Annotated in this window: 58 protein-coding genes and 2 pseudogenes (1 of these 60 only partly in view); 36 read left to right on the top strand and 24 right to left on the bottom strand. The window is 67.0% G+C overall.

What is annotated here, in order from left to right:
- From BG28_RS02590 to BG28_RS02580, 3 genes are all read left to right on the top strand, one after another.
- Positions 1-622, top strand: partial view of an ABC transporter ATP-binding protein gene (locus tag BG28_RS02590; RefSeq protein ID WP_084479355.1) — the 3' portion only. Its footprint begins 1151 nt before the window's first position; 622 of the gene's 1773 nt are visible here — the last part of the coding sequence; the start codon falls outside the window, past its left edge; it ends in the stop codon at positions 620-622.
- Between the two features lie 102 nt (positions 623-724).
- On the top strand, positions 725-1045 hold the full coding sequence (locus BG28_RS02585) for a nucleotide pyrophosphohydrolase (RefSeq protein ID WP_036473918.1): 321 nt from the start codon (positions 725-727) through the stop codon (positions 1043-1045).
- Positions 1032-2879 carry a DUF2075 domain-containing protein gene (locus BG28_RS02580; RefSeq protein WP_084479354.1) on the top strand — a complete coding sequence of 616 codons (1848 nt, stop codon included), beginning with the start codon at positions 1032-1034 and terminating at the stop codon, positions 2877-2879. The genes BG28_RS02585 and BG28_RS02580 overlap by 14 nt, the downstream gene beginning before the upstream one ends.
- A 48-nt stretch (positions 2880-2927) precedes the next feature.
- On the opposite strand, the gene BG28_RS02575 is transcribed toward BG28_RS02580, so the two are convergent.
- The 9 genes and pseudogenes from BG28_RS02575 to BG28_RS02540 form a co-directional block, all read right to left on the bottom strand.
- On the bottom strand, positions 2928-3404 hold the full coding sequence (locus BG28_RS02575; RefSeq protein ID WP_051500869.1) for a pyridoxamine 5'-phosphate oxidase family protein: 477 nt from the start codon (positions 3402-3404) through the stop codon (positions 2928-2930).
- An 87-nt stretch (positions 3405-3491) separates the two neighbouring features.
- Positions 3492-5966 (bottom strand): ATP-dependent DNA ligase, encoded by a 2475-nt coding sequence (locus tag BG28_RS02570; protein ID WP_036473916.1) that lies wholly within the window; start codon positions 5964-5966, stop codon positions 3492-3494.
- A gap of 177 nt (positions 5967-6143) precedes the next feature.
- The gene (locus tag BG28_RS02565; RefSeq protein WP_036473915.1) at positions 6144-6686 is read right to left on the bottom strand and encodes a carboxymuconolactone decarboxylase family protein; all 543 of its coding nucleotides are present in this window, start codon (positions 6684-6686) and stop codon (positions 6144-6146) included.
- 59 nt (positions 6687-6745) lie between these two features.
- The gene (locus tag BG28_RS02560) at positions 6746-7456 is read right to left on the bottom strand and encodes a Crp/Fnr family transcriptional regulator (protein WP_036473914.1); all 711 of its coding nucleotides are present in this window, start codon (positions 7454-7456) and stop codon (positions 6746-6748) included.
- Positions 7457-7682: 226 nt separating this feature from the next.
- A complete protein-coding gene (locus BG28_RS16650; RefSeq protein WP_369797176.1) occupies positions 7683-8303 on the bottom strand; it encodes a hypothetical protein in 621 nt (206 codons plus the stop codon).
- Positions 8304-8728, bottom strand: a pseudogene (locus tag BG28_RS16645) (ABC transporter ATP-binding protein); the annotation flags it as partial.
- Positions 8725-9591, bottom strand: coding sequence for an ABC transporter permease (locus BG28_RS02550; protein ID WP_084479352.1), 867 nt, complete (start codon positions 9589-9591; stop codon positions 8725-8727). The gene BG28_RS02550 and the pseudogene BG28_RS16645, both read right to left, overlap by 4 nt.
- Positions 9588-10466, bottom strand: coding sequence for an ABC transporter (locus BG28_RS02545; RefSeq protein ID WP_200869282.1), 879 nt, complete (start codon positions 10464-10466; stop codon positions 9588-9590). The genes BG28_RS02550 and BG28_RS02545 overlap by 4 nt, the downstream gene beginning before the upstream one ends.
- Complete coding sequence (locus tag BG28_RS02540; RefSeq protein ID WP_200869281.1) at positions 10466-11719, bottom strand: ABC transporter substrate-binding protein; 1254 nt, start codon at positions 11717-11719, stop codon at positions 10466-10468. Before BG28_RS02540 ends, BG28_RS02545 begins: the two co-directional genes overlap by 1 nt.
- 98 nt (positions 11720-11817) lie before the next feature.
- On the opposite strand from BG28_RS02540, the gene BG28_RS02535 reads away from it, so the two are divergent.
- On the top strand, positions 11818-12549 hold the full coding sequence (locus BG28_RS02535; RefSeq protein ID WP_084479351.1) for a TVP38/TMEM64 family protein: 732 nt from the start codon (positions 11818-11820) through the stop codon (positions 12547-12549).
- Positions 12542-13165 carry a CDP-alcohol phosphatidyltransferase family protein gene (locus tag BG28_RS02530; protein WP_036473913.1) on the top strand — a complete coding sequence of 208 codons (624 nt, stop codon included), beginning with the start codon at positions 12542-12544 and terminating at the stop codon, positions 13163-13165. The genes BG28_RS02535 and BG28_RS02530 overlap by 8 nt, the downstream gene beginning before the upstream one ends.
- Here the strand turns inward: BG28_RS02530 and BG28_RS02525 are convergent.
- On the bottom strand, positions 13150-14577 hold the full coding sequence (locus tag BG28_RS02525; RefSeq protein ID WP_051500865.1) for an NAD(P)/FAD-dependent oxidoreductase: 1428 nt from the start codon (positions 14575-14577) through the stop codon (positions 13150-13152). The two genes, BG28_RS02530 and BG28_RS02525, sit on opposite strands and share 16 nt — an antisense overlap.
- A gap of 115 nt (positions 14578-14692) precedes the next feature.
- Between BG28_RS02525 and BG28_RS02520 the strand changes: the two genes are divergently transcribed.
- Entirely contained in the window at positions 14693-15382 is a 690-nt protein-coding gene (locus tag BG28_RS02520; RefSeq protein ID WP_200869288.1) for a methyltransferase domain-containing protein, read from the top strand.
- A 40-nt stretch (positions 15383-15422) separates the two neighbouring features.
- Positions 15423-16163 (top strand): flavodoxin family protein, encoded by a 741-nt coding sequence (locus BG28_RS02515; protein WP_036474145.1) that lies wholly within the window; start codon positions 15423-15425, stop codon positions 16161-16163.
- Between the two features lie 9 nt (positions 16164-16172).
- Here the strand turns inward: BG28_RS02515 and BG28_RS02510 are convergent, their stop codons facing one another.
- The 3 genes from BG28_RS02510 to BG28_RS02500 form a co-directional block, all read right to left on the bottom strand.
- Positions 16173-16634 (bottom strand): hypothetical protein, encoded by a 462-nt coding sequence (locus BG28_RS02510; protein WP_235180938.1) that lies wholly within the window; start codon positions 16632-16634, stop codon positions 16173-16175.
- Between the two features lie 132 nt (positions 16635-16766).
- Entirely contained in the window at positions 16767-17465 is a 699-nt protein-coding gene (locus tag BG28_RS02505) for a hypothetical protein (protein WP_036473908.1), read from the bottom strand.
- Positions 17466-17551: 86 nt separating this feature from the next.
- Positions 17552-17884 carry a cupin domain-containing protein gene (locus BG28_RS02500; RefSeq protein ID WP_036473906.1) on the bottom strand — a complete coding sequence of 111 codons (333 nt, stop codon included), beginning with the start codon at positions 17882-17884 and terminating at the stop codon, positions 17552-17554.
- Between the two features lie 86 nt (positions 17885-17970).
- On the opposite strand from BG28_RS02500, the gene BG28_RS02495 reads away from it, so the two are divergent.
- The 9 genes from BG28_RS02495 (at position 17971) to BG28_RS02455 (ending at position 25855) form a co-directional block, all read left to right on the top strand.
- Positions 17971-18288 (top strand): hypothetical protein, encoded by a 318-nt coding sequence (locus BG28_RS02495; RefSeq protein ID WP_036473904.1) that lies wholly within the window; start codon positions 17971-17973, stop codon positions 18286-18288.
- Between the two features lie 250 nt (positions 18289-18538).
- Positions 18539-19417, top strand: a complete 879-nt coding sequence (locus BG28_RS02490) for a serine hydrolase (protein ID WP_036473903.1) — start codon at positions 18539-18541, stop codon at positions 19415-19417.
- Positions 19407-20285: a serine hydrolase gene (locus BG28_RS02485; protein WP_036473901.1), complete on the top strand. Its 879-nt coding sequence runs from the start codon at positions 19407-19409 to the stop codon at positions 20283-20285. Before BG28_RS02490 ends, BG28_RS02485 begins: the two co-directional genes overlap by 11 nt.
- Positions 20286-20623: 338 nt before the next feature.
- Positions 20624-22237: an ABC-F family ATP-binding cassette domain-containing protein gene (locus tag BG28_RS02480; RefSeq protein ID WP_036473900.1), complete on the top strand. Its 1614-nt coding sequence runs from the start codon at positions 20624-20626 to the stop codon at positions 22235-22237.
- 193 nt (positions 22238-22430) lie between these two features.
- A complete protein-coding gene (locus BG28_RS02475; RefSeq protein ID WP_036473899.1) occupies positions 22431-22658 on the top strand; it encodes a hypothetical protein in 228 nt (75 codons plus the stop codon).
- A gap of 272 nt (positions 22659-22930) precedes the next feature.
- Positions 22931-23464, top strand: a complete 534-nt coding sequence (locus tag BG28_RS02470) for a helix-turn-helix transcriptional regulator (RefSeq protein ID WP_036474142.1) — start codon at positions 22931-22933, stop codon at positions 23462-23464.
- Positions 23464-24333 carry a M23 family metallopeptidase gene (locus BG28_RS02465; RefSeq protein WP_051500863.1) on the top strand — a complete coding sequence of 290 codons (870 nt, stop codon included), beginning with the start codon at positions 23464-23466 and terminating at the stop codon, positions 24331-24333. Before BG28_RS02470 ends, BG28_RS02465 begins: the two co-directional genes overlap by 1 nt.
- A gap of 105 nt (positions 24334-24438) precedes the next feature.
- On the top strand, positions 24439-25389 hold the full coding sequence (locus tag BG28_RS02460) for a Ku protein (protein ID WP_036473898.1): 951 nt from the start codon (positions 24439-24441) through the stop codon (positions 25387-25389).
- A 91-nt stretch (positions 25390-25480) separates the two neighbouring features.
- Entirely contained in the window at positions 25481-25855 is a 375-nt protein-coding gene (locus BG28_RS02455) for a hypothetical protein (protein WP_036473897.1), read from the top strand.
- Between the two features lie 77 nt (positions 25856-25932).
- Here BG28_RS02455 and BG28_RS02450 read toward each other — a convergent pair whose 3' ends face one another.
- The 3 genes from BG28_RS02450 to BG28_RS02440 all read right to left on the bottom strand — a co-directional run bounded on the left by BG28_RS02450 (position 25933) and on the right by BG28_RS02440 (position 28859).
- Positions 25933-26865: a cation diffusion facilitator family transporter gene (locus tag BG28_RS02450; protein ID WP_036473895.1), complete on the bottom strand. Its 933-nt coding sequence runs from the start codon at positions 26863-26865 to the stop codon at positions 25933-25935.
- Positions 26866-26952: 87 nt separating this feature from the next.
- A complete protein-coding gene (locus BG28_RS02445) occupies positions 26953-27579 on the bottom strand; it encodes a response regulator transcription factor (protein ID WP_036474137.1) in 627 nt (208 codons plus the stop codon).
- Between the two features lie 41 nt (positions 27580-27620).
- Complete coding sequence (locus BG28_RS02440) at positions 27621-28859, bottom strand: sensor histidine kinase (protein WP_161634783.1); 1239 nt, start codon at positions 28857-28859, stop codon at positions 27621-27623.
- A 231-nt stretch (positions 28860-29090) separates the two neighbouring features.
- Here BG28_RS02440 and BG28_RS02435 point away from each other — a divergent pair, with 231 nt between their 5' ends.
- Entirely contained in the window at positions 29091-30272 is a 1182-nt protein-coding gene (locus BG28_RS02435) for an ABC transporter permease (RefSeq protein ID WP_036473890.1), read from the top strand.
- Between the two features lie 2 nt (positions 30273-30274).
- Entirely contained in the window at positions 30275-31045 is a 771-nt protein-coding gene (locus tag BG28_RS02430) for an ABC transporter ATP-binding protein (protein WP_084479347.1), read from the top strand.
- A gap of 57 nt (positions 31046-31102) precedes the next feature.
- Here BG28_RS02430 and BG28_RS02425 read toward each other — a convergent pair whose 3' ends face one another.
- Positions 31103-31735: an NUDIX hydrolase gene (locus BG28_RS02425; protein ID WP_036473888.1), complete on the bottom strand. Its 633-nt coding sequence runs from the start codon at positions 31733-31735 to the stop codon at positions 31103-31105.
- A 171-nt stretch (positions 31736-31906) separates the two neighbouring features.
- Between BG28_RS02425 and poxB the strand changes: the two genes are divergently transcribed.
- From poxB to BG28_RS02410, 3 genes are all read left to right on the top strand, one after another.
- A complete protein-coding gene (poxB, locus tag BG28_RS02420) occupies positions 31907-33622 on the top strand; it encodes a ubiquinone-dependent pyruvate dehydrogenase (protein WP_036473886.1) in 1716 nt (571 codons plus the stop codon).
- Positions 33623-33722: 100 nt separating this feature from the next.
- Entirely contained in the window at positions 33723-34415 is a 693-nt protein-coding gene (locus tag BG28_RS02415; protein ID WP_152539186.1) for a DUF6318 family protein, read from the top strand.
- Positions 34416-34972: 557 nt separating this feature from the next.
- The gene (locus BG28_RS02410) at positions 34973-35578 is read left to right on the top strand and encodes a hypothetical protein (RefSeq protein WP_235180937.1); all 606 of its coding nucleotides are present in this window, start codon (positions 34973-34975) and stop codon (positions 35576-35578) included.
- 104 nt (positions 35579-35682) lie between these two features.
- Here the strand turns inward: BG28_RS02410 and ctlX are convergent, their stop codons facing one another.
- Together ctlX and BG28_RS02400 are read right to left on the bottom strand one after the other, a co-directional pair.
- Positions 35683-36705, bottom strand: a complete 1023-nt coding sequence (gene ctlX / locus BG28_RS02405) for a citrulline utilization hydrolase CtlX (protein WP_200869280.1) — start codon at positions 36703-36705, stop codon at positions 35683-35685.
- Positions 36706-36711: 6 nt separating this feature from the next.
- Positions 36712-37740 (bottom strand): ornithine cyclodeaminase, encoded by a 1029-nt coding sequence (locus BG28_RS02400; RefSeq protein WP_036473880.1) that lies wholly within the window; start codon positions 37738-37740, stop codon positions 36712-36714.
- A gap of 147 nt (positions 37741-37887) precedes the next feature.
- Between BG28_RS02400 and BG28_RS02395 the strand changes: the two genes are divergently transcribed.
- The 3 genes from BG28_RS02395 (at position 37888) to BG28_RS14115 (ending at position 40333) form a co-directional block, all read left to right on the top strand.
- Complete coding sequence (locus tag BG28_RS02395) at positions 37888-38319, top strand: Lrp/AsnC family transcriptional regulator (RefSeq protein WP_036473879.1); 432 nt, start codon at positions 37888-37890, stop codon at positions 38317-38319.
- 157 nt (positions 38320-38476) lie between these two features.
- Positions 38477-39778: a pitrilysin family protein gene (locus BG28_RS02390; RefSeq protein ID WP_036473877.1), complete on the top strand. Its 1302-nt coding sequence runs from the start codon at positions 38477-38479 to the stop codon at positions 39776-39778.
- 39 nt (positions 39779-39817) lie between these two features.
- The gene (locus BG28_RS14115) at positions 39818-40333 is read left to right on the top strand and encodes a hypothetical protein (protein ID WP_051500860.1); all 516 of its coding nucleotides are present in this window, start codon (positions 39818-39820) and stop codon (positions 40331-40333) included.
- 62 nt (positions 40334-40395) lie between these two features.
- On the opposite strand, the gene BG28_RS02380 is transcribed toward BG28_RS14115, so the two are convergent.
- The 3 genes from BG28_RS02380 to moaA all read right to left on the bottom strand — a co-directional run bounded on the left by BG28_RS02380 (position 40396) and on the right by moaA (position 42403).
- Positions 40396-40776 carry a nuclear transport factor 2 family protein gene (locus tag BG28_RS02380; RefSeq protein WP_133726159.1) on the bottom strand — a complete coding sequence of 127 codons (381 nt, stop codon included), beginning with the start codon at positions 40774-40776 and terminating at the stop codon, positions 40396-40398.
- Between the two features lie 62 nt (positions 40777-40838).
- Positions 40839-41240, bottom strand: coding sequence for a MoaD/ThiS family protein (locus BG28_RS02375; RefSeq protein ID WP_036473875.1), 402 nt, complete (start codon positions 41238-41240; stop codon positions 40839-40841).
- Between the two features lie 5 nt (positions 41241-41245).
- Positions 41246-42403, bottom strand: coding sequence for a GTP 3',8-cyclase MoaA (gene moaA / locus BG28_RS02370; protein ID WP_084479383.1), 1158 nt, complete (start codon positions 42401-42403; stop codon positions 41246-41248).
- Positions 42404-42689: 286 nt separating this feature from the next.
- Here moaA and glp point away from each other — a divergent pair, with 286 nt between their 5' ends.
- The 8 genes and pseudogenes from glp (at position 42690) to BG28_RS02330 (ending at position 49503) form a co-directional block, all read left to right on the top strand.
- Positions 42690-43904, top strand: coding sequence for a gephyrin-like molybdotransferase Glp (glp, locus tag BG28_RS02365; protein WP_235180945.1), 1215 nt, complete (start codon positions 42690-42692; stop codon positions 43902-43904).
- Positions 43901-44443, top strand: a complete 543-nt coding sequence (moaC, locus tag BG28_RS02360) for a cyclic pyranopterin monophosphate synthase MoaC (RefSeq protein WP_036473872.1) — start codon at positions 43901-43903, stop codon at positions 44441-44443. The genes glp and moaC overlap by 4 nt, the downstream gene beginning before the upstream one ends.
- Positions 44440-45045, top strand: coding sequence for a MogA/MoaB family molybdenum cofactor biosynthesis protein (locus BG28_RS02355; protein WP_084479346.1), 606 nt, complete (start codon positions 44440-44442; stop codon positions 45043-45045). Before moaC ends, BG28_RS02355 begins: the two co-directional genes overlap by 4 nt.
- On the top strand, positions 45042-45530 hold the full coding sequence (locus BG28_RS02350; protein ID WP_084479345.1) for a molybdenum cofactor biosynthesis protein MoaE: 489 nt from the start codon (positions 45042-45044) through the stop codon (positions 45528-45530). Before BG28_RS02355 ends, BG28_RS02350 begins: the two co-directional genes overlap by 4 nt.
- A gap of 97 nt (positions 45531-45627) precedes the next feature.
- Complete coding sequence (locus tag BG28_RS02345) at positions 45628-46368, top strand: GntR family transcriptional regulator (protein WP_084479344.1); 741 nt, start codon at positions 45628-45630, stop codon at positions 46366-46368.
- Positions 46369-46474: 106 nt separating this feature from the next.
- A complete protein-coding gene (locus BG28_RS02340) occupies positions 46475-47629 on the top strand; it encodes a tripartite tricarboxylate transporter substrate binding protein (RefSeq protein WP_051500856.1) in 1155 nt (384 codons plus the stop codon).
- A complete protein-coding gene (locus tag BG28_RS16045) occupies positions 47536-47958 on the top strand; it encodes a tripartite tricarboxylate transporter TctB family protein (RefSeq protein ID WP_235180944.1) in 423 nt (140 codons plus the stop codon). The genes BG28_RS02340 and BG28_RS16045 overlap by 94 nt, the downstream gene beginning before the upstream one ends.
- Positions 47959-47977: 19 nt before the next feature.
- Positions 47978-49503: pseudogene (locus tag BG28_RS02330) on the top strand (tripartite tricarboxylate transporter permease).
- A 71-nt stretch (positions 49504-49574) separates the two neighbouring features.
- On the opposite strand, the gene BG28_RS02325 reads toward BG28_RS02330, so the two are convergent.
- Both BG28_RS02325 and dapB read right to left on the bottom strand, forming a co-directional pair.
- On the bottom strand, positions 49575-50027 hold the full coding sequence (locus BG28_RS02325; RefSeq protein ID WP_036473867.1) for a hypothetical protein: 453 nt from the start codon (positions 50025-50027) through the stop codon (positions 49575-49577).
- 5 nt (positions 50028-50032) lie between these two features.
- Positions 50033-50794: a 4-hydroxy-tetrahydrodipicolinate reductase gene (gene dapB / locus BG28_RS02320; protein WP_036473865.1), complete on the bottom strand. Its 762-nt coding sequence runs from the start codon at positions 50792-50794 to the stop codon at positions 50033-50035.
- Positions 50795-50918: 124 nt separating this feature from the next.
- On the opposite strand from dapB, the gene BG28_RS02315 reads away from it, so the two are divergent.
- The 4 genes from BG28_RS02315 to galK all read left to right on the top strand — a co-directional run.
- Complete coding sequence (locus BG28_RS02315) at positions 50919-51758, top strand: DeoR/GlpR family DNA-binding transcription regulator (protein ID WP_036473863.1); 840 nt, start codon at positions 50919-50921, stop codon at positions 51756-51758.
- Positions 51755-52975, top strand: coding sequence for a galactose-1-phosphate uridylyltransferase (galT, locus tag BG28_RS02310; protein WP_235180936.1), 1221 nt, complete (start codon positions 51755-51757; stop codon positions 52973-52975). The genes BG28_RS02315 and galT overlap by 4 nt, the downstream gene beginning before the upstream one ends.
- Entirely contained in the window at positions 52972-53970 is a 999-nt protein-coding gene (gene galE, locus BG28_RS02305; RefSeq protein WP_051500855.1) for a UDP-glucose 4-epimerase GalE, read from the top strand. Before galT ends, galE begins: the two co-directional genes overlap by 4 nt.
- Positions 53967-55059, top strand: a 1093-nt coding sequence (gene galK / locus BG28_RS02300) for a galactokinase (protein WP_036473861.1), incomplete at its 3' end; no start/stop codon positions are given. The genes galE and galK, both read left to right, overlap by 4 nt.

Raw genomic sequence — 55059 nt, 5'->3', positions numbered from 1 at the left:
CGTGTTGCTGAACGGGAAGCCATGGAGCGAGTTGGGAGTGTCCGGGCGGCGCAGCCGCCGGCGCGACGTGACCGTGGTCTATCAGGACCCGCTGAGCTCCTTCGATCCGCGGTGGAGCGCCGAACAGATCCTCACCGATGCGCTGGAACCTGCCACGGACGGCATCGCCTTCGGCGCTCGCCGCCGGCAGCGTGCCCAGCTGCGGGATCGGGCCGAGGAACTGGTGGGTCTGGTCGGGCTGGACCCGCAACATCTCGCCAAACACCCGCTGCAGCTCTCCGGCGGGCAGCGCCAGCGGTTGTCCATCGCCCGTGCACTGGCGCCGGAGCCCGATGTGGTGGTGCTGGATGAGGCCGTGTCAGCGTTGGACGTCTCGGTCCAGGCCCAGGTGCTGGATCTGCTCACCGAGTTGCAGGAACGGCTGGGGACCACCTACGTGTTTATCTCCCATGACCTGGGCGTGATCCACCACATGAGTGACCACATCCTGGTGATGAAGGACGGGGAAGCAGTGGAGTACGGGAACGCTGAGCAGATCTTCCACGCACCGGCGCACCCGTACACCCAGGAGCTGCTGAACTCACTGCAGACGATGACCGCTCACACGCCGCGCGGCCGCTGATTAGGCCAAGGGTTGCCCTCATTCTGAGCATGGAATGTACCCAGGGCGTATCTTCGGTTGGACAATCATCGCTTCATCCACACGAAGAGGTAGCGTGGCGATATGTCGTTGTCAGATGTCAAGGGTGAACTCAGGATTCTTGTTGCCGAACGCGAATGGGCCCAGTTCCATAGTCCAGAAAATTTGATCAAAAGCATCGCCATCGAATCTGGCGAACTTCTGGAATGCGTGCAGTGGAACAACAAGGTGGACCCTGATCTGGTTCGGACTGAGCTCGCTGACGTGCTCACTTATGCGTACCTGTTGGCGGATCGAATGGGTTGGGATCCTGATGAGGTGGTCCTCGATAAGCTTCGATTGACCCGAGACAAGTACCCGGTGGAGAAGTCGCGAGGGAAGAGCACCAAGTATGACCAGCTTTGAGATTCGGTCCTACCCTTTCGCGAAAGGCGCGGTCTCGATCCTCTCTGACGCTGACGAGAGGTATGGGAACTGGCCTGCCGTCTACACGCTTCGGAATGAGCGATCGATCTACGTCGGTGAGTCACGGAACGTCGCCTCCCGGATCCGCCAACACCTCGCGTCAGGCGCGAAGGACGCAATGCAGCACGTCCAGATCATCCTCGATGACACCTTCAACAAGTCCGCCGCGCTGGACCTCGAAGCTTTCCTGATCGAATACCTCGGCGGTGACGATCGCTATGTCTTGCTCAATCGAAACAAGGGCATAGTTAACGGAGACTACTTCGATCGAGCCAAATATCGCGAGACCTTCCAGGAGATCTTCGAGGACCTCCGGAGCAAAGGTATCTTCGAGCGGTCACTGCCAGAGATCCAGAACGACGACCTCTTCAAGCTGTCTCCATTCAAGGCCCTCACTCCGGAGCAAGCCGTGGCCGTCGAGGACATCCTGCGAGACCTTCTGGGACGGGTACCTGGTCAAGGGCACGATGTCCCTATCGTCGTGCAGGGGGATCCAGGTACAGGCAAGACCGTCGTGGCCATCTACTTGATGAAGCTCCTGGCTGATATCGGAACTGCAGAAGATGCCGAGCTGGACACGACTATCGATGACTCGGACTCGCGATTCGCAGAGTTTTTCACAGAAGGCAATCGAGAACGCTTGAGTGCGCTCTCGATCGGTTTCGTCGTTCCACAGCAGTCCCTTCGAGCCTCGGTGGCTGAGGTTTTCAAGCACACGCCTTACTTGGAGCGTTCGATGGTGCTTGACCCATTTGCGGTAGGGGAGTCCGAGAAGCACTTCGATGTCCTGGTCGTTGACGAAGCGCACCGGTTGAACCAGCGGGCCAACCAGCCATCCGCAAGCCAGAACACGCGCTTCACCGAGATCAATCAGAAGCTCTTCGGACACGACGAGAGTCACTACACGCAGCTGGATTGGATCAAGCAGAAGAGTGATCATCAGATCTTGTTCCTGGATGGTGCACAGAGTGTGAGGCCTGCAGATATCCCTCGCTCTTCGTGGGAGTCGCTGCTGGAAGTTGCCAAGTCAGCGGACAGGCACCATGAGCTTCACTCGCAGATGCGAGTCCAAGCTGGACGCGGCTACATCGACTACGTTCGCGCCATACTGCGATCCGAAGCGCCGGGATCGGATGAGTTCGCCGACTACGAGATCGAGATGTTCTATGAGCTTCAAGTGATGCACGATCGGATTCGGGAACGGGATGCTGAGCACGGACTCGCTCGTCTGGTCGCCGGCTACGCGTGGGAATGGAGAAGCAAGAAGGACAAGAGCCTTCCTGACATCGTGCTCGATGGCTACGGACTTCAGTGGAATCGGACCACCAAGGATTGGATCAATTCGAGTACATCGCTCGATGAAGTGGGATCGATCCACACGGTTCAGGGATACGACCTGAACTATGCGGGAGTCATCATCGGCTCCGACCTGAGGTTCGATACCGAGCAACAACGGATCGTCTTCGATCGGTCCAACTACTTCGACAAGAAGGGGAAAGAGAATAACCCCCGCCTTGGCCTTGAGTTCAACGATGAAGACTTACTTGAGTACGTCATAAACATCTACGGGGTACTGCTCACCCGAGGAATCAAGGGAACGTACGTGTACGTCTGTGATCCCGACCTTCGTGAGTATCTCGCCCCCTACTTCACCCAAGTCAGGCCGGGGAACTCTAGACCCGATCTTGGGAAAGCCCCTAGCAAGGCAATTGGTCCATCCGCGTCGGATGCTCCAGGCGTGGGGGATCGGCAGCGGCAAGAGGTTCGGGAATGAGAAGGGGCGAGAAACCCAAGTTCCCCGCCCCGAGTCATTAGTGGCTGCTTACAGCTCCACGCGCCCCTGGTCGCCCATGTTCGGGGTCTCCGAGGATAGCGAAGCCTTCGCCATCTTCACGAGGGCGGCAGCCTTCCCCGGGCCTTCCCAGTACTGGGCGGTCTCGGGAGTTACCTCGATGAGCACGGCGTTGGGATCCTCGGGGCCACCCTCAAAGTAGGCCTTGGGACCGAGGTCCCACAGCTCCTTCTTGCGCTCGAGATCGTCGATGATCTGGGCGCTGCCCGCTATGGAGACCCAGGTGTGACTGTCCACGAAGCCGAGGTTGACCTCGCCCTCACCGATGATGTCCTCAACCTTGTCCGAGTTCAGCGGGGTGAAGAACCAGAACTTGTGCTGGTCGTCGATCTCGGTGACGCCCATGGGGCGGGAGACGATGCGGTGGTTTTGGTCCACCGTGGTGAACATGCAGGTGCCGATGCTGTTGAGCTTCTTGACGAGCTCGTTGGCAGTCATATCAGTCATATCGTTCTCCTGTGTTGGGTATGAGCTTCTCGTTAGGCAGTCTACGGATCGTGGTTCCTCTGTACAGCGCTTCAGCGCTGAGCTAAGTCAGGGCCCGCTGTTCATCCGCACTCCTCGCCACGTGGGGTGGCGCAGCCGGTTGTCCCTGGTCAAACCGGAATGCCGGACCTCCGCAGACAGCTTCGGAGTGACCCAGGTGGCGTCGGAGGCATCTTCACGGGGGACATCATCCACCGGGGGAGACTTGCGCGTGATCTTCTCCAGTTGGGCGCGGATGTCGGTGAGGTCGACGTCGCTGAAGCCAGTGCCGACCCGCCCGGCGTAGTGCAGCTCGCCCTCCTCGTCCTCCATACCCAGCAGCAGCGAGCCGAAGGTCTTCGCGCGGCCGCCCTTGCCCTGGCGCCAACCGATGATCACCACATCGGCGTGGTTCTCATGCTTGAGCTTCACCCAGTCATCCGAGCGACGTCCGGGACGGTAGACGCTGTCTTTCCGCTTGGCCACCACGCCCTCGAGCTTGAGCTCCGAACTGACCTCGATCGCTTCCTCCAGCGAGTCACCGAGGTCGCCAGGGACCTGGACGTGCGTGCCGTTCTTCGCCAGATGCTCCAAGAGCTCCCGCCGTTCCCGGTAGGGCTTCTTGGCGAGGTCGCCCTGTTCCGCGGTGTGCAGCACATCGAAGACCATGAAGTGCACGGGGATCTGCTTTGCGGTCTGCTCGATCTCCTTGGCCTTGGTCAGTTTTCCGCGGCGCTGGAGCAGTCCGAAGTCCGGCCTGCTGCCCGAGTTCAGGGCGACCACCTCGCCGTCGACCACGGTGCCCGGTGGGACCAGGTCGGTGAGTTCTTCGAGTTCTGGGAAGGTCTTGCTGAAGTCCTTGCCGTTGCGGCTGCGGATCTCCACGCGTCCGTCGTCGTGGACTGCGGCGATGGCGCGGTACCCGTCCCACTTGCCTTCGAACACCCACCCGGAGCCGCGGATGTTCGCAGGCTGCCCGGGACTGGCCAACATGGCAGAGGGGAGCGGATCAGGGATCGGGCTGGGCCTCCGCCCGGACTTCCGCTCGGCCTTGGGTGTGGAAGGCTTCGACGGGGATTCGGACGGCTTCTTCTCGGCCTCGGGCCGCGCAGACCTGGTTGAACTTGGCTGGTTCTTGGTGAGCCGAATCAGCCAGTTCTTGCCGTTGTCCTTGCCCTTGCTGGTGTTGACCAGGGCGTAGCGCCGCGGCACCCCGCCCAGGCCGCCGTCGGGCTGACCATGCAGGATGAACCGGATCTTGCGCTCCTCCCACTTCTCGATCTCCACGGTGCCGGTGTCCCAGATGGTGACCTCGCCGCCGCCGTACTCGCCCTTCGGGATGGTGCCCTCGAACACGGCGTATTCGATCGGATGGTCCTCGGTCATCACCGCCAGGTGCTGCTCACTGGGGTCAAGTGGCGGGCCCTTGGGCACCGCCCAGGAGACCAGGATGCCGTCGCGCTCCAGGCGGGTGTCATAGTGCAGCGCGGTGGCGTGATGCTCCTGGACCACAAAGATCGGGGCATCTCCCCGCGTCGCGGGGGAGTCTGCGGGGACAGGTTCCGGGGTCTTGGCCGCATCGCGCATGGACCGGTAGGTGGTCAGCGCGTCGTGCGTGGAGGGCAGGCCGTCCGGGGCGTCGTAGTCGGAGCTGAAGTTCGCCAGCGGATCGGTGCCGGATGCCAGGCGCTGCGTCACCTGGTGCATGTCCAGCTGGGTGAGCTTGGGGTCGTCGAGCTCCTCCCAGGTCCGCGGTGCGGCCACATATGGACCCTCCGGTGAGCCGGGTCGCCCGCGCAGCGAGTAGGGGGCGATGGTGGTCTTGTTCCGGTTGTTCTGCGACCAGTCGATGAGCACCTTGCCCTGGCGCAGGGACTTCTTCATATCGCTGACCACCGCATCCGGGTGATCGGTCTCCAGCGCCTTGGCCAGCTCATGGGCCACCTGGGAGACCTGTTCCGAGGTGTAGGTCCCGTTCAGCGCGGCGTAGAGGTGGATGCCCTTGGAGCCGGAGGTGACCGGGAGCGAGGGCAGGTTCATCTCATCAAGGATCTCGCGGCACCAGCGGGCCACCTGCGCGCAGGCGCTGAGGTCCGCGCCTGGTCCGGGGTCCAGGTCCAGCACCAAACGGTCCGGGTTCTGCGGTTCGCCGTTCTTGCCGAAGCGCCACTGCGGCACGTGGATCTCCAGCGCGCCCACCTGTCCGAACCAGGCCAGCACGGCGGGTTCATTCGCCAGCGGGTAGATGTTGCTGTGATCGGAGTGCTCCAGCTCCTGGCGCGGCACCCAGGCCGGGGCGGAGTCCTCCAAGTTCTTGCGGAAGAACGGCTCGCTGGGCTTGTCCGCGGTGCCCACGCCGTCGGGCCAGCGCTTCCGGGTGGCCGGACGGTTCCTGGTGTGCGGGAGCATCGCGTCCGCGACGGTCTGGAAGTAGTGGATGACCTCGCCCTTGGTGGTGCCCGAGGCGGGGAAGAGGACCTTGTCCAGGTTGGAGAGCCGCAGCTGGTGGCCACCCACGGTGACAGTCTGCTGCTTGCTCGCCATGGGTCAACCCTGGTGGGGGAGGCTGAGTGTTGGCTGGGCGCTTCGTGGTGACGGATGGCGCAGACCCTGCCCACAGCACGCCAGTGGCGGGCGCCGAAGTTCGCGGCGCCCGCCACCAGTCAGCCTCAGGCTACGAGCGGTCCAGCGCTGCGTTCCCGCAAGCTGCGCCGCCGCAGGCTACAGCGAGGGTGCGGCCGGGACGTCGAGCTCGGTCTTCACCATGTGGTTGAAGTAGTTGGTGTACAGGTTCACCGTCACATGGCTGGAGAGCTCGGTCAGCTCCTCGGTGCTCCATCCGGCATCCAGCGCGGCCTGCCAGGTGGCGTCCTGGACATTGCCCTTCTCCGCGGTCGCCTCGCGGGCCACCTCCAGCAGAGCATGCAGCTTCGGGTCGAAGTCGACCTCGCCGCGACGGATGGCCACGGTCTGCTCCTCGCTGAGTCCGGCACCCTTGGCGCCCTGGGTGTGGGCGGACTGGCAGTAGGTGCAGTCATTGACATTGCCCACGGCCAGCGCGATGGCTTCCCGGGTCTGTGCGTCGAACGTTCCGTAGTCCGCGATGACCTGCTGGATGGCGATGTAGGTCTGCAGCGCCACCGGTGAGGACGCCATCGCCCCATGGATGTTCAGGACCTTGCCGAACTTCTGCTCCAGGTCCTTCAACTCAGGCTGGACGCTCTCGGGTGCGGTCTCGACGGTCTGTACAGCGGCTCGTGTCAAAGTGATGCCTTTCTCTTGTGCGGATCCCGCCACCCGATAGGTGTGGGCGGCGGAAGAATCTAGGAGGTCGTTCTGGCGGTGGACCGCAGCCCCTGCGGATCCTTGACGGTGATGCGTCCGCGGGCCTGCCGGATGTACCCCTGCGCGGCGAACTCCGAGAGGACCTTGCTGGTCCCCTCACGGGTGGCTCCGAGCAGCCCGGCGAGCTGCTCATGCGTGATGCGGATGGTGCCGCCGTGCCCCAGTCGGGCGCTGAGCGCGGTGGTGGGGGCGGACTCGGCCAGGGTGAGCAGCGTCTTGGCGGCACGGGCCGCCAGGGGACGCAGCGCCAGGTCGGTGAGCCGCTCTTCCAGGCGGGCCACCTGGTCACCGAGGAGCTTCGCGATCCGCAGCGCGATGCGGGGGTCCGCTATCAGGTGCCGCTCCACGTCTTCCACCGTGAGCTGGCAGATGACCGAGACTTCGATGGCCTCGGCGTAGTTCTCATACATCCGCTGACCCACCAGCAGCATCTCGCCGAAGACCGCTCCCGGCTCCAGGATCGCCAGCGTCAGCGTCTTCCCGTCCTCGGCGACCCGGAAGACCCGGACACGCCCGGATTTCAGCACGAACAGGGCACTGACTGGTTCCGACTGCGAGAAGACCAGCTCCCCGGGGCCGAAACGGCGTTCCGGGACCATCTGTTCCAGTCCCTCCATCTCGGCAGGGCTGAGGTCAGCGAACAGGTCCACCTCCTCCAGGCAGGTGAAGTCATCGGTGGCGAAGCTCAAGGGGTCTCTCTCCCGTCGCTGCGGAGACCATGGTTGGTCACCGCATGTTGAGGCATGGGTGAGGTGATGCACGCATGCGCTGGGTGTCTCCATGATGGACATCTCCTGCTCCCTCCTTCAACTTCGGCGGCACCGTGTCTCGGCTGCACTGACCACCGTAGGGGCGTCGTCGAGCGCAGGTCTGCAATCCAGCCCACACTCGCGCACAGGCACGATGGCCACCGGCTCAGAGCGGAACCACCCATCCCGCGGTCCCGCGCAGGCCCACCCCGGTGGTGTCCCCGCGGCTCAGCCTCGGGGTCCCGGTGACCTCGACGGCCACGTCGACCGGCTCCTGATCTGCAGCTGCGTCCAGCGTGACGCGCACCAGGGTGTGCGCACCGGAGGGTCTGATCTGGGTGACAGTTCCTCGGGCGGGGGCCTCACCGGCGCCGGTCAGCTGCAGCGATTCCTGTCGGGGCATCAGCAGGGCTGGGCCGTCGGGAGTGTCTGGGGCGACAGTGATCCGGCCCAGTGCAGAATGGTGCACCCCCGCGCGGACGACGCCGAGAACCTCATTGAGCCCGCCCAGGATGCGATTGACCGCCGGAGAGGCTGGTTGGTGATGGATCTGGGCGACGGGGGCGTGCTGGAGGATCTCGCCGTGCTCGAGCACCGCGATGGTGTCGGCCAGGACCGACGCCTCACGCCGGTCGTGGGTGACCAGCACGATGGTGGGGCGAAGCTGCTCGCGGATGGTCTCGAGGAGCTCGTACATGTCTTCGCGCAGCCCAAGGTCCAGTGAGCTGAATGGCTCGTCCAGCAGCAGGATGCGCGGTCGGCGCGCCAGAGCGCGGGCCAGCGCCACGCGCTGCTCCTGCCCGCCGGAGAGCTGGCCCGGCATGCGCTGGGCATAGTCGGCCAGCTGGACCAGCTCCAGATACTCCCGCGCCTGACGCCGCGACTCCGCCTTGGAGCCTCCGGCCATGCGGGAGGCGAAGGCCACGTTGTCCACCACGCTCAGATGTGGGAACAGCAGCGGCCGCTGAAACACCAGCCGGTCTCGCGCTTCTCAGCCTCCACCGCGGTGACGTCCTCCCCGTCGATGCGCACCTGCCCCGCCGAGGGCGCCAGTAGCCCTGCGGCGATGCGCAGCAGCGTGGATTTTCCACTCCCGGAGGCTCCCAGCAGAGCGACACAGCTGCTCTCCGGCACGCAGAGCGTGATGTCTCGCAGCACCTCCTCGGCACCGAAACGGTGCGAGACCGCATCAAAGGTCAGGCTCGAACTCATGGCGAGATCCTTCCACGGGCGCCCCAGCGGGCCAAGAAGGCCAGCAGCATGACGGGCGGGAGGATCATCGCCAGGGACAGCGCGGCGGTGAGCTGTTCACCACCGGTGCTCGACGCGGAGGAGCCCAGCAGCATCGGAAGCGTGCGGAACTGACCACCTCCGATGAGCACCGTGGTGATGTAGTCGCTCCAGCCCACCAGAAATGCCAGGAAGCCGGCACGGGCGATCGCCGGTGCCAGAAGTGCCATCCGCACCGTGCGGATCACCCGCATCCGAGACGCCCCCAGAGTGCGTGCCACCTCCTCGAACCGCCAGTCATAGGAGGCCAGCCCGACGCTGAACATGTAGGTCGTGTAGGGCAGGGCCGTCACCGTGAGCACGATCAGCACGGCGGCAAACGTGGGGACCCGGGCGGAGAGCAGCAGCACATTGGCGCCCATGACCAGAGCGAAGGGTGGAATCGCCAGCGGGGTCAGCAGAAGGAACCCCACGATCCGGGAGAGGGTGCGCGGGAGCCTGTGCAGGCTGAACGCGGCCAGTGCCCCCAGCGCCGTGGCAGCGACGGCGACGCTCATGCCCAGCGCGAGGGACCGCAGACCTGCCTGGAGGATCTCGGGACTCAGCAGTGATTCCAGCGCCTGGGACGACCATGAGCCGGGCAGCGGTGCGGGCGCCCGCCACTGACCGGCCACAGACCACAGCAGCACCGGGGCCAGGGGCAGCAGGATCCAGAGCAGCAGCGCCGCACCCAGGACGACGGGCAGGATTCTTCGCCGCCCGGAAGCCGATGCTCGCCGTGCGCTGGGCTGAGGCCTGCGTTCGGGGACGCGGCTGCTCGGGACCGGCTTCGTCACCGTGGTCATGAGCTGACTCCTGACTGGGCTCTCGAGCGTCGTCTCGAGCGGCGAGTCAGCAGCAGTCCCAGCCCGATCACGGCGAGCGCGACCGCCACGGAGGTCAGCGCGGTGGCCATCGCCTCCGGGCGGGAGCTCAGGTCCACGGATCCGAAGAGCCGCACGGCGCGCACCGAGAGCGGCTCCGGGGCCACCTGCCCCAGCAGCCAGGGCGCCTCATAGGAGCCGAGGGTGTAGACGAACACCACCAGCCCGGCCACGCCCAAGGGGACCCGGGCCAGCGGAAGGATCACGTGCAGCATCCGCTGCCGTGCTGAGGCGCCCAGCGTCGCCGCGGTCTCGGTCAGCTCACCCACCGATCGGCCGATCCCGCCGAGGACCACCAGCGCGACGAAGGCAGACTCCTTCCATGCGAACTCCAGAATCACCGCGGCCCACCAGGAATCACCCACCAGCTGCGGAAACCCCTCGGGCATGCTCAGCACGCGTGCCAGGAAGCCGGCATCGGCGAGCAGCAGCCCGATGGCCCCGGAGGCCACCAGATGCGGGATCGGGATGGTGGCCGCACTCAGCGCCGCCACCAGTCGGCCGCCGCGACCCGCGGTGAGCGCATACGCGGCGATCAGAAAACCGACCACGAGCGCGAGGGCCGTGGACGCCGTCGCGAGGTAGAGGGACACGCCTGCCGACTCGAGCAGAGACGCCCCGTCGGCCCACGCCTCGGTGCTGAACCTGGCCTCTCCGAAGACGGGCAGGAACCCCAGGCTCTGCAGCAGCGCCGTCAGCAGGGCGGCGCCGATCACCAGGACCACGAGCAGCACGGCAGGGGCCGCGGTCAGCAGCGCCCGCCGAGAGGCTGATCGCTGCCCTGAGGGAACGCTCATCAGCGCCTGGCCACGGACTCTCGCCACGCCTCATCCAGGGCAGGCACCCAGTCGAAGCCCAGCTCCGCGTGAGCGTTGCGTGACAGCTCCTGGTAGGAGGGCACCACCGGGGAGCTGGGCAGCTCCTCGAATCGTGACCGGTCCGCCGGGTCCAGCCCCTCGACGTCGAGCACGGTGAACTGGCCCCACACCTCAGGGTCGGCCTTGAGCGCCTGCTGGGCAGGGGAGAGCGCGAGGTTCGCCACGGCCATCGCCCCGGCGGTGTCCTGCGCGTTGACCGGGATCGCGAGGAAGCTCGCGTTGCCCACCGTGCCCTCCTCCATGGGCATCACCCGCGTGGAGGCAGGCAGCGCCCCGGAGTCGACGAGTTCGGTCAGCCGGGCCGGGCCGTAGGTCATCCCGATGTCGATCTGGCGGTCGTTGAAGAGCTCGTTCAGCGCCTGCTCGTCCCGTGGGTAGGTGGCGCCCTCGCGCCAGATCGAAGGTGCCAGCTCCTCCAGGGTCTCGATCGCGGCGGGGGAGTGCTCCGCGAAGCTGTCCGCGCTGAACTCCAGCGGGATCTCCCCGGCGCCGCCGGCCTGGGAGATCATCACCTCGCGCAGAAAAACGCTGCCGGTGAAGTCAGGGGGCCCGGGGTAGGTGAATCGCCCAGGGTTCGCCTCGGCCCAGTCGATCAGCTCCGGCAGCGACTCCGGTGGTTCGGCCACGGCCTCCGAGTCATAGAAATAGGTGAACTGCGCCTTGTGCCAGGGAGCCTCACACCCGTTGACGGGGGTCCCGAAATCATCGCTCAGCAGCGGGTCCGCAGGGTCGGTGTGCTCCATATTGGGCAGCATCTCGGTCCAGCCGCAGCGCCACGCCTCGGCCTGGCGCCCGGTGCTGAACGTGGGGCCGTTGACCCAGACCAGGTCCACGGAGCCGTCCTCGCGTCCGGCCTGCCGCTCATTGAGCACCCGATTCAGCGCGTCCGCAGTGTCGGTCACCGGGACTCGGCGCAGCGTGATGCCCAGCTCCTCCGCCGCCGGGGCCAGTTCCTCATCGACATAGGTGTTGCCCTGCTCATCACCGCCGTACATCCACAGGTCCACCGTCTGGCCCTGGGCCGCGTCCAGCACGGCGTCGAAGTCGGTGAACTCCTCGGGCGCGGCCACGGAACCTCCTGCGCAGGCCGAGAGCAGCAGGGCGCCAGCTGCCAGGGACGGGAGGATCATCAGGTGCTTCTGTGTCCGGGTGCGGGGTCTGTGCCGGGTCATCGGGTCCTTCTGGTCTGGGGTAGGCGGGTGTGGGGTAGGCGGGTCTGGGATAGGCGGGTCTGGGGTACGGGTTCACGTAGGGTCATGGGGTGAATGAGATGGGGGCGCAGGGGATGCAGGGTGAGGGCCCCGAGCCTGGTGTCCCTGAACCACGCGAGGAGCCTCCTGCGGCCGGAAGGCGAGACAGGAAAGCCGTGCTGAAGGCGCTGGTCCTGCTGATCGCTTTGGTGCTCTTCACCGTGGCCGCGCTGGCACTGCCGATCCCGAGTGTGGAGCAGATGCGGGCAGGCGTGGCGGAGGCAGGCTGGTGGGGGCCCCTCGGTTTCGGCGCCGCCTACGCAGCCCTGACGTTGGCGCCGGTGCCGAAGAACGTGCTCTCCATCGGGGCAGGCGTGCTCTTCGGGTTCGGACCAGGGCTGCTGATCGTCTACAGCGCCGCCATGGTGGGCGCCGCCGCGGCGTTCTGGCTCGGCCGAGCCCTGGGCCGGGAAGCCGTGGAACGCTTCACCGGGACCCGCGTCGCCAAGGTCGAGGAGGTCCTGCTGCGCCACGGCTTCCTTGCCGTGGTTGGGGTCAGGCTCGTGCCCGTGCTGCCCTTCACCGCGATCAACTACTCGGCCGGGCTGACCGCCCTGGGCTGGTGGCCGTACCTGCTGGGCACGCTGGTGGGCATGATCCCCGGCACTGCCAGCTACCTCGCGCTGGGCGCCTATGGCTTCCAGCCGGGCCTGCAGGCCGAAGTCGCCTTCGCGGTGCTGGGTCTGCTGACCCTGGCAGCGATCGCCTACATGGTCCGGGCCCGCGGAAGACGAGGCCGAGCAGATGTTTGATGCACGGCTGCGCTCCAGCCTTGGCCCCGCACTGGACGCGGCCGCGCGATGGCTCGACGTGCCCGCGGTGACCCCGAACCGACTCACCGCATTGAACCTGGTGGCGGGCCTGGCCAGCGCGGCGCTGGCTGCGACCCAGCTGTGGATCCCGGCGCTGCTCATGTGGCTGCTCTGCCGACTGGCTGACGGCCTGGATGGGCCGCTGGCGCGGCGTCGTGCGCTGGGGTCATCGCCGGCCTCCGGGCAGGGCGGCTTCTTCGATATCTGCGCGGACTTCATCGTCTATGGGGCGACGGTGATCGGCGTGGCGATCGGCGCGAACGCGGCCTTCGACGCACCCTGGCTGCCGTTTCTGATGGTGCTCTTCGCCTACTACATCAACGGCGGCGCTTTCCTGTCGTTCTCCTCCATCGCGGAGAAGCAGGGCAGAACGCTCGACGACGGGCGCTCGCTCTCCTTCCTGGGCGGCCTGGCGGAGGGCGGTGAGACGGTTCTGGTGCACAGCCTGTGGCTGATCTTCCCCGCCGCGGCCGCCTATATCGCCGCGGTGTGGGCGCTGCTGGTGTGCCTGAGCGCGGCCCAGCGCATCGTCGCGGGATTTCACGCGCTGCGCTGAGCCCGGGAGCGCCGGCTCCGGTTCTGGTCCCGGTATCGGGTGACGGCGGCCAGCGTGCCGGTGAGCGTCTTGACCACGGGGGAGTCCAGCCCCTGACGCGCATGGGCGACCGCCGCGTTCCACAGCGCATCGTTGTAGGTGGGATAGGCGTGGGTGACGCCGGCGAGCTGACGGGTGGTCAGCTTACTGGCGACGGCGAGGCTCAGCTCGCCGAGGGACTCGCCTGCCCGCGGGCCCACGATGGTCCCGCCGAGGATCCGGCCGCGCCGGCCGATCACCAGACGCACGAAACCCTCACGTTCTCCTTCGGTCACCGCGCGGTCGGTGTTTTCAAGGAAGACGGTCGAGGTGTTAATCCCGGGGCCGTCGGCGTCTGTGAGACCGACCGCGGCGACCTCCGGGGAGGTGTAGGTGATGCGCGGGACGGTGGTGCTGACCCGTCGCCGAAGTCCGAGGACGGCGTTGGAGGCGGCGGTGCTGGCGTAGGCCCCGGCCAGGTGGGTGAACTTCGGGTGCGTGGTGACATCTCCGGCGGCCCAGATCGAGCTGTTCGAGGTGCGCATGGTGTCATCCACGAGCACCTGCCCGGAGGAGTCCAGCTCCACGTCGAGGTGCTCCAGGCCCAGGGAGGCGGTGCGCGGGGTCCTGCCGGTGGCCACCAGGATCACCTCTGCCTCGAGCTCGCGTCCTGCCGTGGTGGTGACCAGCGAACCAGCCGCACCCCGGCTGATCAGGCGCGCCTCGTCGTCGTCGAACACGGTCACCCCGTCACGTTGAAGACTCGCCTGGACCAGGCTTGCCGCGTCCCGGTCTTCTTTGGGCAGCAGCCCTGAACGGGCCAGCAGCGTCACCTCAGACCCGAGCCGGGCGAAGGCCTGCCCCAGCTCACAGGCGATCGGCCCGCCACCGAGGACCAGGAGCCGGGCGGGCAGGTCGGTCAGCTCCCAGATGGTGTCCGAGGTGACGGTCTGCGCCTGCCCCAGGCCAGGGATCTGCGGGACGGCGGGAGAGCTGCCGGTGGCGATGAGAGCTCGGCGGAAGCGGAGGAGCCGGCCGTCGATCTCGGCCTCGCCCGGTCCCGTGAACCGCGCGCTTCCGTGCAGAACGGTCACGCCGGAGCGCTCGAGAGCTTCCGGTGAGTCCTCCGGCTCGATGGTCTCGATGGCCGTGCTGATCCGTTCCCGCACCCGTGGAAAATCAGGTTCCGAGCCGCCGCTGGTGCGCACCCGGGATGCCTGCGCAGCGGCCGAGAGGAGGGTCTTCGAGGGGACGCACCCGGTCCAGAGGCAGTCGCCTCCGGTGCGGTGCGCCTCGACGAGCACGGTCCGTGCGCCCAGCCGGGCGGCGGTCTTGGCGCCCACGATTCCTGCGGTCCCGCCACCGAGGACCAACAGGTCGATGGGCTGATCCATGGAGGGGTCCTTCGTGCAGATCGGATGAGACCAGCTCAGCCTACGGGCGTCGAACTGGGCGATCTGTAAACCAAGACACTTTCCTCCAGCTTCGAGATGAGTAAGGTCAGAAGAGATCGACGGGGAGCTGCCCGGAGATCGCCCGTGTGGAAGGAGCGCGACCATCGAGAAATATACGGCCTTCGCGCCCCTGTACGATCTGCTCTCCGCCGAGTACCCCGTCTACGGTGCGGGCCGCGAACGGCTGGTCGAGCTGCTCGGGTTCCGGACGGGAGACCAGGTGCTCGACATCGGGTGTGGCACGGGGATGAACTTTCCGCTCGTGCAGGATCGGGTGGGTCCCGGCGGGATCATCGTCGGCGTGGACCGCAGCGCCCAGATGCTCGCCCAGGCCCGAAGAAGGGCGGTGCGCCACGGTTGGGAGAACGTGATCCTGATCCAGGCCGATGCCACCGCGTTCAGTGCCGAGCAGATCTCCGTCGAGGTGACACGGGACGGAGGGCGCCCGTTCTCCGAGGTCACGCTGGCGACCTACGCGCTCTCGCTCATGCAGCAGTGGGAGAACGCCTGGGAGACCATGCAGCAGCTGACGGTGACGCGAGGCCGGTTGGGGGTGCTGGACATGCAGCGACCGACGGGACCCAGCGCACTGCTGACGCCTCTGGCGCGGACCGCCTGTTGGCTGGGTGGAGCAGACATCGATGCGCATCCGTGGAAGGCGCTGGAACGCGATTCCGCGGATGTCCGTTCCGCCTCGGCTCGGGGCGGGCACCTACAGGTCCGCGTGGGCAGCAAGCCGCGCTGATCCACGAGGCCTTGAACCGGAGGAAAGAGGAGTGGTCACCATGAGCGGATACCAGGAGGCCCCGGACGGGGACAGCGGATTCTCGGGATTGAAGGCGGTCTTCTTCAACTGCACCCTCAAACGCAGCCCCGAACTGAGTCACACCTCAGGACTTGTCGAGCTCAGCGCCGGCCTGATGCGCCGGCAGGGAGTGCAGGTGGAGATCATCCGCCCCATCGACCATCCGATCGCCACCGGGGTCTACCCAGATATGACAGAGCACGGGTGGGAACGCGACGCATGGCCAGAGCTGTTCGAACGGGTGAAGGCGGCCGACATCATCGTGGTGGCCGGACCCATCTGGCTCGGGGACAACAGCTCGGTCACCAAACAGGTGATCGAACGCCTCTACGCGATGTCAGGACTGACCAACGACGCCGGTCAGTACATCTACTACGGCAAGGTCAGCGGAGCACTGGTGACCGGCAACGAGGATGGGGTGAAGCACTGTGCCATGAACATCCTCTACAGCCTCCAACACATCGGGGTGACGATCCCGCCCGCTGCGGACGCGGGGTGGATCGGTCCGATCGGCCCAGGCCCCAGCTATCTGGACGAGGGGTCCGGTGGACCGGAGAGCGACTTCACCAATCGCAACACCACATTCATGGCCTGGAACCTGATGCATATGGCTATGATGCTCCGCCGGGCGGGTGGAATTCCTGCCTGGGGCAATGTCCCGGAGCAGTGGCGCGCCGCGGGGCGGGACCCCGATCTGGATCCCAACCCCGAGTACCGATGAGCCGGGCCTCTACCTGCGCCGATTCAGGACCGCGACGACGACCACGCCGAGGATGAGGCCGTAGATGAGGTGGCCCATCAGGCTCCACAGCGCTGTCGCGTCGAGGACGAATACCGGCATCCCCATCATCAGGGGCATGATCAGCAGCGGGCCCAAGACCCACCAGAGAGCGCCGTAGATCAGGCCGATGAGTGCTCCGCGGCCGTAGCTCGAGAACGCGTGACCGAGAAGCACCACCAGGCCCAATGCGATGACGACCGAGATGACGAGGTGTACGCCGAAGCCCACTCCAGCCGAGCTGCTTCCGACCAGGGACGCGATCATCGGCAACATGCCCATCATGGCCATGAGGGCTCCGAAGAGGAGCCCGCCCGCAAGGCCGCCTAGGATCCCGGCAGAGACCATCTGTCCCATCGAGCTGGTGGGCCTTGCGGTGCTTGGTGTTCCGTGTGCTGCAGTGGGAGCAGACATCGGATCGTCCTTTCTTGAGGTGAGAACCTATGACCTCAATCTAGAACGGCTTGTCGGGTAATTCTGTGATCCAGGACACACACGGCGGGCGCCTGGATGGCGCCCGCCGTGTGGCGTTTCCTGCGGAGTGTCTTATGCCCGGCGGGTGATCGCCAGTTCGATCTCATCGGCGCGGACCGTTCGGTCCACGGAGGAGTCCTGGGAGGCCTCATCGGCCCATTCGGTCAGCAGGGTGCAGTACTGCTCGTAGACCTCGGGGACCCAGACGTCGGTGGTGGCATCGGGCCAGGCGTCGCGGGCGAGGTTCGCGGCGATGTCGCGATCCAGGCTGAGGAGCTTCGGCTGCGCGGCCGCGCCCTGGGCGAAGTAGAGGAACTTCGTGGAGAACGCGGGGCCGAACCACGGGATCCGGCCTGCGCCGTCCTCGGTGGTCAGGATGCTGAAGGCATCCTTGGCGAACTCTTCGCTGCGGGCTGCGTTCCATGCGGAGACAAGCAGCTCGGAGGCTTCCTCGCGGTGGGAGGCGAAGTTGTCCAGGCGGTGGTGCAGACGCGGAACCTTGGGTCCGAGACCCCAGGACAGCGAATAGTAGAAGAGCTGGAAGGCGTTCTCGGCCGTGCGCTCGCGGTCACCGATCTCGAACACGTCGCGGCGGGTCAGCGAGACCTTATCCAGGCTGCGGAGCATCCCGGTCAGTTCGGGAAGGCCGCGCTTGGAGAGTTCGGCGCGCCAGCGGGCGGCGTCGACAGCGACACCGTGCTTCATCACCGCGTTGGAGCCGGGCAGTTCGTGCAGGATGTCCTGGGGCAGTCGTGCGTCTTCGTTGATCATGCTCCAACCCTAATGCGCCCAGCGGTCCGCATGCCCCACCGGCCGGACGCCTAGGCGGTTCAGGGGGATCTTTGGGGCGGCTTCGCTCAGCGCAGCTTGACCACCGTGAGCATGATGACGGAGTCCTCGACCGCGTCCAGCGAATGCAGTCCGTCGGGGATGGTGAGGAGATCTCCCGGCGATCCGTTCCAGGACGCCTCCCCGGACTTCAGCAAGACCCGGCCTTCTAACACCTGCAGAGTGGCTTCCCCCGGGTTCTCGTGCTCGGAGAGCTCCTCACCTGCACGCAGTGCGATGACGGTCTGCCGCAGCTGATGCTCGTGTCCGCCGAAGACCGTCTTCGCGCTCCTGCCGCTAGAGGCTTCGCGGGCCTGCTCGAGTTCATGCCGTGACAATGCGATCAGCGAGGTCTTCTGCATGGTGTTCGTTCCGATCTCTGAGGGGTGACTGAGATGCCGTTCTGGCGACCATTCCCGAAAAGTGTGGGGTTTGACACACTGGGAAGATGAAACGATACCTGGCCCCGCTGACCCCCGACCTGGCCCGGGCAGCACGTGCGCTCACCCAGGTCTCCGTCGATGAGGTGAGTGAAGCGGCCACCCTCGAACCCGCACGGGTCCGCGACTTCGAGCACCGCGGATGCGGACTGGACCTCGAAGCCAAGAAGAAGCTGCGTGTTGCCCTGGAAGGGTTCGGTGCTGTCTTCTTCGACGAGGATGATCAGGGCGGCTATGGGGTGCGGCGCAAGTACAACTCCTCCAAGGCCCGCCAGCTGGGCCGCTGGGAGAGCGAGGGCGGACCTGCCTACGAGGACGACATCTGAGTAGTTGCTGGCAGTTGTTTTTGCAGGGCCTCCTGCAGGAGGCGCATCGCCTGGGATCGACCATGAAGGGGCGTCCTCACCTGCGGCCAGGTGGGGGAGCGTCTCACTCCTGGACACACCGGCGTGGAGTCGCATCCGATTCTGTTCCTCGACCAGTGCGAGGCCTCGCCCGTTTCGGACGGGCACGCCTCGCAATCGGGAGCCGCGATTATGCTGGATCTGTCCGACCGGCCTGGTGACGAGGAGTCTTGTGAAGCAATCCTTGCAGCACCTCGAGACTGAGGTCACCCGTCTGGCCGCAGATCAGCCCTTCGCGCTCTCCTGGGAGATCCGTCCAGTAGGCACCGGTGAGGTGATCGGTCAGGACGCCACCCGTGCCGTCGCGTCCTTCAGCACCCGCAAGGTCAGCGTGCTCCTGGCCTGCCTGGCATTGGTCGAGACCGGCGAGCTCAGCCTGGAGGACCGTTCGGTGATCACCGAGGAGATGAAGGACGGCGTCCAGGCCGGGATCATGCGCAACCTCTCCGCCGGGATCTCGCTGAGCCTGCGCGACTCCCTGCTCCAGATGATGAGCACCTCGGACAACATCTGCACCCAGCTGGTCTTCGCCGCCATCGGCTCGGTTCGCCCGGACCCGCTGCAATGGGTCAATGACTACTGCGCCTGGATGGGCCTGCACGCCACCTTGCACCGCGAGATCTTCCCCCGCACCGGCGACCTGACCTGGAGTCACTCTTTGGACACCCTCACCACGACGACGGCGCGGGATCAGTCCCGACTGCTGGAGAAGCTGGGACGCGGTTGCGTGGATGACACCGCCGCCGCCCAGCTGATGCTCTCGGTGGAGCTGTGCGCGTTCGCCCGGGACGCCATGCTCGGACTCTTCACGCCTGCACTGGGAGTGGCCTGCACGCAGATCCGGTTCGCGGAGAAGAACGGGCGAGGACTGCGCAGCCTCTCCCAGGTGGGACTGGCGCTCGCCGACACCGGGGCTCCGCTGGCGGCGGTCGCGGCCTACGCCGAGAACATCCCGACGCAGCTGCCCTCCGGTGTCCCCGGACGGGTGGGGGTCTTCGATCTGTTCGCCGAGCTGGGACTGGCCGTTCAGGAGTGGGCCCGTGGTCGCTGAGGTGCGGATGTTGACTCTCGAGGAATGCGCGGCGGCGTATCCGCAGCTGCAGTTCGCGGTCGGTGACGCCGGGCCTTCCGGGGTGACTGCAGGGTCCCGGGCGGATGAGGCGCATGACCTCGGCGGCATCGGAAAACTCCTCCTCGGGCTCACCCTGGCCCATCTGGGCCAGAGCGACGAAGGGTTCCTGGAACGTTCCCTCACGGTCTCCAAGGACCACCGCGCCGGAGCCCGCACGGGCACCCTGCGACTGATGTCCGGAGAGCTGCAGCTCAGCGTGGAGGACGCGGTGAACCTGGTCCTCTCCACCGGCGACGGCGCCTGCGTGCGCGCACTGCTGGACTTCGCGGCCGCCGAAGGCGTCGACCTGCTCTCCGAGGCCGGGAGTCTCACGAGCTCGCTCCGGCTCGATGCGGTGCAGCTGTCCGGGCTCGAATCCGGTGAGTCCTGGGGTGAGGGCCTGCTGGGGTCCGCCACCGCCGCCTCAACGTGTCAGCTGCTGCGCTCCCTCGGGACCCCAGAGGACCCAGAGGATGATCCAGCGGTGGCTGGGGGAGCTTCCTCTGAGGCCCGGCAGCTGCTCCACGGCTGGATGGGCAAGGTCTTCGAACCTGCCGGTCTCGCCTCGGCCCTGCCCGGCTACGGACCCCGCCGGGTCCGGCATCAGACCCTCTCGGGCTTCGAGCTCACCGCGGCCGGCGCGCAGCGCGGATACAGCTCCGTGCTCTCCCTGCCCAATCAGGCAGGGGAGTGGGTGCATGTGGCGGCCCACCTGCCGCCGTCGTCGGCTGGTGCCCACTCTCCACGGGATGTCTCGGCCGTGCTGGGCACTTTAGGCCTGGCGGCGTACCTTTCCACCCGGAACTGACCCTCACGGAATTCCGCGTCAGCAGGAGGCGCTCACCGGCAGCTGGCTGGTAGCTTGAACTCATGGATACCGAAGTCGACAACGCCTAGCCACCTGACGTTCGGTGGCCGCCGGCCAGAGCGCGTTCCCGCGCCGCCGGTGGCAGCTTCCCACTTCATTCTTCTGCGATCGCCGTTCTCCGGCACCGCTTCGTGAGTGGTCCGCACGTCCGGGACTATGCCCTCCGCCGCAGCGAGTTCCAGCGCCCGGAGGAACCATTTTCAGCGCATCCGCCCGCATCCGCCCGCATCCGCCCGCATCCGCCCGCATCCCGGGCGAGGATCGAAGGACTTCATCCCATGCCAGCACCCTCAGCCATCACCCTGCACGACCTCTCCTTCGAATGGCCCGACGGCACGTCCGTCCTGGAGCAGCTCAACGGGACCATGACCACCGGTCGGACCGGACTGATCGGGCGCAACGGCACCGGCAAGTCCACGTTGTTTCGGCTCATCGCCGGAGAGCTGACTCCAACAGCGGGTCACATCAGCACCATCGGCGACGTGGGCTACCTTGCCCAGACGCTCACGCTCGGTCACGGCAGGACCGTGGCCGGGCTGCTCGGGATCGAGCCCACCCTGAGGGCGCTGCACGCGATAGAGGCGGGCGACGCGGCCGTCCGGCACTTCGAGGACGTGGGCGATGACTGGGACATCGAGTCCCGAGCCGAGGAGGCGCTCCAGCGGATCGGATTCTCCGTGGCTGATCTGCAGCGTCCGGTCACTGAGGTCTCCGGTGGTGAAGCGATGCTCATCGCCGTCACCGGGCTGCGGCTGCGCAGGACCCCGGTCACGCTGCTCGACGAACCGACCAACAACCTGGATCGCCGCACGCGAGCCCAGCTCGCTGAGTTCGTGGACGACTGGCCGGGCACGTTGGTGGTGATCAGTCACGACCTCGAGCTGCTCGAGCACATGGACTCCACCGCGGAGCTCCACGCCGGCCGGCTCGAGGTTTTCGGGGGCCCCTACAGCCAGTTCAGCGAGCACCTCGCGCAGCAGCAGGCCGCGGCGGTTCAAGCAGCGCGGACCGCCCAGCAGGCGCTCAAGACCGAGAAGAAGCAGCGCATCGAGGCGGAGACCAAGAATGCCCGCCGGGAGCGGGCCGGTAAGCGGACCCAGGCCAGCGGGGGGATCCCGAAGATCCTGGCGGGGAACCGCGCGAGCAAGGCACAGGTCTCGGCGGGTGCCATGCGCGCCACCCACGAGGGCAAGGTTCAGGCCGCCCAGGCTGCAGTAGACGCCTCGGATGCCAAGGTCAGGGACGAGGAGCACATCCACCTCACGCTGCCGGACCCTGCGGTGCCGCGCAGCCGCCGGATCGCCGAGCTTCGGGACGGGTCCCGCAGCATCATCCTGCAGGGCCCGGAGCGTGTCGCGCTGACCGGACCCAACGGTTCGGGGAAGACGACCCTGCTCGAGCACCTGGTGCGCGGCGGATCTGATTCAGGAGTTTCTGGGGGTGGGATCACCGGTGAGCTGTTGACCGACCGGGTGGGATACCTGCCGCAGCGTTCGGATGACCTTGATGAATCAGGCTCGGCGCTGGAGAACGTGCAACTGGCGGCCCCGTCCTTGCCGGCCGGCGAGATCCGCAATCAACTGGCTCGACTGCTGCTGCGCGGCTCCGTGGTGGACCGCCCCGTCTCCAGCCTGTCCGGGGGAGAGCGCTTCCGAGTCAGCCTCGCGGGGCTGTTGCTGGCAGAACCGCCGGCGCAGCTGCTGATCCTCGATGAGCCCACGAACAACCTCGATATCGCCAGCGTGGAACAACTGGCCGAGGCGTTGGGCGCCTATCGCGGGGCGCTGCTCGTCGTGAGCCACGACGTTGGGTTCCTGGCGCAGCTGGATCTCGACGCCGTGATCGAGATCGACGACGTCGGTGGCCTGAGTCTGCGGACCGAGCCCGAGTAGAGAGATTCCACCGCTGACACCGACAATCCTGGTCCTGCGCAGAGTGGCTCGTGTGCCCTGAGCTCGCTGAACGGCGGGGAGCACGGAGCCCCTGCGCAGGCAATCACCATGGAATCACCAGGCGCCACCCATAGGTTCTAGTCAGGTGCCACATTCTTTCGGGTACTGACAATGATTCGATGTGAGGAGTCACATGCTGGCCACACTGCATAATCTCGGTTTTCGTTCAGAGTACGCCTACAACGCCGCATTGGCCTCTGTAGCCCTGTCCTTCGGAAGCTGGACCGCGTCCCGCTTCAAGAAGGATGATTCCAAGCCACAGGCCGACCGCTGGGGCATCTTCGTGGGCCACTGGGCCCCCACCTTCTTCGGGCTGGGCCTTGCGCTCTCGCAGTATGAGAACAAGGGCAAGAAGCGCTGAATCTGAGGTTTCCTGAGCGGGGTGCTGCCGATCATCGGCGGCACCCCGCTCTGTGTGGATGACCTTTGACTCGCCTCGAAACGCCTCGGCAGAACAGGCGCTGACCGCGCCTCAATCCATGGATTGAGCGACTTGGTTCGGAGTGACCTCTGAATGACGTGGCCAGAACTCTGCAGACTGCCCATCCAGCGAGTGTCGAATAGAGACCGCATCACGGATTTACATGCTCTGTGGGTGTTTACGTAATAACGTGATTCCGTTAGCCTGTGATCATGACCGATGACCACGCCTTCCGGGAACTGAACGACCGCCTCGCGGAGGTCGAGCTGCGGCTTGCCGCCCTCGAGTCACCCACGCCTCCGCAGTCACCCACGCCTCCGCCGTCGGCCGCTGACCAGGACGAGGTCTTCTGGGCGCTGGACGGACTCAAGCAGCGCATGCAGGATGCAGCCGGCGCCGTGCTGATGACCGGCGCGGTCACGGTGCCGAAGGGGCATCACGCGCAGTGGCAGATTCAGGGCTCGGTGCAGGAGATGTTTGCCACCGACTTCGCCTCGCGAGCAGAGCGGCTCTCAGCAGTGGCGCACCCGGTTCGGCTGCAGCTGATCCAGCGGCTGCTCACGGACGCTTCCACCGTCGAAGAGATCCGTGATGCCGGGGACTTCGGCACCACCGGGCAGGTTTACCACCACCTGCGCCAGCTGGTCGCCGCCGGATGGGTCACCGCCCTGGGTTCCGGGCGCTACGAGGTGCCGCCGGCGCGGATCGTCCCGCTGCTGGTCATCCTGCTGGGAGTGGATCGCTGATGCGGAGGACCATCTCACGCCTGAAGCCGCTCTGGCTGGTGCCGGTCTTCTTCGGTGCGACGCTGGGTGTCCTCTCACTCTTCGGCGCCGTGCCGAGCTTCATCGAAGCCGTCCCGTCTCTGGTGGTGATCGCGGCGATCGCCCTGGGCGTGGTGCTCATGGCTGTTCACCCGAAGGCGGCGGAGCATGAACCCCATGTGATGGCCGCGCCGGTCCGTGGTCGTTGGGCCGCCCTGAATTCGCCAGGTCAGCAGCTGCCGAGCCATGGATCCAGGTTCCTCGGGCAGTACGCCGCTATCGATCTCCTGCAGCCGAGCACCCCCGAGACACCGGCCAAGGTCCGGAAGGCCTGGCGGAACTCGCGCCCAGAGGAGTATCCGTGCTTCGGGGCGCAGGTGTATTCGATGGCGCCCGGCGTCGTCGCCGGGACACTGTCTCGTGTGCGCGATCACCGGGCCAGGAACACCTGGCAGGGCCTGATCTACATGATGGCCCTCGAGGGCATGCTCCGGTCGGTCGCCGGGCGGGGTGCGATCCTCGGCAATCACGTGATCGTTGCGCACGACGACGGCACCGCAGCGGTCTATGCCCACTTGCGGCAGGGGAGTGTGCTCCTGGAGGTCGGGCAGCGGGTGAGCGCGGGGGAGCAGCTCGGGGAGGTCGGCAACACCGGGAACTCCTCAGAGCCGCACCTCCACGTGCATCTGATGGACCGCATGAACCCCAATGTGGCGGCCGGGCTGACCCTGACCTGGGAGAACATCCAGCGGGCCGGCGAGATCGAACCGTCCCTCGAAGACATCGCGAAGGAGCCCGAGCCGAACGCGATCCGGTCCATGCCCCGCAATGGGGAGATCTTCGAGGCCTGATCCGGAGCACGCGGCCAACGTCATGGAGGTTGACTCAGGTGGCTGTGATGTCATGAGACAACGGCAATGAGGAATGACCCTCAGGAACAACGACAGGAGTGACCCATGCGGGCGATCTGGTCTGGCGACGTGTCTTTCGGGCTGGTGACGGTGCCGATCAAGCTGTATTCGGCCACCCGGAGCCATGATCTGTCTCTGCATCAGGTCCATGAGGACGACGGCGGTCGGATCCGCTACGAGCGGCACTGCGAGGTCTGCGGCGAGAAGGTCGACTATAAGGACATCGACAAGGCCTATGACTCCGGGGAGTCCTCGGTGATCCTGACCAAGGAGGAGCTTGGCGAGCTGCCTGCGGATGACTCTAAGGAGATCGCGGTGGAGCAGTTCGTGCCCGAGGAGCAGATCGACTCCATGGTGCTGGACAAGTCCTACTACCTGGAGCCTTCGGGGAAGTCCGCGAAAGCCTATGTGCTGCTGCGCCGGACCCTGGAGGAGTCCTCGCGGGTGGCCATCGTGACGTTCACGCTGCGCTCGAAGACCCGGCTCGGGGTGCTGCGGGTGCGCGATGACGTGATCGTGCTGCAGGGGCTGCGCTGGGCCGATGAGCTGCGCGAACCTGAGTTCGAGATCCCCAAGTCGCGGCTGACCAAGAAGGAACAAGAGATGGCCAGCTCGCTGGTGGACTCCTACGCCGAGGACTTCGATCCGGAGCGGTTCAAGGACGAGTACCAGGACCAGCTGCACACCCTGGTGGAGGAGAAGCTCGCCCACGGTGAGAACATCGACACCGAGGCGACCTTCGGCAACCTCGAGGATGAGGACGACGGCGACGGCAACGTCATCGTCCTCATGGAAGCGCTGAAGCAGTCCGTGGATTCCCGGCGCAAGAGCTCCGGAAAGGGGTCGGGGGAGTCCGGCGGCACGAAGGAGAAGGCAGCCAAGGGCTCGGGATCGAAGAATTCCGCGAAGGGCGGGGCTTCGAAGGGGTCCTCCAAGGGTGGATCCGCGAAGAGTTCATCCTCCAGCGGTGGGTCCAGCGAGAAGAAGGCGAGCTGAGCGGGATCCGGAGAGTCACCGCCGTGAAAATCAACCATACGGTTGACACTTGGCGGGTCTGAGCTTCCGGAGCACTACCTAGGCTAGAGGCATGGATATCATCTACGACCTCAGCGTCCTGGCCCACCTGTTCGCGATGGCGACAGTCATCGGAGGATACTTCGTGGTCCTCCGCAAGCCACGACCCTGGCCGGTCATGGTCTGGGGTGCCCGCATCCTGCTGCTCAGCGGCCTGCTGATCGTCGCCTTGGGCGAGGCTGCCGATATCTGGGGCGGCGGCGATGTGAACCACCTCAAGATCGGAATCAAGCTGCTCGTCTCACTCGCAGTGGTCGCGACCTTGGAGATCGCCGCAGGCAAGTCGCGTCGAGACAATCAGGTTGCCAGCCAGAAGCTGACCCACGCCGCGGGCATCCTCGCCACCGGCAACGTCCTGGTGGCGGTCCTCGTGCCAGGCTTCCTCTAGGGATCTCCCCGGGCCGTTCCGCTCGTGTCTTGCGCTTCACCGCGTCTGGCTCGATCAGGCAGCGCGGGAGGGCGTTTTCAGGGCTGCGGCTGCGGAGGTGGTGTCTTCGTCGTGAAGGAGACCGTGATCCAACTATGCGGATCCTCCCCGTCCAGCTGCGCGCGAGTCGAGTCACGGATCCGATCCCAGTCCTCCAGGGAGCGCATCCCCATCTCTGTGGGTACGTAGAAGACGACGTCGATCGTGCGAGCGCGTCCCTGCTGCGAGGCGTAGACCCGATAGTCGGTGAAGCCTTCTGTCTCGGTGACATCCTGGGCCGCTCCCTCGGCCTGTTTCTTGAGCTCGGGTGGAGTCACCAGGGAGATCTCGGCCAGGGCCCTGCGCAATGTGGAGAACGGCAGTGGAAGCAGGATCAGAGCCACGATTGCCAGTACCGCTGGATCGACATAAGGCATCGCCCATTCCGCGTCGGTGTCCTCGATCAGCATGCCGATCAAGAAGGCCACAAGCAGAGCGCCGGTCACCCCTCCGGCCATGAGCCAACCCTTCACATCCATCGCCACCAGAGCTGAGCCGATCTTCTTGTTCGCGCGATGCTCGATGGACCCGATGGCGATGGTCAACACAACGACGACGACGGCGTAGACCACGGCGGGACCGAACTCGACATCACGGCCACCCGTCAGCAGAGCCGATATCGCCTGGAAAAGTGCGTAGGAGGCCACCGACATCATCAGCAGGGCGTTCACCGCTAAGACGATCGGCTCGAAATGCCAGAAACCCATGGTGAATCGATCATGTGTTCTTTTCGAGAGCGCATTAGATGCTGACTTCGCGATGAGCCCCGCAAGGGTGATCGAGACGACCGACATCACCGCATCGACCAGCGAGAAGACACCATCGAAGAGGATGGCGAACGATCCGGAGACGACGCCGAATCCGATCCCCAGCGCAGAGACGATCAGGACTCCCAGCAGGGAGACCTTGAGCGCCTGTTGTTCCGTACGCACGGCGTTGAAGCCCTTTCAGATGTGAGGTAGACCCGAGGAGAGGGCTGCTGATCGCGTCAAAGCGGAGCCAGCTTAGCAAGGGCCACGTCAGATGATGCGCTGCGCGCGGGCCTGATCGACGGCCTGCGTGCGGTTCTCCACGCCGAGCTTCTCGTAGATGTGGACCAGATGCGTCTTGACAGTGGCCTCCGAGATGAAGAGGACCCGGGCCAGATCTCGATTGGTGGCTCCGGTGGCGAGCTGCTGCAGGATCTCGATCTCACGCGGCGTCAGTGCCGTCGAAGGAGAGGCGATACGCTTCATCATCCGTGCGGTGACGGAGGGTGACAGCACCGGTTTCCGCGCAGCGGCATCCAGCACCGCATGCTGCACGGTCTCCGAGGGCGCATCCTTGAGCAGGTAGCCGATCGCGCCGGCAGCCATGGCGGCCACGATGTCCGCCTGAGTGTCGAAGGTCGTCAGTATCAGCACCGGGAGGTCATGCTCCTGGGTGATCCTCCGGGTGGCTTCGACTCCGTTCATGCCTGCCCCCATCTGCAGGTCCATCACCACCACGTCCACCTCCCGTGCGGATGCCGCGAGGATCTCCAGCGCCGCCTCGCCGGTGCCAGCCTCGGCGGTGAGGCGCAGCCTGCCTGAGCTCTCCAGCAGCGCCTTCACCCCTGCCCTGACCACGGGGTGGTCGTCTACGAGCAGGACGCGAACCTGTGTCATCGGTTCCGGTGTCCGTGCATCAGGTGCCAGCGATCCGGGTGTCATGGCCCCTCCAGGGGAAGTCGGATGTTCACCGCAGTGCCGCTGCCCCGAGTCGACTCGATGGTCAGTGCGCCGCGGAGCTCCTGAGCGCGGGCTGCGAGTTTTTCCAGTCCGTAGCTGTGGGCGTCTTGTGGTCCGGCCCGGGCGTCGTCGTCGACGAAGCCGATACCGTCGTCGACCACGTCCAGCGAGACCGCATCGGGCCAGACCTGCAGGGTGACCACCGCCGTGCGGGCACGCGCGTGGGCGACCACGTTGCCCAACAGCGACTGGGCTGCCCGCAGCAACACCGCACGGTGGTTCAGCGGCAGATCAGGCAGCTCGCCCTCGCTTCGGAAACTGCACTGCAGGTCTTGTCCCTCTGCGTGCGCCCGATCGGCAGTCCGGGCGGCCACCTCGCGGAGGGCGGTGGGGAGGTCGGAGTCCAGGACAGGGGAGCTCAGATCCCGCACGAAACGTCGGGCTTCAGCAAGGTTCTCTGCCGCCGTCTGTTCAATCACGGCGAGGCGTTCACCGGCCCTGGCCGGGTCGTGCTGCTCCCACGCCTTACGCACGGCGCGGCTCATCAGCACGATCGATGACAGTCCCTGCGCGAGAGTGTCGTGGATCTCGCGGGCCAGGCGCTCGCGTTCGCCTGCGCGCCCCACCTCTTGTTCCTGCTCCGCAAGCTCCAGGCGAGCCGCTTCCAGCTGACGGATGGTCCGCAGATGACGTTCGCTGTCCCGGTACAGGGCCCGGTAGGCGAAGCCCATGACCACCGCAAAGGCAGCGCCCAGGGATGGCCCGATCACCATGGCCAGATGGATATCCCCGGAGGGTGCGTGCAAGAACTGGGCCACGATCACCACCGCGGTGAGCCCCGCGATGCTCACTATCGCGGGCCTGGTCGGCAGGATGACCAGGTAGATGAAGAAGAGCGGAAACGCCACCCAGGAGAAATCGGGACTGGCCAGCGTCAGCCCCGCCCACACCAGGGTGACCGCGCCCAACCACGGCAGCACGAAGCGCCGGGGACTGCGGGTCGTCCGGCCCTGGGAGAAGCTGCTTTCCCAGCTGGTTCCCAGCAGGTAGATGCCCGCCAGAAGAATGCTGAGCGAGACGATGAGTCCTTCGCCCCCATAGGCAGAACGGATGCCGACGACGACGCGCAGCACTCCGATGAGCAGCAGGGCGGCGAAACTGACGTGCAGGCTGATTCTCAGACCCCGCAGAATATCGGGCGTGGAGACCTCTCCCACCAACGATGCCCTCCTTGGCTGCTCCACGACAATGGACGACGCTCGTGGGCCGTGGCTCTCCACTTCTCTCATCGTACCGAGCGGGATTCCTTGCCGGACCAACCATTCGGTTGAGCCTGACCTCCACCGAACGGACCTGCTGGATCAGCCGTTCCCACCATCCCTGAGGGCACCGATTCCAGGATCGTTGAAAGCACGATCATCTCCCACCACCTGCTCTCTGGAGTCGCAATGTATCTATCCCGCCGGGACATCATCTTCGCCAAGGGGCGTTTCGCGCTGATCGGCGGAGTCGTCGGCCTGATCACCATGTTGTTGGTGTTGCTGACAGGCCTGACCAACGGTCTCGGCCAGCAGAACACCTCCGCCCTGGAGAGACTGGACGCTGCACACGTCATCTTCAGCACGCCCGCGGCCCCAGATGGTGATCCCTCCTTCACCGAATCGGGCATCACCGCCGCGGAGCTGGACATCTGGCAGGAGGCTCTGGGTGGAGGTGCCGTGGAGCGGCTGGGTGTGACGCAGACCCGAGCTGAGACCAGCAGCGCTGCCGCGGAGAACGCCTCGACCCCCACGGCGACGTCGGTCGCGGTCTTCGGCGTGGAAGAGGACACCGCGCTGGCCCGTGAGCTGGACGTGATCCAAGGTCAGCCGCACCCACGTGAAGGCGAGGTCATCCTCAGCTCCGTGATCGCGGAGGACCTGGGCGTGGCGCCGGGGGACAGCGTCCGTCTGTCCTCCGGTGAGTTCACCGTTGCCGGGGTGGTCGATGACGCGTTCTACAGTCACGTCCCGGTGGTCTGGGCCGCAGTCCACGACTTCGGGAGCATCGCTCATCTCAGCGAGGACACGGTGGCGACAGTTCTCGCGGTGCCGGCTGCCGCCACTCCCGAGGCATCCGGACGCACCGCAGCGGACGATCTCTCCCCCGCCCACGATCTCTCCCCCGAGACCTTTGACAGGGTCAACGACCAGGCTGGCACAGTCTCCACCGATACGCGGGGAGCCTTCAACGCCCTGCCGGCCTATCAGTCAGAGCGTGGCTCATTGTTGATGATGCAGGCTTTCCTCTATGGAATATCCGCGCTGGTGGTCGTGTCTTTTCTCACCGTATGGACCATTCAGCGCACCCGTGATCTCGCGGTGCTGCGCGCACTGGGATCCTCCCGCGGTTATCTGGTCCGCGACGCACTCACCCAGGCCGCCATCGTGGTCTCGCTCGGTGCTCTCGCCGGCGGGCTCGCCGCCTGGGCGGCAGGACTGCTCATCGGCGGCGCGGTGCCATTCGTGCTGACACCCCTGACGGTCGCCACCCCTGTTGTTGGTGTCTTCGCTCTCGGCGTGGCAGGTGCCGTGCTGACCACCCGGCGCGTCGCCCGCGTCGATCCGCTGCTCGCCCTTGGAGGGAACTGACCATGACTTCGATCCACACCTCATTCGCCCCGATGACTCAGGTTCCGGGTGGCCCCATGGCCCTGCAGCTCGACTCCGTGACCCTGACGTACCCGGACGGAGTCGATCAGGACGGCACGACTCGTGCCCTGAAGGCTCTCGATTCAGTCAGCTTCTGTGCCGAGGCTGGAACCATCACGGGCCTGGTCGGCCCCTCAGGTTCCGGGAAATCGTCACTGCTCGCCGTCGCCGCAGGCCTCAGCCGACCCACCTCCGGGTCTGTTCATATCGCTGGTCGGGAACTGACCGGGCTGCCCGAACGGGAGCTCGCGGCACTGCGCCGGGACCGGATCGGGACCATCTTCCAACAGCCGAACCTGCTGCCCAGTCTCACCGCGCTGGAACAGCTCGTGCTCACGGCGCATCTGCGGGGGAGTCGGGGCAAGCGGCTGAAGGCCGCAGCAACACGGTCTGCGGAGCTTCTGGACTTGGTGGGATTGGGTTCAGAGGGGAACCGGCGTCCCCACCAGCTCTCCGGCGGTCAACGCCAGCGGGTCAATATCGCTCGGGCCCTGATGGGTGACCCTGCGGTGCTGCTGGTGGACGAACCGACTTCCGCTCTGGACCACGAACGGGCGCTCTCCATCATGGAGCTGCTGCTGGCCACTACGCGAGACTTCCACACTGCAACGCTCGTCGTCACCCACGACGCTGAGCTGGCAGCGCTGACAGACCGGTCCATCAGCATGCGCGATGGGCGCCTGGAGCCTGAACCGGTGATCACTCCATCGTGATGTAACCCTCGAGCCGATCGAGGCGTTCGTTCCACTCGGCGCGCTGCGGGTAAAGGGCTAGGGCTTGATACCGCGGGGGTGGTCAGTCCAGGGTGCGCGCGACTCGCGGAGCTCTCCGGCGCCGGTCCTGACTGCATGCAGCGCCAGGATGCCGGTCACCGCGCTGGGGTTGCGGATCTGACCGGTGAGCACCGCCTGCACGGCCTCGGTCAGCGGGACCCACGCCTTCTGAATCTCGGCCTCCTCGCCCTCCCGTGCGTGCTGCTCATGTTCTGGGGTCTCCGTGATCCCTGAGGCGAGGTAGATCCGGATGGCTTCGTTGGAGGCGCCGGGGCTCGTGTGAAAGTCCGCCAGGGTGTGCCAGGTGGCGGCGCTGATATCGGCTTCCTCATGGAGCTCTCGGGCTGCGGCGTCGAGCATCGGCTCCCCCTCGGCGTCGAGCAGTCCGGCCGGAATCTCCCACATGTTCTGGCGCAGCGGGTGGCGATACTGCCGGATCAGCAGCACTCGGTCCTGCTCGTCGATCGCAAGCACGGCCACGGCACTGAGGTGCTTGAGGAACGCGCGGGTCAGGGTCTCCCCGGCCCGCCCGAAGCTGAAGGTCTCTTCGACCAGGTCATAGATCGGGGTCGACTGCAGCGACTTGGCCTCGAGGATGGGGTGCTCGGCGGGGGAGTCGTGGATCGGCATGGGGCCAGCCTACGTGGGGCTGTCGCGGGCGCACCGGCCGAGGGGCCGAGCCGCCGTCGTCGTTCCCTGCGTGACATGTCCCATAGGCGCATACGTCCTGGAGTTCTAGACTGCGGAGATACGCGCCGTGGCCTGTGCACAGGTGGCGGCGACTCATTCGGGAAGGACGTCATGCCGACAGTTGCACGGAACATCGTTGATACCTTGCACGCCAGCGGAGTCGAGCGGATCTACGGGATCTCCGGGGATTCGCTCAACGGCCTGACCGATGCGCTGCGTGCGGCGGGGACCATCGAGTGGGTGCCCACCCGGCACGAGGAGGCCGCCGCCTTCGCCGCCAGCGCCGAATCCCAGGTCACCGGCGAGCTTGCCGTCTGCGCGGGCAGCTGCGGACCGGGCAACCTGCACCTGATCAACGGTCTCTTCGACGCGCAGCGCTCGCGGACTCCGGTGCTCGCGATCGCGGCGCACATCCCCAGTGAGGAGATCGGGTCTACCTATTTCCAGGAGACCCACCCGCAGGAGCTCTTCCGCGAGTGCAGCGTCTATGTGGAGCATGTCGCCCACGCAGACCAGATGCCGCGGCTGCTTCGCATCGCCATGCGCGAGGCCATCGAGAAGCGTGGGGTCGCCGTGCTGGTGATCCCCGGTGATGTGGCGCTCGCCGATGTCCAGGCCGAGGCGGAGAGCATCCGGCCGATGCTCTCCCGGGTCATCCCGGCCGAGACGGATCTCGACCGTGCGGCCGAGGCGCTGAACACCTGCGAGCGCGTGACGATCCTGGCCGGGGCCGGCACCGCCGGGGCTCACTCCGAGCTGCTCGCGATCGCTGAGCGGCTGCAGGCGCCGATCGTGCATGCGCTGCGCGGCAAGGAGCACGTGGAGTGGGACAACCCTTACGACGTCGGAATGACCGGGCTGCTCGGGTTCTCCTCCGGGTACCGGGCGATGGCCGCCTGCGAGACCCTGCTGGTGCTCGGTTCGGATCTGCCGTATCAGCAGTTCTATCCCGAGCATGCGAAGGTCGTGCAGGTCGACATCCGCGGCTCCCAGATTGGCCGGCGCACACCGGTCGATGTCGGGCTGGTCGGCTCGGTCAAGGACACCGTGGAGGCGCTGCTGCCGAGACTCGACGTGCATCAGGACTCCCGACACCTCGATGGGGCGACGAAGCACTACGCCAAGACCCGCAAGGACCTTGACGCGCTGGCCACCCCGTCCAAGCGGACGATCCATCCGCAGTACCTGACCAAGCTGATCAACGACGCCGCCGACGACGACGCGATCTTCTTGCCCGACGTCGGTTCCCCGGTGGTCTGGGCCTGCCGGTATCTGACGATGAACGGCCGACGTCGGCTGCTCGGCTCGTTCAGCCACGGGTCCATGGCGAATGCGATCTCGCAGGGGATCGGGGTGCAGATGGCCGAGCCGGAGAAGCAGGTGATCGCGCTCGCCGGTGACGGTGGGCTGGCGATGCTGATGGGTGAGCTCCTGACCATCACGCAGAACGAGCTGCCGGTCAAAACCGTGGTCTACAACAACTCCTCGCTGAACTTTGTCGAGGTGGAGATGAAGGCCGCCGGCATCGTCAATTTCGGCACCGAGCTGAAGAACCCCAATTTCGCGAAGGTGGCCGAGGCGATGGATATCAAGGGGATCCGAGTCGAGAAATCTGAGGATCTTCCTGCGGCCGTGGAGGAGTTTCTCGCGCACGATGGCCCTGCGCTGCTCGATGTCGTCACCGAGCGTCAGGAACTCTCGATGCCACCAAGCGTGACCGCTGAGCAGGCAAAAGGCTTCACGCTTTACGCGGTGCGAACGGTGCTCAGCGGCCGTGGCGATGAGCTCGTCGACCTCGCGAAGACGAATTTCCGCCAATTGTTCTGATTCTTCGCTCGTCCACAGAACCGCCCCGGCCCTGTTGCGCCGGGGCGGTTCTGTCTAGTGTGTGCTTCAGCAGCAGTGACGCGATGGACGGGACAGGTTCATGAACACTTCAGCGGGTCGGCTTGGTGTGGTGAGTGCTGTGCTGTTTCTCGGGTGCCTCCTGAGTTCCTGCGGCGGCAACGATGCCGGACCTGAACTCGGTGGGTCCAATGCTGAGCCGAGCACGGAGGAGGCCTCACCGGAGGGTGGAGCTTCGGAGCCGGAGCAGCCGGGTGGTGACGGGGATGAGACCGGGGACCCTGAACCGGCCCCGACGCCGGTACCTGCGTCCTCGGATGGCCCCGCGCAGAACTGGCCCGAGCCTGAGATTCCGGCTGAGATCTATGAGGAGACCGAGGAGGGGGCGTTGGCGGCGTTGCAGTATTGGTTCGACACGGCCACTTACTTGCAGCTCACGGGGGACCCTGGTCCATTCGACTCGATGTCCAGTTCTGACTGCGTCGTCTGCGGTCGGACGACGGAGCAGTTTGAAGAGGTTTACAGTTCGGTGGGCGCTTGGCACGTGGCGGGAAGAAGTGTGGTTCAGGATCCCATCGCATCCTCAATCACCAACGACCGAGAGATTGGCGTGTTATTCATACTTTCAGAGAGTCCTGCCCAGGTATATGAGTCGTCTGGTGAACAGGTGCTGGACCACCCAGGTGATGATCTAGAGGCAGAAGCGAGCCTCGTGTTTGGGAGCGACTCGTGGCAGGTCGACGAGGTCGCGTTTTTCCCCGACGAGAGCGACTAATAATGGCTTCCTTCCGGCGGGTAAGCGTGTTGATCGCGATCCTCGCCCTGGCGTTCCTGCCTCTCACGATGAGGTCACCCCCTATGGCCGAAGCCTCGAGTAGTAGCTCCTGCGCTGGCATCACTGGCATGTGGGGGGATCGCTCGGGTCAAGGCGGGCCGCCCAGCGCAACCGTCGGTGGATCGTCGTGTGCGCCTATTCAAGGACCTGTCAGAAACCCGTCCCGAGTGGAGGACGATCAGCCATTCACACCGAGCGAAAATGACACAGGCAGTGGCGGCGGCAGTGGCCAAGGTGGTGGCGGAACGAGTTCGGCTTTCGACCAGGCTCCGCCGATACCAGTTTGGTGTTCCGGGACGTCTGGCGTGGAAAGGATCGACTGTCGAGAGCGTCTCGATCGCACTTGTATCGCGGAGGGTGAGGGCCAACTGACCGCACTGCCTGACGCGGAAACGGGAGGGCAAGGGTTCGCTTGCCTTCCAGAAGCCGAAGTAAGCGAAGCTGTGGTTGAGGCGCTGCCTGAAGAAGTCGAAAACGAGGAGGAGGAGGCCGTCGACATGATGGCCCTCTTACCCGGTGCTGTAGAAGAAGCTTTCGTAACCCTCCCCATCGCCGGGGGCTCCGTCGAATTTGAACCTGATCTCCTCGGTTTCGGCTACCGGAACCGGCACACGCATATGTTCGCGGACGTCGAGACGCAGACCCTGAACCAGACGCTTCTCGGCATCCCCGTGGAGATCCGCGTGAATCCGCAGAGCTTCCAATGGAACTACGGCGATGGTGCCAGTCGCGCCACATACGAGCCCGGAGAACCAATGCCCGAGAGCTGGCAGGGCGAGACTGTGGTGAAGACCAACCAGGAAACTCTCACGAGTCACGTCTACACCGAGACCGGGCGCTTCCCGGTCAGTCTGGCCACGACGTTCGTCGGGGAGTATCGAGTCGGCGGCGGACCCTGGATCGTGATCCCGGGCTCGGTAGATGTCCAGGCCTCACCGGGGCAGGCGGATATTTGGCGAGTCGCCGCACGCAACGTCTCCGGCTCCTGCCGCAATGCCGTCGACTGGGGCTGCAACGGCCCAGTCACCCTTGAACCCGGTGACACTCCACCGAAGATCTTCGCCGACCAGTACGACGCCAACGGCAACTGGCTGGGGGACTGAGTCCAGGCGCCGCGGCGGCATCGGCCCTCGGCGCACGACCTTCCCTGGCAGTTGAGTTCGCCGCTCCATACGCAGCGATCGGAGAATTCAACTGCCCGGGAGGGTCAGCGGAGGGGGAGGTGGTTGCCGGCGATCATGCAGCGCACCGACCCGCCGGCGGCTTCAAGGGTGGAGACCTCCACCGGCACCAACGTGCAGTGTGCCGAGATCGTCTCCCGCTGCTCATCCGTCAGGCTCGCCTCGGCCGTGGTGGAGAGCACCAGGTAGCGTCCGCCGGGCCCGGCAAGTTCCAGGCAGTTTCCGGCGAAACGGTTGACCTGGGATTCGCTGAGCCCCACCACGGTCCGGCCGGAATCACGCAGCACCTCGAGCACGTGCTCGCGCTGGGAGACGTCGCGGATCATCGCGCTGCTGATCAGGGCGAGGTCGGTGCCCACGGACATCATGACGTTGGTGTGGTACACCGGCACCCCGTCGCCGTCGGTGGCGTCGAAGAGCACCGGGGTATAGCCGAAGTCCCGGCAGAACTCAGCGAAGAGTCCACCGGAGAGCCGCCGGGAGCGGCAGGCGTAGGCCAGGCGCTCGCGGTGATCCAGCACCATCGAACCGGTGCCCTCGAGGTACTCCCCGAAGCGTTCCGCCGAGGAGTAGTCCACCACCCGGCGGACTCGGTGGGTCTCCTGTAGGTGCGCAAGAATGTCCTCGCGCCGCTCGGCCCGGCGGTTCTCCGCGTACATCGGGTACAGCGTGACCGTGCCATCGGGATGGGTGCTGAACCAGTTGTTCGGGAACACGCTGTCCGGCGTCTCTGCGGAGGAGTCATCGAAGAGGTCCACTCCGATGCCCAGACTTCCCAGGGTGCGCCCGAGCTCGGTGACCTCGGCATAGGCCGCGGCAGCTACTGCACGGGAGGCATCCCGGGCGGCTGAGGGCAACAGCGCGTGGAGGATGCGCTGCTGGAAGCTGTTGTCCGCCGCCGTCTCGGGATTCGGTGTGAAGTGGTGCGGTCGGACCAACACCACCCGAGAGGGGGCCTGCTCGGTCACCAAACCGGCGGCCGAAGCACCCGCCTCCCTGCGCGGTCCCATGTTGAGTCGCCCCGCTGGGGCCTCAAGCACTTCAGTCATGGAGGATCACCCCACCGGCTTCATCGAGCTGACCAGGGAGAACAGGTCCTTCGGGTCCTCGGGATCTGCGACCAGGTCCAGCGAGGTCTGCAGATCGGTGCCGGCAGTGGCATCACGGACGAAGCGCAGCGCCGAGAGGTCAGCAATCGCGAAACCCACCGAGTCGAAGATCGTGATCTGCTCGGCGGACTGCCGCCCGGCCTCGGCCCCGGTGAGCACCTGCCAGAACTCGACCACTGGGAAATCAGGCTCCATCTGCTGGATCTCACCCTCGATCCGGGTCTGTTCCGGGTACTCCACGAAGACCCGGCCGCGGCGCAGGATCTCGGCGTCGAGCTCGGTCTTGCCCGGGCAGTCTCCGCCCACGGCGTTGATGTGCACGCCGGGGGAGATCTGCGCAGAGCCCAGGATGGTGTTCTGCGCCTTGTCCGCGGTGCAGGTGGTGATGATGTCGGCGCCCGCGACGGCCTCGCTGGTGGATGATGCCAGGGTGACCCGGAAGCCGAGCGGCTCCAGGTTCCGGCGCAGCTTCTCCATCGCGGCCGGATCCACGTCGAAGACCTGCAGGTCCTCGATGCCCAGCGCGGAACGGATCGCCAGCGCCTGGAACTCGGCCTGGGAGCCCGCGCCGATCAGCGCCATCCGTTCCGAGTCCGGACGGGCCAAGGCCTTCGCGGTCATCGCCGAGGTCGCGGCGGTGCGCAGCGCGGTCAGCAGCGTCATCTCGGCGAGGAACGTGGGGTAGCCGTTGTCCACGTCGGCGAGCATGCCGAAGGCGGTCACGGTCTGGAAGCCGCGAGACGGGTTCAGGGGATGTCCGTTGACGTACTTGAAGGCGTAGGTCTCCAGGTCCGAGGTCGGCATCAGCTCGATCACGCCGAACGGGGTGTGGCTGGCGATGCGCGGGATCTTGTCGAAGCTCTCCCAGCGGCGGAAGTCATCCTCGAGGTAAGCGATCATCTCGGTCATCAGGTGCTCGACACCCTCGCGCTGGATCCAGCGGGCCATGTTGCCGACGTCGACGAACTGCGTCATCAGAAGCTCCTTCAGGGGTGGTGCGTGAATCGTGCCAGGTTGATGAGTCTCAGACTAGAGATCTCGATGTGCACATGTAAGAGCATTTGTGTTGAAATTCGGGGCGATCAGGTGGCAGTTTGTCAGGGTGCAGTTAGCATGATGTACATGCCGCGACTCACCGATCTCGACCGCCGCCTGATCTCCGCGCTGCGCAAGGACGGCCGCGCCCCGGTGGCGGCGCTCGCCGAACAGCTCGGAGTCGCCCGCGCCACAGTGACCAGCAGGATCGAGAAGCTCAAAGCCCAGGGGGTGATCGTGGGCTTCAGCGTGCGGGTCCACGATCACAACGAGACCGGCGAGGTCCGCGCGATCTCCTTCATCGAAGTGGTCGGACGCACCACCGATCACGTGATCGCCGAGCTGCGCGGCTTCCCCGAGATCATGGCGCTGCACACCACCAACGGCGGCTGGGACCTGGTTGCGGAGATCTCCTGCGAGCATCTGCGCGACTTCGACGAGGTGCTGCGCCGGGTGCGCGGGATCAAAGGCGTGGTCAACAGCGAGACCAGCCTGCTTCTGAGCTCGGTGGTCCGCTGAGAGCCGGAGCCTGTGCGGGGATCGTGCGGTCGCCGCGCGCTGGGAGCCGAACCGGCGCCGCCTTCGTTGTGCTCCCGCCGTCCCTCCCGGGCAGTTGAGTTATCCGGCGGCTACGTAGGTGCCGGATTCTTCAACTCGCCGGGTAACCTGGGGGCCTATGCGCGTCACCATTGATCCTCACACCGAAGGCGTCCTGAACAACGACGCTGGCTCCACCGTCCGCCGCTCCGTGCTCCCCGCCGGGGTGCGGGTGCTCACCGAGGAGATGCCGGGCCAGCGCTCGGTCACCCTGGGGTTCTGGATCGGGGTGGGCTCCCGCGACGAGGCCGCCCATCAGCACGGTTCCACCCACTTCCTGGAGCACCTGCTTTTCAAGGGCACCAAGACCCGTTCCTCGCTGGAGATCGCCTCGGCCTTCGACAGCGTGGGCGGTGAGTCCAACGCGCTGACCGGCAAGGAGCACACCTGCTACTACGCCCGGGTGCTGGACACCGATCTGCCCATGGCCGTTGATGTGCTCACCGACATCGTCACCTCCGCGTTGCTGGACCCGGCCGAGATGGAGATCGAGCGCGGGGTGATCCTCGAAGAGCTCGCCATGGCCGAGGATGATCCCGAGGATGTGGTCCACGAGCGGTTCGGCTCCCAGGTCCTCGACGGCCACCCGCTGGGCCGCCCCATTGGCGGCACCCCCGCAGAGATCAACGCCGCCAGCCGCGAGGATGTCTTCAACCACTACCAGCGCTGGTACCGCCCCGATGAGCTGGTCATTACCGCCGCCGGTGGCCTCGACCACGACCACGTGGTCTCCCTCATCGCCGAGGCGCTGGAGAAGTCCTCCTGGGACATGAGCGTCCCCGGCTCGCCGGCGCAGCGCAGGGTCGGACAAGAGACCGAGATCCCGGTCCGTGCCGGCACCGAGACCATCATCAAACCGGTGGAGCAGTCCCAGGTGATCCTCGGCGGACGCGGCATGGCCGCCTCGGACGAGGACCGCTTCGCGCTCTCGGTGATGCACGCGGTGCTCGGCGGCGGCATGTCCTCCCGGCTCTTCCAAGAGGTCCGGGAGCGCCGCGGGCTGGCCTATTCCACATACTCCTTCTCCTCGGCGATGACCGACGCCGGCTATTTCGGGCTCTACGCCGGCTGCCTGCCGAACAAGGTCGCCAAGGTCACCGAGGTCATGGCCGCTGAGCTCGACCGGATCGCCACCGACCATGTCAGTGCCGAGGAGCTGACCCGCGCCAAGGGTCAGCTGCGCGGCGGCACCGTGCTGGGCATGGAGGAGACCTCCTCGCGGATGTCTCGGCTGGGCCGCGCGGAGCTGGTGCGCGGGGAGTTCGTCGACATCTCGGACACGCTGCACCAGATCGACGCGATCACCGCCGAGGACGTGCGCAAGGTCGCCGCCAGGCTGGCCGACTCACCGCGAGCTGTCACGGTGGTCGGGCCCGCCTGAACCGGAGGGTGATGCTGCAGTCCAGACCGAGGGGGCCTCATGCACGGCAGGCATAGCCACGGTGAGGCCCGACGCGCCGGCGCCGTGGTCGTGATGCTCGGCCTGGTGCTCCTGACGGCCTGCGCCGGAGACTCAGGTCCTATCGGGTCCGAGAGTCCTGGTGATCGGTCCACCAGCGGTCCTGCGGCGACCTCCCCGGAGGAAGGTCTCGACGGCGATGGCGGTGACGGCCCCGAGATGAACCCCACTCCGGTGCATGAGACCTCGGAGCTGGTGTCCGAGCACCTCTCCAGCTGGCAGGAATATAGCAGCGCCTCAGAGGCTGAGCTGCAGGTGGCCTTCTACAGCGGCAACCCCGCCTGCTATGGCGTGCGCTCGGTGGTGGAAGAGACCGATACCCAGGTTCGGGTGGCCACCATCTCAGGCACGCTGCCCGATGCGATCGACTCCGCCTGCACCCAGGAGGCCCGCTACGTCGCACTGGTCATCGAGCTCGACGAGCCGCTGGGCGAGCGTGAGGTCGTGCCGCTGACCGAGGTCGAGCTGACCCGCTGACCTGCTCGTGCGCTGACCCGCTGACCCGCTGGCCCGCGCCTGATCCCCTGTGGTCCGCGCGTTCAGTGCGGCCCGGACCAGATCCGGCTCTGCGCAGCCCCAATTGCTTCGAGCCCGCCGAAGTAGACCTCGATCTCAGTGATCTGTCCGTCGACCACCTTCATGATCTCCACGTTGCTGAAGGGCTGCTGGTTCCGCAGCTGCGCGATGTAGCGCAGCATCACCGTGCCGGGTTCGATCTCCAGCACCGTCGTGATCTCCTGACGCAGGAACCGCTCTGCGGTGGGGAAGCAGGTGTCGAGGAAGGTGGACTTGTCCACGTGGTCATCCTGCGGCGAGGTGAAGGTCATGTCATCGCTGAGCAGCATTCGGGCTGCCCGTCGGTCTCCGACTCGGTAGGCCGCGAACTGCGCCAGAACCGTCTCCATCGGCGTCCTGATCATGCCCCGGAATCTACTCGACGGTCCTGTGGCATGTCAGCGGCTCGCGGCCCCAGATGCTTCGGTCAGCCGCCGGCGAAGGGCGGAAGCACGTCGAGCTGATCTCCGGGACGCACTCGGGAGGTCTCCGTCCGGGCCCTGACCCCATTGATCAGGACCGAGCTGCGCGCGCAGACCCGCTCCAGGCTGAGCGTCGCCGCGCCGTCGTCGGAGTTGTGGTCGGAGTGGCGCTCGGGGCGCTCGTCAGGGTTGCGATCGGCGTCACCGGCGGCGGAGTCGGCAGCAGGGCCGGGGCTTGAGCCCTGCTCCCGGACCATCCGCGGCAGGTCCGCCAGCAGCTCCATGACGGCTATTCCTTCTGCCGGGACCGGCAGCCTCAGCTCCTGCGCCCCGGCCGCTTCGGCGGCGGCGGCGAAGAACCGGACATGGATCGGCGCAGGGGTCGGCGCGGCGGAGATCTCGGGCATCTGGTTCAGCCTCCGATGGCGGACATGGAGCGGTCAGGGCGGTGGAAGCTGGCCAGATCGAAGCCGGGCCGGTCGGTGCCGTGGGCCGCGGGCTTGAGCCACATCGCTTCGGCCCAGGCCTGGGCGATCTCGGAGTCAGTGGTGGCCGGGTTCCGCAGCAGGTGCATCAGGTCGAACTCCTCGTTGGAGAACAGGCAGCTCATCACCCGGCCCTCGGCGGTGAGTCGGGTGCGTCGGCAGTCCGCGCAGAACGGCTCGGTCACCGAGGCGATCACGCCGACCCGGCCCAGCGGCTCGCCGGCCAGCCCGCCCAGGATCGCCTCCGCGCTGGTGCCCAGCGGGTAGACGTCGAAGCGTTCCGCCGGTGCCCCGTCGCGGTTCTCCGGTGTGGGGGTCAGCACGAACCGCGCCGAGAGCAGCTCCCGGGTCTCTGCAGCGGAGATGGTGCCTTCCTTGTTCCACTGCTGGTCCCCGTCCAACGGCATCTGTTCGATGAAGCGCAGCTCGAAGCCGCGCTCGATCGACCAGGCCAGCAGGTCTGCGGCGTGGACGTCGTTGATCCCGCGCATCAGCACGGCATTGATCTTCAGCGGGGTCAGTCCGGCCGCGGCGGCGGCCTCGACCCCGATCAGCACCTTGTCCAGGGAGTCTCGGCGGGTCAGCTGGGCGAAGGTCTCCCGGTGCACCGAATCCAGTGAGATGTTCACCCGGGTCAGCCCGGCCTCTGCCAGGGCCGCGGCCTTGCGCTCGAGCCCGATGGCGTTGGTGGTCATCGCGATGGGCAGCTCCGGATGGTCCGCGCGCAGCGCCGCGATGATGTCGACCAGATCGGCCCGGACCAGTGGCTCGCCGCCGGTGAGCCGGAGTTCGCGGACACCGAGGGTGTTGACCCCGATGTGCACCAGCCGGCGGATCTCCTCGGCCGAGAGGAGCTGATCCTTGCTCAGCCAGGGGAGCCCCTCGGCGGGCATGCAGTAGGTGCAGCGCAGATTGCACTTGTCGATCAACGAGATTCGCAGGTCCGTGGCGCGTCGGCCGAAGGAGTCCGTCAGCCCGCGGGCCGGATCGGCGCCGCTGGTGTCCGCGGAAGCCCCTCCGGGCGAGCCGTCAGGACCCGGAGCGCGCAGACCGGAGGTTTTCTGCTGCGAAGGCAGGCCGGGCATGCCCAGCGAGACCGGGGTGGAGGCACCCGCGCGCAGCGGGTCGCTGCTCGAGTCACCTCGTGCGGGGGAGTGGTCAGCTGAAAACTGCTGCATCTGGCCATCGTAGCCCCGCGGCCTGTCATAAGGAGATGTCAGAGCCACTGCGTAGACTGGGAGCCATGTCAGAGACCACCCCCCGCGTACCCGTCGAAGAGCACATCAGCCGACTCAAAGAGGTGCTCGGCGCCGCGCTGGCGCCCGTGCCGCCGAGACCGTAGAGGTCTCTTCCGGGGGAGTCGCCGGCCGGATCGTCGCGGAGCGACTCGTCTCCGAGGTTCCCCTGCCCGGTTTCGACAACTCCCAGATGGACGGCTTCGCGCTGCGCGCCGCCGACCTCACCGTGCGCGACGGCGCAGCCACCCTGCCGGTGGCCGGCACCACCGCCGCCGGCCAGGAGCCCGGACTGCTGCCCCTGGGCGCCGCCTTCGAGGTGATGACCGGAGCCCCGGTCCCGGCAGGGGCCGATCTGATCATCCCTGTCGAGTTCACCCAGGGCTTCGGTGCCAAAGAGGTTCGGTTCACCGGGCTCACCGAGGCTGACGTGGTCCGCGGCCGCTACATCCGGGCGGTGGGCTCCGACATCGAAGCCGGCGCCCTCCTGGCCGAACCCGGTGACGTGATCAGCCCCGCCCAGCTCGCGGTGCTCGCAGCCTGCGGCTTCTCCGAGATCAGCGTGCTGGAGCCGATCCGCACCCTGGTGGTCTCCACCGGTGATGAGATCCGCCGCCCCGGCTCCGAGCTGCGCCCCGGCCAGCTCTACGACGCCGACACTCCGCTGCTCGGCGCGGTGCTGGAGACCTTCGGGCATCGGGTGGAGACCTCCCGGATCGGCACCGATGATCCGGCCTGGTTCCTCGAGGCGCTGGATGCGCTGGTCGCCGTGCATCACCCGCACCTGATCATCACCGCCGGGGGCATCAGCAAGGGCGCCTACGAGGTGGTCCGCCAAGGTCTCGGGCGACGCGGGATCTCCTTCGGCGTCGTCGCGCAGCAGCCAGGTGGTCCGCAGGGCTGGGGCCGGCTGGAAGGGGACCTCGAAGGCCGTGGGCTGCTGCACTGGCGCGCCCAGAGCGACGACGCCCGGGCACCGATCGCGGTCATCGCGCTGCCGGGCAACCCGGTCTCCTCCGCCGTGAGCATGGAGACCCTGGTCCGCCCGGCGCTGGCCGCGGTGGACCCCAACTGTGCTCCGCCGCGTCGGATCACCGTGCGCACCACCGAAGACATCAGCTCTCCGCCGGGCGTCCGGCAGTTCCGCCGGGTGCGGATCCTCGAGGACGCCGCCGCCGAGGCCGGCGCGGTGCCCACCGTGGCGCTCGAGGGCGGTCCCGGTTCACACCTGCTGGGCCACCTGGCACGGGCCGATGCACTGCTGGAGCTGCCGGAGGACGATGTCGAGATCCCGGCCGGCTCCGAGCGGCAGGCTGTGCTGATCACCGGTCGCGGGGTCGGGACCCGATGAGCGATCAGCCCACGCGGGACACGGAGCAGCCCGGCCAGAGCGCGGGGCGCCGACTGACCCACGTCCGCGGCGACGGCAGCGCGCATATGGTCGACGTCTCCGGCAAGGAGGTCACCCAGCGGGTGGCCCGGGCGCAAGCCGTGGTCAACACCACCGCCGAAGTCACCGCGCTGCTGGCCAGGGACGGGCTGCCCAAGGGTGACGCGCTGGCCACCGCACGGATCGCCGGAATCATGGCCGCGAAGAAGACGCCTGAGCTGATCCCGCTGTGCCACCCGCTGCCGGTCGCGAAGGTCACCGTGGACCTCGATGTCGATTCCCCGGCCCCTGGTTCGGTGCGGATCACCACTGAGGTCAAGACCACCTCACGCACCGGCGTGGAGATCGAAGCATTGACGGCGGCCACCGTGGCGGCGTTGACTCTGTACGACATGATCAAAGCCGTGGACAAAGGCGCCGTGATCACAAATCAGATGGTGCTGTTCAAGACCGGCGGCGCCAGCGGAGCATGGTCCAGGACTGAGACGGAGACTCGATGACCGACACCCCGCACGCCACCCCGCCCGAGCAGAGCCACACCGAGGACGCCTCCGGCGCTGAGCTGCCAGACCTCGGCGAGACCGACTACTCCGACGCCGAGACCGCCCGCATGATTGCTCCGGTGATCGTCTCCACCCGGGCGGCCACCGGGGTCACCGAGGACCGCTCCGCGCCAGTGATCGCGGAGTTCGCGCGCAAGATCGGCTTCTTCGCCCGCCCCCCGGTGCTGATCCCCGACGGGGAGGGGGTCCTCGCGGCACTCTCCGAGCTGCTGGTGCAGATCGAGCCCGCAGTGATCATCACCTCTGGAGGCACCGGGCTCACCCCCGATGACATGACCCCCGAGTTCACCAAGCCGCTGCTGGACAAAGAGATTCCCGGCGTGATGGAGGCCGTGCGCGCCCACGGCCGGACCAAGAACCCGCGGGCCTCGCTCAGCCGCGGCGTCGCCGGGGTCACCGGCAAGACTGTCATCGTGAATCTGCCCGGCTCTCCAAAAGCCGTGCGAGAAGGCATGGAGGTGCTCATCGAGCTGCTGCCCCACCTGTGCGACCAGGTCGCCGACATCCGCGACCACGAGGCCTGGGGCGGCGAGGAATGAGTTCCGAGACACCCCAGGAGCTCAACCAGGCAGGCTTCGCCGCCGAGGAGCCCTTCGAGTTTCCCCAGGAGCGGGTGATCCTGGCCCGGCTCAGCGATGAGCCGCTGAGTCCCGCCGAGGCGGAGGCAGAGGTCTGGGCGGAGCGGGCCGGCGCCGTCGTCGGCTTCTCCGGGATCGTGCGCAACCACGACCAGGGCCAGCCGGTGCACCGGCTCAGCTACACCGCGCACCCCTCCGCCGCCGAGGCGATCGCCCAGGTCGCGGTGGATGTCGCCGCCCGGTTCCCCACCGTGCGGGTCTGGGTGGCGCACCGGGTCGGTGAGCTGGGCATCGGGGACCATGCACTGGTCGCCGCTGTGGCCTCCGCCCACCGCGCCGAGGCGTTCCAGGCCTGCGCGGAGCTGGTCGAAGCGACCAAGCAGCAGGTCCCGATCTGGAAAGAGCAGTTCTTCGCCGACGGCAGCAAGGAATGGGTCGGTCTCTAGCGCTGTGCGGAGACGGTCATCCAAACGCATCACCGCAGTAATCGTCGCGTAACCCCGGGCAACCCGAGGGAAACACGACCCTCCTAGCGTTGTCAGCATGTATACAGACGTGTCGACAGACCCGAATACGGAGGCCAACGCGCTGCCCGCGGCGGACCGGGTCTACGCGGCGCTGCGCACGGCGATCCGAGCCGGTCAGGTCTCACCCTGGGACCGACTGACCGAGAAATCCGTGGCCTCGGAATTCGCCGTCTCCCGAACCCCCGTGCGCGAGAGCATCGCCCGGCTCGTGGCCGAGGGGCTGCTGCAGCGGCACAGCAACGGCTTCGGGCTCGTGCTGCCGACCCCCGATGCCCTCGGAGGCCTCTACGAGGCTCGCCTCGCCCTGGAGCTGCAGGGCATCCGACGAGTCGCCCACGGCCCGGCGGAATACGACACCGACCTGCTCGCCGCGCTCTCGACCCAATGGCAGCAGCTGCGCGCCGACCTGCCCGAGCCTGCACCCCAGATGGTCGCCCTGGACGAGGCGTTCCACTGCAGCGTGCTCGAGGCCGCCGGAGAACCGGCGCTCGTCTCGGTCCTGGTCCACGTCAACGACCGCATCCGCGCCCTGCGCATGTACGGCTACATGGCCTCCGACCGCCTGGCCCTCGCCGCGGAGCAGCACCTACAGATCCTCGATCTGCTCAAACTGCAGAAATATCACGACGCAGAGACCGCCATGACTGAGCACATCACCAGCTCCCGTCACGCGGCTCTGGCCCGTGCCCTGCACAAGAAGCCCGCCCACGGATTCGCCGGAACCGCCCCCACCGACACCGTCGCCCACTGGGCCTGACCGTTGACCACGCTCACCGACCTGCACCGCTGAGATCCCCCGCTCCGCCGCACCACCTGCACGGACCTGCTGACTCGCACCCCACCACCCACCTGAGGAGAACCCCGTGAAGAAGAACCCGCACCTGATCATCGGCACTCTGGCCATCGGCACCCTGGCGCTGAGCTCCTGCGGCGACACCGCCGAGGCGGGCGCCGCCGAAGAGGGGTTCCCCAGCGCCCCGGTCGAGATGGTCATTCCCTACCCGCCCGGCGGCGGCTCCGACGTGCTCTTCCGGCTCATGGCCGAATACGCCGAGGAGCACCTGGGAGAGAACATCGTCCCGATCAACGTCGAGGGCGCCTCGGCCACCGTGGGCTCACGCCAGGTCAAAGACTCCACCGCCGACGGCTACACGATCCTGGGCACCCACCAGGTGACCGCCGCCGCGTTCCACACCAACATCGTGGACTACGGCTTCGACGCCTTCGAGCCGATCGCCCTGGGCACCGCGACCCCGCACCTGCCCTCGGTGAGCGCCGACTTCGCGCAGGAGCACGGCATCGAGGACCTCCAGGGCTTCCTCGACCACGTCGAAGCGAACCCGGGCGAGGTGACCTGGGCCTTCACCACTGGCTCAGAAGACCACTACACGGTCGCCGCCATCCTCGACGCCGCGGGGATCGACCCCACCTCGCTGAACTACGTGAACTACAACGGCACCGGCCCGCAGTACGCGGCGCTGATCGCCGGCGAGGTCGATGGCATGACCGGAGACTACGCCTCCGGCGAGGGCTACATCGAAGACGGATCGCTGATCCCGCTGGGCGTGGTCAACGAGGACCGAGACCCGCAGCTGCCGGATGTGCCCACCGTCTCGGAGCAGGGCATCGACTTCACCCTCACCGTGGACCGCGGCTTCCTCGCCCCGGAGGCACGCCTGCCGAGCACATCGAGGTCCTGCAGGACGCCTTCGAGGCGGCCTTCGCGGAGGAGGAGTTCCAGGAGCGTGTCGAGGAGCTCGGGTCCTACCCGAACTTCATGGACTCTGAGGACTACCAGTCCCACATCGACGAGCTGGACTCCTCGATGGAACAGCTGGCCGATCAGATGCAGGAATTCTGAGCATGAGGCCTCGCGCTCTGCAGAGGAGCTCGCATGGCTGACCGTCTCTTCTGCCTGGCCCTGGTGGTGCTCGTCGGCGCCTTCTGGTCCCAGACCACGGAGCTGCCCGGCCCCACCGGCGGCGCAGCCCTCGGCCCGGCCTTCTTCCCGCGGGTGATCCTCGGACTGATCTTCGGACTCACCGCAATCCTGCTGGTCCGCAGCTTCGTGGCCGCGGAACAGGCCGTGAGCTTCGCGGGCTTCGGACGCTTCCTCAAGGTGCACTGGCGGGTCCCCGCCATGGTGGCGATGCTCGCCGGTTACGTGGGACTGCTGGGGCTCACCGGCTTCGTGCTCAGCTCGACGATCTTTCTGCTCGGCGGGTTCGCCCTGCTGATCCGGGAGTACTCCAAACCGGTCCTCATCGCCAGCCTGGCGCTGGCCACGCTGTTGCCCTTCACCCTCAACTGGGTGTTCGAAAACGTCCTGCGCACTGTGCTGCCGTAGGGGAACAGGACTCACTCACATGATGGAACTAGGTCTGCTCGCCGCCGCCGGCGAGGTCGCCGCGCCGCTGACCCTGCTCACGATCCTGATCGGCGTCTTCGTCGGGATCATCGCCGGAGCGATCCCCGGCTTCACCTTCACCATGGCTCTGGTGCTGGCGTTCCCGTTCACCTTCGCCATGGGACCGGTCCAGGGCCTTGCCTGATGATCGGCATCTACATCGGTGGGCTCTCCGGAGGTCTGATCGCCGGCATCCTGCTCGGCATCCCCGGAACCCCGTCCTCGGTGGTGACCATCTATGACGGGTACCCCATGGCCAAGGCGGGGGAGCCAGCTCGGGCGCTGGGGATCGGCATCGCCTCCTCGGTGATCGGCACGCTGATCGGCGCCGCCGTGCTGTTCCTGGTGGGACCGATCATCGGGCGCTTCACGTTGAACTTCGGGCCCTGGGAGGTCTTCTCGCTGGTGCTCTTCGCGCTGACGCTGGTGGCCGGTCTCAGCGGCAAACACCTGGTCAAGGGCCTGATAGCGGCCTGCCTGGGCCTGCTGATCAGCACGATCGGCGTTGCCCCTGCCGGACAGATGCGGTTCAACTTCGACAATCCCCAGCTCTCCGGGGGACTCAGCGCGATCCCGGTGCTGATCGGTCTCTTCGCGGTCTCCCAGCTGCTGGTCAACGTCGAGGAGTCCCGGTTGGACACCCGTCCCGCCGCGGGCACCGGGGCGCCGAAGATCCGGGTTCCCTACGCCCAGGTCATCGGAGATATGTGGCGGGAGAAGCGCAACGTGGTGCGGTCCTCCATGGTGGGCACGTTCATCGGCACCCTCCCGGCCGCCGGAGCGGAGTCGGCGAACTTCATCAGCTACGACCGCGCCAAGAAGGCAGAGAAGCGCGACCCGGAGAACTACGGCAAGGGACACCCGGGCGGGATCGTCGCCTCGGAGTCCTCGAACAACGCAGTGGCCGGCGGTGCGTTCATCCCGACCATCACCCTGGGCATCCCCGGGGACGTGGCGCAGGCCGTGATGATGGGAGCCCTGATCCTGCACGGCATCGCGCCCGGTCCGGGGCTCTTCGAGCGCCAACCGGTGCTGGTGAACTCGATCTACCTCTCGATCGTGATCGCAGCGCTGTGCGTGCTGGTGGTGCAGACCCTGCTGCTGCCGTTCCTCGCCCGGGTCACTCTGGTGCCCAAGGCGATCCTGGTGCCCTGCATCCTGGTGCTCACCGCGGTCGGGTCCTTCGCGATGAACAACCGGATCTTCGACATCTGGGTCGTCGTCGGCTTCGGGATCATCGGATTCCTGCTGGTGAAGCTGAGCGTGCCGCTGGGTCCGATGATCCTGGGACTGATCCTCGGGGCGACCCTGGAAGAAGAGCTGTTGCGCGCTCTGCAGCTCAGCGACTCGCTGAGCACCTTCGTCACCCGGCCGATCTCGCTTACGTTCCTGATCCTCGCGGTGGGATCGATCGGGTTCAGCCTCTATAAGGCGCACCGGGGCAGGAAGATCTCCACCGAGGCCAAGGAGCCGGTGCCGGTGTAGCGGATCCGAGGCGCGGCCCGGGGCACAGAGTCACCGGCCGCGCCCTCGCCGTGGAGGAGCCGAGTCGGCACCTACCGGCCTGCGCGGTCGGACTTCTCCATCGCGATGGCCTTGCGCATGTTCTTCCGGGCCCGGGTGCGATCCCCGGCGATGTCATAGGCGATGGAGAGCCGGAACCAGGAGCGCCAGTCTTCCGGGGCGGCCTCGGCCTCGGCGGCGTAGATCTTGAACTGCTCATCGGCCTGGGCGCGGTTCGCCCGGCCTCCGGCGGAGCGCTCCACGGTGTCCTCGGGCAGTCCACCCTCGGTCTCCAGCTTCCGGCCCAGCCGCTCGGTGCCGATGCCGAAGAGCAGCTCGCGGGCCAGCACCCAGACCCCGAGGATCACGATCAGCATCGCGCCGCCGCCGATGAGCTGCGCGGCGAGGTCATCGACCCGCAGGAACCGCCAGGCGGAGGCCCCAGCGCCGACCAACATGATGCTGAGCAGGACGATGACCAGTCCGGTCCAGAACTTCGTCTTCATCCGGTTTACAGCCCCAGATCCAGGTAGCCGTCGAGCCCGTGGGTCAGCCCGGGGCGTGAGCCCACGGTGCGCAGTCCCAGCAGCACGCCGGGCATGAAGGAGGCCCGGTCGAAGGAGTCGTGGCGGATGCTCAGCTGCTCACCGGTGGAGCCCAGCAGCACCTCCTGGTGCGCGACGAGCCCGCGCAGCCGCACCGAATGCACGTGGATCCCGGCGACCTCTGCGCCGCGGGCACCGTCCAGAGCGGTCTCGGTGGCATCGGGGGAGGGGCCGACGTCGGCGGCCTCCCGCGCCTGGCCCATCAGCTCCGCGGTGCGCACCGCGGTGCCGGAGGGGGCGTCGACCTTCTTCGGGTGGTGCAGCTCGATGATCTCTGCGGAGTCGAAGTACTGCGCGGCCTTGGCGGCGAAGGCGGTGGCCAGCACCGAGCCCAGTGCGAAGTTCGGGGCGATCAACACCCCGACGGAGGTGTGCTGGGCCAGCAGCTGCTCCAGCGACTGCAGCTTCGCGGCGTCCCACCCGGTGGTGCCGACCACGGCGTGGAGGCCATGCTCCACGGCGAAGCGCACATTGGCCTCGGTGGACTCCGGAACGGTCAGGTCCACCACATGGGTGGCGCCTGCGGAGAGCAGCTCTGGCAGCTCGGCCTCACGGCCCAGCGCGGCGACCAGCTCCATGTCCGGCGCGTTCTGCACGGCCTGAACGGCCTCGGTGCCCATGCGTCCGCCTGCGCCGAGGACGGCGACTCGAATCTCTGCTGTGCTCATCTGCCCAGCCTATCGCTCACCCCGCCGGACCCGGTGTCCTGCTCCGAGGCGGGTCCGGGAGTGTTGGAAAGTGTGTACTTGTGTTTGAATATGAGTGACAGGTCGACGCGACAGGGGGAAGTCCATGCTGGCAGCCCAGCGCCGCACCGGGATCGTCTCACTGCTCGACGCCTCGGGGGCGGTGAGCGTCAGTGAACTCGCCGCACGCTTCGAGGTCTCGGACATGACCATCCGCCGGGACCTGGACCACCTTGCCGCCCACGGACTGATCGCCAAGGTCCACGGCGGGGCCGTGACCCCGGACGGGTCCTCCACCGGCTTCTCCGCGCGACGCACCGAAGAGCCGGGTTTTCAAGCGAAGTCCGCCCAGTCCCGGGCCGAGAAGCAGGCCATCGCCGCGGCCGCCGCGCTTCTGGTGCAGCCGGGGATGTCCATCGGCCTCTCCGCCGGCACGACCACCTGGGCGCTTGCCCACCAGCTGCGCGGGATCGCCGAGCTCACCGTGGTCACCAACTCCCCGCGCATCGCGGAGATCTTCCACCGCCGCGCCGATCAGGCGCTGGTCGACGGGGCGGCCACAGACCAGACGGTCATCCTCACCGGGGGCGTGCGCACGCCCTCGGATGCTCTGGTCGGCCCGATCGCGAACCAGGCGCTGCGATCCCTGCACCTGGACCTGGTCTTCCTCGGCGCCCACGGCTTCGCGCTGGATGCCGGATACACCACGCCGAATCTGGAGGAGGCTGAGACCAACCGCACCTGGCTGGGGACCGCACCGCGCGCCGTCGCGCTGGCCGATCACAGCAAATGGAACACCACCGCGCTGGGCACCTTCGCCGAGCTGGAGCAGATCCCCACGCTGATCACCGATACCGGGCTCGAGGATGCCGCGGCCGAGGCGCTGCGCGAGCGGCTCGAGTCGCTGATCCTCGCTGAGCCCACCGAGACCAGGAGTCCCCGATGACCACCACCGACAGCGCAGCGCAGCGACCCTCCTGCGAGGTGCCGGCTGCCGCCCCCGGCATGCCGGCGGCGCAGCGCACCCGCGCCCAGCTCGCCGACGGCCGGGAGATCTTCTTCTTCGACGATGCGCCCCGCCGACGCACCGTCCAGGACCGTCGCGAGATCTCCCGTCCGGTGGGCGGAAACGAGATGCGCTATGACCCGCTGCTGCGTGAATGGGTGGCCATCGCCGCCGCCCGGCAGCACCGCACCCACCTGCCCGCCACCGAGGAATGTCCGCTGTGCCCCTCCACCCCGGAGCGCGCCACCGAGGTCCCACAGGACCAGTACGACGTCGTGGTCTTCGAGAACCGGTTCCCCTCCTTCCGCGGCGACATCCCGATCCCGGAGGACCTGCTGAGCACGACGACGGCGGCGCAGGAGACCGCCGGGCTGCGCCAGCCCGGCTCCGGCCGGTGCGAGGTGGTCTGCTTCACCGATCAGCACAGCTCCGCGCTGGCACAGGTCAGCCTCAGGCGGATGCGCACGGTGCTGGACGCCTGGGCGGACCGCACCGCCGCGATGCTCGCCGAGCCCGGCGTCGAACAGGTCTACTGCTTCGAGAACCGCGGCGAGGAGATCGGGGTGACGCTGAACCACCCGCACGGGCAGATCTACGGCTACCCCTTCATCACCCCGCGCACCCGCACCCTGCTGGACTCCGCCGCGGACTTCCGCGCTCGCCGGGGCGCCGATCTCTTCACCGAGATCCTGGCCGGCGAGGTCGCCGACGGTCGCCGGATCGTGGCGCGCACCGAACACTGGACCGCGTTCGTCCCAGCCTGGGCGCGCTGGCCGGTGGAGCTTCACATCTACCCGCACCGCGCGGTCCAGCGGCTGCCCGAGCTCACCGACGCCGAACGCGACGATTTCGCCGCGCTCTACCTGGACCTGCTGCGCCGCGGCGATGCACTCTTCGACGGGCCCCTGCCCTATATCTCCGGCTGGCAGCAGGCTCCGGCCTCGGCCGAACCAGGACTGATGCGGCTGCACCTGCAGCTGTTCTCGATCCGCCGGGCGCAGAACAAGTTGAAGTACCTGGCAGGCTCCGAATCCGGCATGGGCGTGTTCATCAATGACATCGCCCCGGAAGAGACGGCACGCCGACTGGTGGCGATCGGGCCGCAGACGGCAGAATCAGGGTCGGCAACACCCACAGACACAGAGGAGACACGATGAAGCTGCTGGTCACCGGCGGTGCCGGGTATATCGGATCCGTGGTGGTCCAGCGGCTGCTCGCCGAGGGCCACACCGTGGAGGTCCTGGACAACCTCAGCACGGGCCACGCCGACTCGGTCCTGGACGGGGCGCGCTGGCACCAGGCCGAGCTGCTCGAGGTCGGTCAGATCCTGGACGCCAGCTTCGACGGCGTGGTCCACCTGGCCGCGCGTTCCCTGGTGGGGGAGTCGGTGAGCCACCCGGAGCGCTACTGGCACGGCAACATCGTGGCCACCCTGGCGCTGCTCGACGCGATGCGCTCCGCAGGGGTCCGCCGACTGGTGTTCTCCTCCACCGCCGCGGTCTACGGCGAGCCGGCAGGGGCCAGCATCGCCGAATCCGATCCGACGATGCCGACCAACCCCTACGGCGCCTCGAAGCTGGCCATCGATCACATGCTCACCGCCGAGGCCCGTGCCCACGGCCTGGCCGCGATCAGCCTGCGCTACTTCAACGTGGCCGGGGCCTCGGGAGACCTGCGCGAGCGCCACGACCCGGAGACCCACCTGATCCCGAACCTGCTCAAGGTCGCCGCCGGGGAGAAGGAGTCGGCCAGCATCTTCGGCACCGACTATCCCACCGAGGACGGCACCGCGGTGCGTGACTACATCCACGTGCTCGACCTCGCCGAGGCGCACCTGCGGGCGTTGGCGGCCGCAGAGCCGGGGGCCCATGAGATCTACAACCTCGGCACCGGCACCGGCACCTCGGTGCGCCAGGTGATCGACGCCGTCCGCGAGGTCACCGGCGCGGAGGTCCCTGCGGTGGAGGAGCCCCGCCGCGCCGGAGACCCGGCGGTGCTGGTCGCCTCCGGCGCCCGCGCGCTGAAACGTCTGGGCTGGAGCCCCACCAGAGATGTCCGCGATATGGTCGCCGACGCCTGGGCCGCACTGGGACACGAGGTCAGGACCCCGAACCCGAGTACCCGTCCCCAGGCCTCAGGAGACCCGGCATGAGCCCCGGGCGCGATGGGCGCGAGGGGCGCGATGCGCTCGAAGGGCTCGCCGAGCGTTTCCACGCCGTCTATGGCAGGCCCGCCGCCGGGATCTGGGCTGCCCCCGGCCGAGTCAACCTGATCGGGGAGCACACCGACTACAACGGTGGCTACGTGCTGCCCTTCGCGCTGCCCCAGGTCAGCGAGGTGGCCGCCGCGGCCCGTGAGGACCGCATGGTCCATGTGCGCTCGCTGCTCAACGGTGAGACCGCAGAGTTCAGCCTGGACGGACTGGCTCCGGGCGTCGTCGAAGGCTGGGCCAGCTATGCCGCCGGGGTGCTCTGGTCCCTGGAGCAGGCCGGGCACCGGCTTCCCGGCATGGATCTGCTCGTCGACTCCAACGTCCCCGTGGGCGCCGGACTCTCCTCCTCCGCCGCCCTGGAATGCTCGGTGGCGCTGGCCGCCACCGAGATCGCCGGCGTCGTGCTGCCCGCCGCAGAGCTGGCCCGGCTGGCTCAGCACGCGGAGAACGACTTCGTGGGCATGCCCTGCGGGATCATGGACCAGATGACGGCGGTCGCGGCCGAGGCCGAGCATGCGCTGCTGCTGGACACCCGGAGCATGAGCACGGAACAGGTCCCGTTCACCCTGGCCCAGGACGATCTGGCGCTGCTGGTCCTGGACTCCCGCGCCGAGCACCGACTGGTGGACGGGGAGTACGCCGCCCGCCGAGCCCAGTGCGAGGCCGGCTCAAGAATGCTGGGGGTCACGAGTCTGCGCGAGCTCACCGACGACGACGTCGCGCCCGAGGATCTGCCGGCACGGCTCACCGATGAGGTCACCCTGCGTCGGGTCCGGCACGTGCTCACCGAGAACGCGCGGGTGCTCGCGGCCCGGGAGGCGCTGCGCACCGGGGCCTACGCCCAGCTCGGCGAGATCCTCTCCGCCGCCCACGCCTCCGCGCGGGACGATTTCGAGATCACCGTGGAGGAGACCGACACGATGGTGGAGACGCTGCTCAGGCTGCCGGCCTCGGGCGACGTGGCGCCCGCGCTGGGCGCCCGGCAGGTGGGCGGCGGCTTCGGCGGCTGCGTGATCGCGCTGATCCACG

It is taken from the genome of Nesterenkonia sp. AN1 (genome assembly GCF_000582475.1).
Lineage (GTDB): Bacteria > Actinomycetota > Actinomycetes > Actinomycetales > Micrococcaceae > Nesterenkonia > Nesterenkonia aurantiaca.
This window is presented reverse-complemented; position numbering and strand designations above follow the sequence as displayed.

Bases quoted from the DNA above. Each gene is read 5' to 3' on its own strand.
- BG28_RS02400 (WP_036473880.1), bottom strand. From the start codon at position 37,740: ATGACGCAGTTCGTCGACGTCGGCAACATGGCCCGCTGGATCCAGCGC.
- BG28_RS02355 (WP_084479346.1), top strand. From the start codon at position 44,440: ATGACCGACACCCCGCACGCCACCCCGCCCGAGCAGAGCCACACCGAG.
- BG28_RS02390 (WP_036473877.1), top strand. From the start codon at position 38,477: ATGCGCGTCACCATTGATCCTCACACCGAAGGCGTCCTGAACAACGAC.
- BG28_RS02500 (WP_036473906.1), bottom strand. From the start codon at position 17,884: ATGCAGAAGACCTCGCTGATCGCATTGTCACGGCATGAACTCGAGCAG.
- BG28_RS02545 (WP_200869282.1), bottom strand. From the start codon at position 10,466: ATGAGCGTTCCCTCAGGGCAGCGATCAGCCTCTCGGCGGGCGCTGCTG.
- BG28_RS02505 (WP_036473908.1), bottom strand. From the start codon at position 17,465: ATGATCAACGAAGACGCACGACTGCCCCAGGACATCCTGCACGAACTG.
- BG28_RS02510 (WP_235180938.1), bottom strand. From the start codon at position 16,634: ATGTCTGCTCCCACTGCAGCACACGGAACACCAAGCACCGCAAGGCCC.
- BG28_RS02585 (WP_036473918.1), top strand. From the start codon at position 725: ATGTCGTTGTCAGATGTCAAGGGTGAACTCAGGATTCTTGTTGCCGAA.
- BG28_RS02480 (WP_036473900.1), top strand. From the start codon at position 20,624: ATGCCAGCACCCTCAGCCATCACCCTGCACGACCTCTCCTTCGAATGG.
- BG28_RS02325 (WP_036473867.1), bottom strand. From the start codon at position 50,027: ATGAAGACGAAGTTCTGGACCGGACTGGTCATCGTCCTGCTCAGCATC.
- dapB (WP_036473865.1), bottom strand. From the start codon at position 50,794: ATGAGCACAGCAGAGATTCGAGTCGCCGTCCTCGGCGCAGGCGGACGC.
- BG28_RS02580 (WP_084479354.1), top strand. From the start codon at position 1,032: ATGACCAGCTTTGAGATTCGGTCCTACCCTTTCGCGAAAGGCGCGGTC.
- BG28_RS02315 (WP_036473863.1), top strand. From the start codon at position 50,919: ATGCTGGCAGCCCAGCGCCGCACCGGGATCGTCTCACTGCTCGACGCC.
- BG28_RS02345 (WP_084479344.1), top strand. From the start codon at position 45,628: ATGTATACAGACGTGTCGACAGACCCGAATACGGAGGCCAACGCGCTG.
- BG28_RS02515 (WP_036474145.1), top strand. From the start codon at position 15,423: ATGAGCGGATACCAGGAGGCCCCGGACGGGGACAGCGGATTCTCGGGA.
- BG28_RS02445 (WP_036474137.1), bottom strand. From the start codon at position 27,579: ATGACACAGGTTCGCGTCCTGCTCGTAGACGACCACCCCGTGGTCAGG.
- BG28_RS02525 (WP_051500865.1), bottom strand. From the start codon at position 14,577: ATGGATCAGCCCATCGACCTGTTGGTCCTCGGTGGCGGGACCGCAGGA.
- moaA (WP_084479383.1), bottom strand. From the start codon at position 42,403: ATGCCCGGCCTGCCTTCGCAGCAGAAAACCTCCGGTCTGCGCGCTCCG.
- BG28_RS02430 (WP_084479347.1), top strand. From the start codon at position 30,275: ATGACTTCGATCCACACCTCATTCGCCCCGATGACTCAGGTTCCGGGT.
- BG28_RS14115 (WP_051500860.1), top strand. From the start codon at position 39,818: ATGCACGGCAGGCATAGCCACGGTGAGGCCCGACGCGCCGGCGCCGTG.
- BG28_RS02475 (WP_036473899.1), top strand. From the start codon at position 22,431: ATGCTGGCCACACTGCATAATCTCGGTTTTCGTTCAGAGTACGCCTAC.
- BG28_RS02380 (WP_133726159.1), bottom strand. From the start codon at position 40,776: ATGATCAGGACGCCGATGGAGACGGTTCTGGCGCAGTTCGCGGCCTAC.
- BG28_RS02455 (WP_036473897.1), top strand. From the start codon at position 25,481: ATGGATATCATCTACGACCTCAGCGTCCTGGCCCACCTGTTCGCGATG.
- galT (WP_235180936.1), top strand. From the start codon at position 51,755: ATGACCACCACCGACAGCGCAGCGCAGCGACCCTCCTGCGAGGTGCCG.
- BG28_RS02410 (WP_235180937.1), top strand. From the start codon at position 34,973: ATGATGGCCCTCTTACCCGGTGCTGTAGAAGAAGCTTTCGTAACCCTC.
- BG28_RS02460 (WP_036473898.1), top strand. From the start codon at position 24,439: ATGCGGGCGATCTGGTCTGGCGACGTGTCTTTCGGGCTGGTGACGGTG.
- BG28_RS02535 (WP_084479351.1), top strand. From the start codon at position 11,818: ATGGGGGCGCAGGGGATGCAGGGTGAGGGCCCCGAGCCTGGTGTCCCT.
- galE (WP_051500855.1), top strand. From the start codon at position 52,972: ATGAAGCTGCTGGTCACCGGCGGTGCCGGGTATATCGGATCCGTGGTG.
- BG28_RS02575 (WP_051500869.1), bottom strand. From the start codon at position 3,404: ATGACTGATATGACTGCCAACGAGCTCGTCAAGAAGCTCAACAGCATC.
- BG28_RS02375 (WP_036473875.1), bottom strand. From the start codon at position 41,240: ATGCCCGAGATCTCCGCCGCGCCGACCCCTGCGCCGATCCATGTCCGG.
- ctlX (WP_200869280.1), bottom strand. From the start codon at position 36,705: ATGACTGAAGTGCTTGAGGCCCCAGCGGGGCGACTCAACATGGGACCG.
- BG28_RS02465 (WP_051500863.1), top strand. From the start codon at position 23,464: ATGCGGAGGACCATCTCACGCCTGAAGCCGCTCTGGCTGGTGCCGGTC.
- BG28_RS02470 (WP_036474142.1), top strand. From the start codon at position 22,931: ATGACCGATGACCACGCCTTCCGGGAACTGAACGACCGCCTCGCGGAG.
- BG28_RS02550 (WP_084479352.1), bottom strand. From the start codon at position 9,591: ATGACCACGGTGACGAAGCCGGTCCCGAGCAGCCGCGTCCCCGAACGC.
- BG28_RS02435 (WP_036473890.1), top strand. From the start codon at position 29,091: ATGTATCTATCCCGCCGGGACATCATCTTCGCCAAGGGGCGTTTCGCG.
- BG28_RS02395 (WP_036473879.1), top strand. From the start codon at position 37,888: ATGCCGCGACTCACCGATCTCGACCGCCGCCTGATCTCCGCGCTGCGC.
- moaC (WP_036473872.1), top strand. From the start codon at position 43,901: ATGAGCGATCAGCCCACGCGGGACACGGAGCAGCCCGGCCAGAGCGCG.
- poxB (WP_036473886.1), top strand. From the start codon at position 31,907: ATGCCGACAGTTGCACGGAACATCGTTGATACCTTGCACGCCAGCGGA.
- BG28_RS02425 (WP_036473888.1), bottom strand. From the start codon at position 31,735: ATGCCGATCCACGACTCCCCCGCCGAGCACCCCATCCTCGAGGCCAAG.
- BG28_RS02350 (WP_084479345.1), top strand. From the start codon at position 45,042: ATGAGTTCCGAGACACCCCAGGAGCTCAACCAGGCAGGCTTCGCCGCC.
- BG28_RS02495 (WP_036473904.1), top strand. From the start codon at position 17,971: ATGAAACGATACCTGGCCCCGCTGACCCCCGACCTGGCCCGGGCAGCA.
- BG28_RS02530 (WP_036473913.1), top strand. From the start codon at position 12,542: ATGTTTGATGCACGGCTGCGCTCCAGCCTTGGCCCCGCACTGGACGCG.
- BG28_RS02415 (WP_152539186.1), top strand. From the start codon at position 33,723: ATGAACACTTCAGCGGGTCGGCTTGGTGTGGTGAGTGCTGTGCTGTTT.
- BG28_RS02540 (WP_200869281.1), bottom strand. From the start codon at position 11,719: ATGACCCGGCACAGACCCCGCACCCGGACACAGAAGCACCTGATGATC.
- BG28_RS02570 (WP_036473916.1), bottom strand. From the start codon at position 5,966: ATGGCGAGCAAGCAGCAGACTGTCACCGTGGGTGGCCACCAGCTGCGG.